Below are 57,671 nucleotides of genomic sequence, written 5' to 3'. Positions count from 1 at the left end.
GAGGGGTCGGTTTCCTCTTCGCGATAGTGGCAATAGCCAAGTCACGCTGACGCCCGTACAACCCGGCGAGCATGGATGACGCGCCCCACCCTGAACCCGAATCAAACGCGGGGCGCGCCAGCTTGTGGTTACGCGACGTTCTTAGAGAACGTCCCCTTTGGTCTCTTTCTCCGTGACCCGTTCGTTGCCGGTCGGGTCGACCGCGGTGCGCGTCGTCGAAACGGTCTGGCGCCTGCGCAACATCATGATCAGGGAGATGAGAAAGACCAGTACTCCGGCGCCCATGAGCAGGTAGCCCACGATGTCCAGATTGATCCATGGAACGTCGACGTTGACTGCGAAGGTGAGAATCGCACCTACGACGAAGAGAAAAATTCCTGTACCGATGCCCATGATAAATCCTTTCGTCGTCGGGATGGATCTCATTCGCAACAACGTTCGCGTCACTGCGAGCTCGTACTGAACACAAGTGTACCCGCGCCTCCCGCGCGAGGAGCAGATTCGCTGGGATCAGGCTGCCGGTACGCTGGAAGTTCCTGAATGCGTAACGCCCGAGGAGTCCCGGCATGTCTCGTACCATCAAGCTCGCAGTCATTCCCGGCGACGGGATCGGCCCGGAGGTCGTGGCAGAGGCAATGAAGGTACTGAACGCCGTCGTCCCGGCTGATGTTGCCGTCGAGGCCACCCATTTCCCTTTCGGAGCGGGGCATTTTCTCGAGACGGGCGAGATACTCGACGACGAGAGCCTTGAGCGTCTCGCAGGCCACGATGCCATCCTGCTCGGCGCCGTCGGTGGCGACCCGCGCGATCCTCGGTTGGCCGGAGGAATCATCGAGCGCGGCCTGCTGCTCAAGCTGCGCTTCGCCTTCGATCACTACGTGAACCTGCGGCCCACCCAGCTGTTCCCCAACGTCGAATCACCCCTTTCCGCCCCCGGTGACGTCGACTTCGTGGTGGTCCGCGAGGGCACTGAAGGGCCCTATGTGGGCAATGGCGGAGCGATCCGTGTCGGCACGCCGCACGAGATCGCCAACGAGGTCTCGGTCAACACAGCTTTCGGTGTCGAGCGTGTGGTGCGCTATGCCTTCGCCGCCAGCCAGGTCAGGCCGCGCAAGAAACTCACGCTGGTGCACAAGACCAACGTGCTGACCAACGCCGGTGGCCTGTGGCAGCGCACCGTCGATCGCGTCGGACCCGAATTTCCGGATGTCGAGGTCGACTACCTGCACGTGGATGCGGCCACTATCTTCCTGGTCACTAATCCGAGTAGATTTGACGTCATCGTCACCGACAACCTCTTTGGCGATATCCTCACCGATCTCGCTGCCGCAATCAGCGGCGGCATCGGACTGGCCGCCTCGGGCAACATCAACCCCGACGGCACCTTCCCCAGCATGTTCGAACCCGTGCACGGTTCGGCACCGGACATCGCGGGAACGCAGACGGCCGACCCGACCGCGGCGATTCTCTCCGCGGCACTGCTGCTCGACCACCTCGGGCTTGCGGATGCCGCGGCTCGAGTCACCACGGCGGTGACGGCCGACCTCGCCTCGCGTGACGGAGTCGCCCGTTCCACGGCGCAAATCGGCGACGCGATCGCCATCGCGCTCAGCTGAGCGCAGAATACTTACCAGGACTACCGAAGGGCCGACAATGATCACCAATCTCCTTGCACCAACCACGCTTGCCTTCACCGTAACCAAGAATCTCGCTGCGAAGGGCGAGACCGAGCGCGAGGAGATTCTCTCCGACCCCGGCTTCGGCAAGTTCTTCACCGACCACATGGTCGACATCTGCTGGTCGGCGCGCGGGGGCTGGCACCGCCCACGCGTGCAGCCCTACGGTCCGATCGCCCTCGACCCCGCGGCGGCCGTTCTGCACTATGCCCAGGAGATCTTTGAGGGACTCAAGGCCTACCGTCACACAGACGGTTCGATCTGGGGCTTCCGCCCGGACGCCAACGCGCGTCGCATGCAGCGTTCGGCCGTGCGTCTCGCGTTGCCGGAACTCCCGACCGAGTATTTCATCGAGTCGCTGAAGCAACTCATCGCCGTCGACGGCGACTGGGTTCCGTTCGCGCCGGAGACCAGCCTGTACATCCGGCCGTTCATGTTCGCCAAGGAGGCTTTCCTCGGAGTGCGCGCGGCCGAGAAGATCAACTACTACGTGATCGCCAGCCCGGCGGGCGCGTACTTCACGGGTGGCGTTAAGCCGGTGTCGATCTGGCTGTCCACCAACTACTCGCGCGCCGGCAAGGGTGGGATGGGTGCCGCGAAGACCGGGGGAAACTATGCTTCGTCACTTGTCGCCCAGCAGGAGGCCTACGAGCACGGCTGCGACCAGGTGCTGTTCCTCGACTCCGAGGAGGGGCGCTTCATCGAGGAACTCGGCGGTATGAATGTGGTGCTGGTCAAGAAAGACGGCACGCTCGTGACGCCGGAGTCCAGCAGCATCCTCGAGGGGATCACGCTCGACAGCGTGCTGCAGCTCGCCAGGGACCGCGGCCATTCCGTCGAGCAGCGCAGGGTAACCATCGACGAATGGCGGGACGGCGTTGCCTCCGGTGAGATCGTCGAGGCATTTGCCTGCGGTACCGCGGCGGTTGTCACCCCGATCGCCCTCATCAAGGCCGAGGGGTTCGAGATCGGGTCGGCGGATGCCCCGGCCGGCGAGTTGACGATGTCATTGCGCCAGGAGCTCACCGACATCCAGTACGGCCATGTCGAAGATCGGCACGGCTGGATGCTGCGCCTGGACGCATGAACAGTCCAACGCTCACTTTTTTGCCGTTCGCCGTCCCGAAATCCGGGGGACTTGAAAGCACGTTCCGCGTGATTGGGACGATGTTATTGCGTCCCCTGAGAGTTGAGACGGGCGGGGCCTCGGTATGAAAATCGCACGATTCAGCGTCGCTGGCAGCGACCCCCGCTACGGCATCCTCGACGGGGACGACTACGTCGTGCTCACCGGGGACCCGATGTTCAGCGGTTTCGAGACGACGGGGGAGCGGGTGCCCGCCACGCAGTCGAAACTACTGGCGCCGGTCATCCCGCGATCGAAGGTCGTCTGTATCGGACTGAATTACGCGGAGCACCGCGACGAGTTGAGCGACGACACCGACAGCCCGACCAGTCCGCTGGTCTTTCTCAAGCCGAACACCGCAGTCGTCGGCCCCGGCGACACGATTCAGATCCCTCCGGTTGAGGGTCGGATCGTGCACGAGGGCGAACTTGTGATCGTGATCGGCACGATCGCCAAGCGGGTGAGGGCCGAGGACTACGCGGACGTGATTTTCGGCTACACGATCGGCAACGATGTGTCGGCACGCGACCAGATGTTCGCCGACGGGCAATGGGCGCGGGCGAAGGGTTACGACACGTTCGCGCCGCTCGGTCCGGTGATCGAGACGGAGCTGGATTGGGCGAACCTTGACATCCAGACCTTCGTCGACGGCGAAAAGCGTCGGCACGGCAACACGAAGGACATGATCCACAAGATTCCGGAGATCATCGAATACGTGTCGGATATCTGGACGCTTCTGCCCGGCGACGTCATCATGACCGGTACGCCGGCCGGCCAGGGCGGTTTCGTCGACGGGCAGACCGTCGATATCACCATCGAGGGCATCGGAACGCTGAGCAATCCCGCGAAGAATCGCGTGTGAGGCGCTTTCCCTGGCTCGCAGGTCTGCTGCTCGCCGTTGTCGGTGCTGCCGCCGGCTATGGCGTGCACCTGCTGGTACCGGCGCTGCCCTGGCTGACAGCATCCCTGATCCTCGGCGTTGTTGCCGGGTGCATCCCACCCTTCAGACCCTCGCTGGGCGGCATCTTCAAACCGGGTCTCGCGATCGCGGCTCGTCGCCTGCTGCGTCTGGGCATCGTGGTGTTGGGATTCAAGCTCAGCCTCGGTGACATCGCGGCGCTCGGCTGGGTGGCGATCCTGGCCATCATCGCCCTCGTCGGTATCAGTTTCGTGATCACCTGGCTGATCGGGCGGCTGTTCCGCCTGGAAGGAGACCAGGCGGTGCTGATGGCCGCCGGATTCTCGATCTGCGGTGTCTCGGCGGTCGGAGCGATGGCGGCCGCGCGCGGTTCTGACGAGAAGGACACCGGCACCCCGATCACCCTCGTCACTCTCTACGGCACGCTGGCCATTGTGGTGCTCCCGGCGCTCTCGGCACTGCTCGGGCTGGATGCCAGGCAATTCGGTCACTGGGTCGGAGCCAGTGTGCACGACGTCGGCCAGGTTGTCGCCACGGCGCAGACCGCAGGGGCGGCTGCGCTCGCCATCGCCGTGGTCGTCAAGCTGACCAGGGTGCTCATGCTCGCGCCGATGGTGGCGATCGCCTCGATCCAGACCCGCCGGCGCTCGCGCCCTGGGCCGTCGCTTTCTGAGCGCTCGCTCTCTGACCAGTCGCTCTCCCAGCCCGTTGACGAGTCCCCGAAGAAGAACCCGCCCATCGTCCCGCTGTTCATCGTCGGCTTCGTCGTCGCAGTGCTACTCCGCTCATTCCTGCCGCTGCCGGATGCCGTGCTCAACATCGCCGACTTCCTGCAGTCCGCGCTGCTGGCCTGCGCGCTCTTCGCGATCGGTGCATCCCTCCGCCTCGAGCAGCTGGCACGTTCCGGGCTGCGTGCCCTCGGCGCCGGTCTCGTCTCGTGGATCGTCATCCTCTGCCTGGCACTGGGGCTCGTCTACCTGGGCTGAGAGTGTTCGCGCCCGGCCCCGGTGCCGAACTTGCTCCGGATTCCTCGCGGCGGAGATATCCTCTCGCGGACCGAATTATTGTTCCGTCCGCGAGAACTTTTCTCCGCCGCGAGAGTCTTGCTGGGCCCTGCCGGAGAGCTGCGTCCGGTGATTTGCACTAGCGTGCATCGCAAGGTAGCTTGTTATGCATGACAGTGGATGTAAGTGCGCAGCTCCGTAAAGGAGTGGTCGAATACTGCCTGCTCGGCCTGCTCGACCGTGAGCCGATGTACGGTTGGCTGCTCTCTGAACAACTGGTCTCGCACGGCATGATCGCCAGCATCGGCACGCTCTATCCGGTGCTCAGCCGGCTCCGCTCCAGAGGCCTCGTCAGCAGCTATGACGAAGTGTCGGCCACGGGTCCGGCGCGAAAGTACCACCGCCTCACGGAGGCGGGCAACGACCAGCTGGGCAGCTTTCGGCGGCAGTGGGGATCGTTTACCAGCACGGTGCAAGAACTCGTAGGAAAGGACGACAGTGATGGCTGAGACAACGACTCCCCGGGTGGTTCGTACCTATCTGAACGAACTGGAGAGAGCCCTGGCGGGTGTTTCGGCTGAGGTCAGCCAGGGGCTCGTTGCGGGTATCGCCGAGGAACTCGATGGACTGGATGCGGCGGCTGCGGCATCCAGGATCGAAGAATTGGGCGACCCGGCCTTCATCGCCGCGGAGGCCCGCGAGGGTATGGGAGCGGCGCCGATGGAGACCGAGCCGGTGCAGCCGGTCGCAGCCGGTTCGCAACGCTGGTATGTCGTACTCACCGTGGTGCTGCTCGCTTTCGGCGGTCTTGTCCTGCCGTTCTTCGGATGGCTGGTCGGCGTCGCGATGCTCTGGGCATCGCCGGTCTGGTCGCGAAGGGACAAGCTCGTCGCCACGATCGCACCGGTTGCTGCCGGTGTCGTTGTGAGCGGGATACTGGCTATCGTCAGTAGCTTCGCGTCGCAGGGGCTTCTCGCCTGGCACATGCTCGCTCTCGGCCTGGTGGGGGTGCCATTCTTCGCGGCCGTGCTCGTCAGTATCAGCCTGCTCCGCCGGGGATGGCTGAGGGCTGTCTAGAGTTCACACGACCCGCGTGGGGACCTTTCCGTGGGTCGGCGACCAGTTCGGCTGCTGCGCGCTGCCTCGGTGCGCTCGTTAGGATTATGGAGCCATGCCTGCCACCTTCAGCACAGCCTCCGGAGCCGACGTCCGCGTCCGCTTCTGCCCATCGCCCACCGGAACGCCGCACGTCGGTCTCATCCGCACCGCCCTGTTCAACTGGGCCTATGCGCGCCACACCGGCGGAAAACTCGTGTTCCGCATCGAAGACACGGATGCCGCCCGTGACAGCGAGGAGAGCTACCTGCAGCTGCTCGACGGCCTCACCTGGCTCGGCATCGACTGGGATGAGGGCGTTGAGAAGGGCGGACCGGATGGGCCGTACCGGCAGTCCCAGCGCTCCGACATCTACCTCGACATCATCGAGAAGCTCACGACCGGCGGCTATCTTTACGAAAGCTTCGTCACCGGCGAGGAGATGGAGGCGCGCAATGTCGCCGCGGGCCGTGATCCCAAGCAGGGTTACGACAACTTCGAGCGCGCGCTGACCGAAGAGGAGAGGGCTGCCTTCCGTGCGGAAGGTCGAGCCCCCGCGCTGCGCCTCCGCGTTCCGGACACCGACCTGAGCTTCGACGACCTGGTGCGCGGTGAGATCACCTTCCCCGCCGGCAGTTTCACCGACTTCGTGGTCGTGCGGCCCAATGGCGCACCCTTGTACACCTTCGTGAACCCCGTTGACGACGCCCTCATGGGCATCACCCATGTGCTTCGCGGCGAAGACCTGCTGTCCTCCACCCCGCGGCAGATCGCGCTGCACCACGCGCTCGCCGAGATCGGTGTCACCACCTTCGTGCCCCGCTTCGGGCATCTGCCCCTGGTGCGTGGCGACGGCAACAAGAAGCTGTCGAAGCGCAATCCGGAGTCCAATCTCTTCCACCACAGGGATCGCGGATTCATCCCAGAAGGACTCATCAACTACCTGGCGCTCCTCGGTTGGTCGCTCACCCACGATCGCGACGTGTTCTCGCTTGACGAGATGGTGGCGGCCTTCGACGTCGCCGACCTCAACCCCAACCCGGCCCAGTTCGACCTGAAGAAGGCCGAGTCGATCAACGGGGACCACATCAGGATGCTGCCGGTCGAAGACTTCGCAGCGCGCCTGGTGCCCTACCTCGGTGACTATCTCGCCGATCCGCCCACGGCCACGCAGGAGGCGATTCTCCGCGAGGCCGCACCGCTCGTGCAGGAGCGCATGCAGCTGCTCGGCGAGGCGCCAGGGTTGCTCGGATTCCTGTTCACACCGGATGACAGGATCGAGTACGACGCGGATGCCATGCCCGGCCACGACGCCGCCCTCATTCTCGACGCGGCTGTGGCCGAACTCGAACAGCTGAACGATTGGTCGCACGAGAACATCGAGCGTGTGCTTCGCGCAGAACTCATCGAGGGTGGCGGACTCAAACCGCGCATCGCGTTCGGTCCGCTGCGCACCGCGATCTCCGGTCGCCGCATCAGCCCGCCGCTCTTCGAGTCGATGGAGCTGCTCGGCAAGGAGTCGTCACTCGCTCGTCTCGGCCGGCTCGCCGCACGGTTGTAACCGGTGGCGGATCACTACGACGTCGTCATCGTCGGCGCCGGCCCCGCGGGCTTGAGCGCCGCCCTCAACCTCGCCCGTGCCCGCCGCCACGTGCTGCTGCTCGACGGCAACCGTCCGCGGAACGCCGCGACCATGGTCTCGCACGGTTTCATCACCCGCGACGGCATCGCGCCTCACGAGCTGCGTCGCCTCGCCCGCGAGGAACTGGCGCAGTATCCGGAGGCTGAGTTCCAACTGGCCACAGTGCGGAGCGTTTCCCGCCTTGACGGGGCGTTCGCGGTTGATGCCAAAGGGGTGAACGGGTCGCCGAGCAGGTCGGTCACCGCCGCGAGCGTGCTGGTGGCTACCGGACTGAAGGAGACGCTGCCTGCGCTGCCCAGCATCCGTGCCTTCTATGGCCTCGGACTATTCAGCTGCGTCGAATGCGACGGCTACGAGCACAGCGACAGGCCGCTCGCCCTCATCGGTGAGACCAGCGATCTGGCGGCACGGGCCCTGCTCATCGCGCAGTGGAGTCACAATCTCATCGTCTTTACCAATGGCGTGGGCCGTATCACCGACTCGCAGGAGGCGGTGCTGGCCGCTCGAGGTGTTCGTGTCGAGCGTCGTGAGATCGCGGATGTCGTGGGGGAGCGTGGCGTCGTCTCCGCCGTGTCGCTCGCTGACGGATCCGCCATCGCGGTCGAGGGCGGCTTCGTGCGACCGCGCTGGGACGCGGCGCTCGACTATGTTGCGGAACTGCAGCTCTCCACCGACGGTTGGGGCCTGCTGCTGACGGATGCCGACGGACGCACCAGCGCCACCGGCGTCTACGCTGCCGGCGACTCCACCGCGCCGGGGCCGCAGCAGCTCATCGTGGCGGCCGGAGCCGGTGCGCGCGTGGCTGCCGCCATCAACCGTGACCTGATCGGCATCGCGCGGGCCTGAGCCCTTTGTGCGCCTGAGCTCGTTGCGCGCCGGAGCCACGTCAGCGCGGCCGTTGCCTCAGGTGTTCGCGGGTGAGCGCGTCCATCTCCTCATCGCTGAGGTCGTCAAGGTTCTTCGCTTCCCGCCGATCGATCTTCGACCAGCGGATGAAGAGCAGGATGAGTATCGGCACGTCTGCGACCTCGGCGATGAACCAGAGGAAGTCGCCCGCGAGATGCTGGTCGTGCAACGCGTTCGGGAACCAGCCGGGCAGCGACCCGAGGACCGGTCCGATTCTGTCGAGCACTGATCCGTTGAGGCGCATCATGATCGCCGGGATCGCATCCACGACGAGTTCGACGAACACGAGCAGGAACTCGACGGTGATGAAGAAGCTGGTGCGTTGCGTGGTGTGCTCCACGATCGGCAGCACCATCAGCAGGCCCGCGATCGGCACGGTGATGGTGAGGATCGCACCGGCCAGCAGACTCTCCCTGAGGCTGCCGGCGAGCGGGGTGAGGAATACCGAGAACGCCGCGAGCGCGAAGACGGGTGCGAAGACCGCGTTGCCGAATAGCCGAATCGGCCAGGATTGCAGCACGGCATCCATGACCCTGAGCGGCGCACCGCTGAGCACCAGTCGCGAGAGCGTGACGGGTGCGCCGAGGCTGAGCAGCCCGGGCACCGCGAAAAGCAGCAGTGCGATCCGAGTCGTGAACGCCCAGCGGAGCCCCTCGCTGTAGACGCCGAGGAAGCCGAAGTTCACGACGGCGAAAGAGCCAAGCCCGAGCAGTGAAAAGCCGAGCGTTCTCATGACCGGCCAGCGGATGCCGCGGCGATGGAGCAGCGCGACCGCGAACCCGTAGAGGGTACCGGCGACCGCCAGGGCGACGAGTGTCACCGGATCGAGGCGCCAGCTGGTGAGGAAAGTCAGGATGGAAGGCGTGGTGCACTCGATTCGTGGGGTTTCCCGAATTGTCCCACCCGAGTCCGGACGCGCGGTGGGAGGCGTCCATTTGTTTGACCCCCGAACCGTAGGTTAGAGTGACTAGTCGGCCCGGCTTCGGTCAGGTGCGGTGGGGTATGGTGTAATTGGCAACACGGAAGATTCTGATTCTTTTGTTCTTGGTTCGAGTCCAGGTACCCCAGCCAGATCAGCGTTACTCAAACCAAGGTCAAATGAACTAGCCCTTAGATTGAATTTTGAACTCCTCGCCCTCGGGCGGGGAGTTTTTGTGTTTTCGGTGATGGACTGGCTCCCGACCCGCTCGCAGTGCCCCTGCAACTCGCGGACGGTGTTGTTGGCGCTGTTTCGCTCGCTCTCCACCCTGACGCCGTCATATTCCACGTAGACAATCAGTCTGCTGAAGAAGGCCGCGAGCAGGTCCCGGCGCACGGGCGTCGGAGCATTGCGGTAGAGATCGCCGGGATCACGTAGCAGATCGAGATACGCAATCGCTTTCTCGGCTCCATACTTCAGCCGTTCACTGGTGACGGCGAGCTTTTCCTTGATGGCTTCCTTCTGGATTGTGGTCTGTTCGATCTTGGAGCGGATCTTCGATATTGGAAGGGTGCCGTCGGCGGCGAGCTCAATGAGGCGCTCCTCCTGCGCTTCCAGCTTTCGCAGCTGTTTCTGAAGCTGCGCCTTGGCGTCCCGCTCGGCCCCAAGCAGGTCGTCGATCGTCGTAGTGACGAGTGACTTCAGACCCTCGATTGCTTCAATAGTTAGCCGTTCACCATCGACGACGAGAGTGAGGTGCGCTTCGATCTGCTCGATGCGGATAGCCGGCGTCGAACAGAGTCGCCGCTGTTTTGCCGTGCATATGAAGTATTCGTATGTGCCGCCGTTGCCAGTGTTTTGGCTGTACAGCAAACGACTACGTCGTCCGGCAGCAAGGCACTCACCGCAGTAGAGCATTCCTTTGAGGTAGTGAAAATGGACAATATCTCGGTCGCCTTGACGATTGCGCTGATCAAGGATGTCTTGCACCTGGATGAACGTCTCTTTCGAGATCACCGCCTGGTGGCGTCCGCCGTAGAGCTTTCCCTTGTAGCGGATCACTCCGGTGTAATACGGGTCACGCAGAATTCCAGCCAGCCGACTATTGCTGACGGGCCGCTCCGATCGGCTTGGCGAGGCGCGAGTGGTTAGTCCCTGCTCTTCCATTAGCTCGCGGAGCTGGCTTATCGAATATTGGCCCGTGGCGTATTGCTCGAACGCCCAAGCGACGAGCGGCGCTCGTTCCGGGTCGACATCGATGGTGTTGACGAGGCGACCGCTGTAATCCTTGCGGACGTTGAGGTAGCCGAGCTTGGCGCGGCCGACTGACCCGCCCTGTTCGACTTTGTGGGCCATCTTCACCTTGACGTCTTCGCCGTTCATACGGACTTGGACTTCGTTCATGACGTCGGTGATGGCTTCCATGGCATCGGCCATGTATCCCTCACCGAATTCCTCCTTGGCCGACACCAGACGGACGCCCTTCTCTAAGAGCTGGCGCTTGGTGATAGCTGCATCGGTGAAGTTGCGGAACACGCGCGAGCGCATGTAAATCACCACATATTTCACATCGGGGTGTTCGTCGATGTAGCGAAGAAGTTTCTTGAACTCCGTGCGTTTGATGATGGTCTGCGCAGACTGGCCGGGCTCCAGGAATTCTTGTGCGACCGTCGCTTTGAGCTCCCTCACCTTACGCAGCGCTTCAACGCGCTGGGTCGCGATGCTGTTGCCGTCCTCGTCGAGGTCGGCGGCGGTGTGCAACTGCCGGGGTGTTGAGACGCGCAGGTAGACCACTGCTTGAGCGACTGCGGAGGCAGGTGTGCTTCCTAATTTCGGGGGCTTCGCGTAGAGATGTTCGAGTCCGATCGTTGAGTTGACGGTCGGCGTCAAGGTTGCGGGCTCGGGGCTATTCGGGGTCATAAGTTGATTTCCTCCGTTATTGTCCTCCGGATTAACGCTCTTCTGGCCTGCGAAGTCCAGCGGTTTGGTGGGGTTCAGGGCACCTTCACCCGAGGTCGCCCCTGGTGGTTCGGTGATGTAAAAATCGCCTCGGTGATCCTGGTCATTCGTCATTCGTTCCGTCGTCTCTGGAGCCTGGTGCTCTCCTGCGCTGCCTTACGCCCTCTCTGCGCCTGCGCCTCTGTCCACCGCTTTCGGCGGCTCTTCGCCTGAGTGGTCGCCTGCCCCGGGACAAGGCCCGGTGTCGGGCTCGTGGCCCCTGACACGGGCCTTTGAGGGGAATGAGCGAGGAGGCGAAGCATTCGCAGGGCTGGCGTGTGGCGAGTCGTACTCGTCTTGTGCAAGCCGAAGGAGCGCACGCGCGAGTCGCCGATGGTCGATCTGATCGAGATGTTCGGGCTCGATGCGGATTCGACGATCTTCTCGGGGCCGCCCGGCCTTCCGCTGCGAGCCCGAACCGGAAGGGCGGGCGCGTGGCGTTTCATTTGTTGAAGGCATAGATCACTCCCTCACGCTCGACGAGGTCGTACATCTCTCTGGTCTGCGCTTCGACCATGTCGTGGTCTATCGACACGGCTTTAGTCAGAATTCCGCGTACGGCAGCGAAGTTGTGGAGGTCTGTTTCCCACTCCTCAAGTTCGACCAACCCGTAGAGCGCGTCTTCAATGGACACGAAGTTTCCGACGTAATTGTCTTGGAAGGAATCCGTGACGTTGTTGGCGCTCGCATCCACGTCGGGCAGTGTCAGGAAGACTTGGAACGGGGTGGTCCCGACGGTCGGCAGAGCGTTGAGGTGGCGGGTGAGAGCGTTGACCTCCTCGAGTGTCTTACTGGCCGGAATATGCACCGTCGAGACTGTGCATCCCAGGGAGATCCTCGTAGCGACCAACAGTCGGTTGAGCTGTGGGGCGGCGTCATTGATCATGAACCGCCAACCCGACCCCTCCTGATTCGCTTGCACCAGGTAGGTGCCGAGCCAGTCGATCCAGGTGCGAACTTGAGCCGGAGTGGTCGGGTCGTTGTAGACCTCGAGGAACTCATTGCTGAGGGCGGTGTAGCTGACCGCACCAGTGCGGGCGAACTCGCCAAGGGTGAGACCGTTATCACCGAGCGCGTTGGCTATCGCTCGAGCGATGGCGCGGGCCGTGTGCTCGGTGACGTCGGTTTGACGTTCACGGGCAGCATCGATTCCGGATTCGATAAATTCGACAAGTGCGTCCCCGTTCTCGGGCTCTTCGGCGTCAAGGTTCGGGTTGTCGGCGTCCGGTAGTTCGGCTTTGTACTTGCCGGGTGGGTTTGTTTCTGGCGATAGGTCATTCATCACTGTCGCTCCCTGCCGCGATCACAAAGTTGGTGAAGGCCTTACGCCATGTCCCCGCAAGCTGCGTCGACGGGACTGCTCGCAGTTCTGCGAGTGCCACGTTCCCGCTGAGGATCCCGGTTGCCGCGAAGTTGCAAAGCGCGGTGCGGTACCCGCCGTGCACGGTGGCGGCGATGATGCGCGCTGTCACGGCATCGATCAGCTCAATGCCGGATTCGGCAAGAGCGACGTTGATGTGGTGTCGTGCTCGGATCGACTGGTCCGGCGCTGTTCGCGCCGCTGTGGTGGTTCCTGTTTGGTAGTTCATAAGTGATTTCTCCTTTCGGTTACTGGTTGTTCATCTCTTGGCGTGAGCATCGTGACGGCGTTCTGCGCGCTGGTGACCCGGAACAGCGTGTCGGTCAGGGTCGGGTCGCCGCGGATGCTCGTGCGCAGCTTGGCCGCTCGTTGCTCGCTGGGCACGACCCAGACGATGGCCGGGAAGATGCCTTGCCGGTGCTGCTCGTTGCCGGTCTGGAAGTAGCGCTGGTAGCTGGCGCACTTGCGCAGGATTGCGGGCATGTGCTCGGTGCCTCGATCCACCTCGACGAACGCATGCTCCTCGACCGCCGCCGTCGCGGTCACTACGTACAGGTCCGGTTTCAGCCACAGCAGCCCGCCGTGGCTGGCGGTGAACTCGCGCCAGCATTCGGGCTCGGCGTCGAGCTCAAGCAAATCGAAGCGTCCCTCGCGTGCCGCTTCACGCAGCCACACGGCAAGGTCCGCGACCTCAAGAGTGTGATCGGTGAACGGTGCTCCCGGTTCCACGAACCGCCGCCTGGCTCCATCCCCTCGTAGAGCGCGTAGGAGCCGTTCGCCCGTTGCAGAAAGTTGCCAGACGTTGCCGGATGAGCCGTGCTTGATGCCCCCGATGCGACGTTCCAGCCGGACGAGGAACCCGCGGGTCTCGAGGCGCCCCAGCACTCGGACGGTGCCGCGTGTTGCGGCTGAAATGGTCGCGTGCCCGATGCCGAAGTGCAGGCGTTGGATCTGTCGGGTGCTGAGCAGCCGGAATTGTTCGATGTCCTGCAGCAGTGCCAGATCGCGGTCGGTGAGCAGTTGAAGGAGCATCTCGGTCTTGTAAGGAGTCCACGAGTTATTTATGACGACCTCCAGACCAGCTGGGGTTGGCCTCCGCACGGGTGAGAAAGTGATCCCTGGAAACAGGGAGAGTCCCATCCCAGTTCGAGCCTGGAGCCGCACAACTTCGCCCCTGCCCAGCGGTGTCCATCGTCGTGAGCGGAACAGCGACCGGACAGGCGACCGGACATATGACGACAGTGGTCAAGTGGGCGCTTCGGGCAATGGCGGCATTCATGATCGCCTCGCCTTCACGCTGCCTACAGGATCGGGCTCGCTGAGTATGTCGCCCGACTCGGACGCGGAGACTGGTTCGGCCTTCTGTACTTGTCCCCACTGGTCGCGGCTCCTCTGGCGAACAATGTGTCCGTCGTGCAGGGCGGCTGTTGGGGCGAGGGTGCGGGCGGAGAACCAGCCTGCGGGTGCTCCGTCATCTACGACGTTCGCGTAGACGTCGTAGGGCTTCAGCGCCATGAAGTCCTCAGCCACCAATCCAGGTGCCATTCTCGCGAGGTCACGCGCATCGTCCGGCCCAAGGCCGAACACGACTTTGTTGCGCGCGTTGGCGTCGAAGGCAGAGCGCATCTGCGCTGGTAGTTGGTCGCGAAACTGGTGCGCCAGATTCCAACTCACTCCGTAAGAACGGGAGGTAGCGAGAGCATCAGCGATAGAGGTTGGCAGGTGTAGGAATTGTTGCACCTCATCGATGTAGATCGCGGCAGGGCGATCCAGCGGTCTGCTTTCCGCTGCCCGTTCCAGAGTTGCCATCCACAGCTCGGCCACAACGAGGCTGCCGAGCAGCTGTGCGGCACCGGGGCCGAGCAGGGCGTCGTTGAGGGGAACGAGCACGGCCTTACCTTCTCGGAAGACATCCCGCAGCCGGAATCGTGGGCGCGGTTGCCCAAGCACTGCGGCCAGGTTCTTGCGGAGCACGAACTTGCGCAGTTTGTTCATGGGCGCAGCGATAATCTGAGCCCTCGCTCCCAGCGAGAGCTCCTCAAATCCAGCCCAGAACGAAGCCAACGTCTGATCGCCAGCTATGGCCCCGATCACCGAACGGCGGAAGGGGGCGTCGGTGAGCAGTCGTGGCAGGTCGAGCAGTGTGTAGGGGTCGCTTCGTGCCTCGCCTGCCGTGGCCAGCGACAAGAGCCCTGCGTGTAGCAGGTCTTCGGTGCGCGGTCCCCATCCGTCTTCGAACACTGCTTTGAAGGCGCTTAGAATGCCATCGACCACTACGTCCTTGTTGCGACCCTCAGCGTCAAGTGGATTGAAGCCCACAGGGTTTGCGTCCGCAGCATCAATGATCACGACACGGTCGGCCAACTGGGCGGGCACTCGTTCGGAAATGAAATCGACAAGCTGACGTTTCGGGTCGACTAGCACAAGTGGTCGCCCGACCGTAATGTCCTGGGCAATCAGCGAGGCGAACACCATCGACTTGCCCGAGCCCGTTGGGCCTGTGACCACGAGGTGTTGCATTCGCCCGGGCGTTCGGATGCCTACGAGGCGAGTGTCACCCTGAGCGCTCGCGGTCGCAAATACGTTCTCCGTTGTCGAGAGGGACGCCGGGGCTGGCACGAGTCGCGGGTGATGAGGAGGAAGTCCGGGAAGTTCTTGGTCCCCGACTGGCCATGCAATCAGAGGGAGAAGTTCCGCAACGGAGACACGCATTGGCCAACGTGACGGGATGAACGCGGTATTGAGCCGCCCGACATCTTCGCGGACAAGCTGCAACCGAACACCGGGGCTTTGCGCGGTCGCCATCGCGCCGACGAGCTCGACCACAAGGCGTTTGCGTCTTTCAGGTGTTCCTGCACTTGCGCCGATCCGGATGCACATATCGAGGGTCGGTTGCTCCGCAGTGGCCTTCATTCGGGAGCGCATTTCTGGCGGCGCGACTTGTTTCCCGTAACTCAGGGATTTCCAGAGCGGCGCGCTCGGGTCGGTGACCTTCGTCGGCAACGCACGTGGCGGATGGCCGAGGCCGATGATTACTTGAACGACCGCTGTTTCACCTTGGCGGCGAGCACCGAACGCGGAAAAGATTGCACGAACTGTCGTATCGGCACCGTCGACACGGATAGGCAAGCCATGCGGGTGGATGCCGATGTGGCCACCGGCCTCCACCGGCGAACGAACACCTGGCTGTGTCGCCACGCTGCGGATGCCAGGCACAAGGTCCCGGAGAAGGCGCGCGAGGTGTTCGGCGGCGAAAGGGTGAACGCCAAGGAGATAGGCGATTCCGTCGTCGGTCACGCGTGTTTCGAGGATGAGTGGGATTGGGGCGTCGGGCTGGGCAAGTCGTGCCAGGAGTTCCCCAACATTGTCGGCCTTCAATGGCGACGGCAGGTGCAGACGCAGGAACATCGGTGGGATCTTCGCGTTACGAGGAGGCGTCATGATCAACCTCCTCTTCTGAAGACGGAGAGGCAACGACGTTGGGGTACACCAGGGGGTGCTCGTTCTGCGCGTCGGCTTCGGCTTGCGCGGACGCGAGGGCTCGTTCTCGAGCCATCCCGCTGACGATCTTCGCTATCTCGCCTGGCCGCAGGTGCTCGTTGCGCATGCTCGTGACCCAGATGTTCGTCTCGCTCTTGTGGCGATACTCACGATTAGTTCGACTCATTGTGGCCAACCTCCTTTCCTTGTACCGAGCAATTGGTGCTGTCGGGGCGGAAAACTCGGGGTTTGAGATCGGGAAGCCTGTTATGAACTCATCGTGTTGAGTTGTCAAGCGTTGTTGTCGATTCCGCAACGACCTAACGGGGGTGAACAAGCTCATCCTTCTCACCACCGGTTCCGTCTGGCACGCATGATGGCAACCAGCGCCCAGATAGCGGCAACCAGCACCGCGATGGGGACGATCCAGCCCCAGAATTGCGCTAAGAACTGCAGCGCAACCCAGAGCGCGATGATGCCTCCGAGGAGCAGCAAGCAGAGGTCGAAGAAGCGCTGTGCAATGTTCTTTGGGGTGGGTTCTTTGTCGGCCATGAGTCATCGCTCCTGTTCTCCGGTGAAGTCGCTCGGCACTGGGTATCCGGGAATCGTGATGTCGCTAGAGCACTGATCGCCCCATATCGACCAATTTGAGTGGCTGTTCGGACGTTGCCGCGCGAACAGCTCCAGGTATGGCCCGTCGAGGACGCGTTCGATTAGGGGGATCATTTCCTCGGGCTTGTGGGAGTGTTCCTGCCGTGGGAACTGCAACGTCGAGCGTTGGCCACGGAACTTGAAGGGCGCCTTCCCGCGAGTGCCGTGGAGGAGCAACTCGTGGGAACCGCGGAAATAATTTCCAAGTCCCATGTAGTACTTATCCCAGGCGGCATTCGTTTTGTACTCGAAGCCCCAAGCTTTCATGACTTCAAGGCCTGCCGGGAGGGCGGCGTTGGTGACCCAGAGCAGCAGGGTGGCGTTGTCGTCTGCGAGTTCAGCGACCGGCATGTTCTTGATGCGGTCGAGGGTCATCAGCTCGTAATGTCGGACTGCCCCGCGGGCACCTTTCTGAGAAATGTCCCAGGGCGGGTCGGCATAAATTACTTTGAATCTCTTGCTCGGCGTGACCAGCTCGGTGGCCGTGTTGGTGGTGTTCATCGTGTGGTTCCTCCTTTCATTTCCGTACCTCTGGCAGCACGGAGCGCGTGTTGCTGGGTTGGACGTATGGTTATGGGCGCTCGGTCAAGTTCGCGCAATGTTCCGGTCGCTCCTGCAGTAGAGGGATGCGACAAGTGATCGGAATACCGGCCAACAGAGGTGACGTCATCAAGAGCGTCGTGATCCGTGGCGGCGATCCTTGGTGTTGTGGAATTGGCAACGATGTTCACTTTGGCGCCTCCTCTGCGGCAGAATCGCGGTCGGGCGTGCCGATGAAGCGGCGTCCGCGGCGACCGACAGTCAGCTCACCGAACAGGGCGCGAGCGACCGCACCTGGCCGGTCGCCGTGACCGATCCGCAAGCTGACGATGTCATCGCCCAGAAGCTCCGCCGGAGGGTCCGCGTTCAGCCCTATGGCCAGTACGGCCCCCGGGAAGCTGCGAAGCCGGTCAAGGATGTTGTCGTTGTCGAACAGCTGCCAATCCGTCAGCACGACCAGCCGAACCTCGTGCTTGGGGAGGCTCACCGCGATCTCCTCCGCCCGAGCGAGACTGGGGCCGAGGACACTCGAACCAGCAGCAAAGCGCGGCACACGCAGGCCCTGGGTGAGGTGCTGTTGGAACGTGAAGCTTCGTAGCTTGCCCGGGTCAACGTCCCCCCGGGGAGAGTCGAAGTGCAGAACTCCGGCCAGGCACTTCCCGCACGAGCACCACTCTTGGAGTGCTTCGAACGCTAGTAGTGCCTCCTGGTAGCGGTTGCCGACAGGGTCGCCCCCGCCCGGCAGCGACACCGACCCGGAGTCATCAAATATGGGGAGCACCAGCCGGGGCTGACGAGGGCAGAACCCCGGCCAGCCCAGCTCAATCGCCGCCGCCTCCTTCTTCGGCTTGACCTGTCGTGGCACCTCGCCCACGAGGGCGCTGGGTTGCAGGCGCGGTGTGAGGCTCATGCGCCGCTCCCGTCGTCGCGGGCACGACGTCCGACAACGGGCTCCGGCTCGGTGGCCGGGCCGTGTCCTGCGACGCCCGGGTTGCGGCGCAGCACGCGATGCTTCAGTCCCTCATAGGTGAGCAGTGCCGCCTGTCCACGGACCTCGTGCTCGTCGCGGATCGACTCGTCCTCCGCCTGCTTCTCCAGCGCGACTCTGAGTGGCTGGCTGCCGGCCAGGGCTGTCTGTCGTTTGATGGTGCGTTCGTAGTCTTTCTCGGCGGTGTCGATCGCGTCCGCGATCTCATCGGTGACGGTGTAACTGGAGATGAAACTCGCCGTGGCGATACCAGCAGCCAGCGCCCCGTAGACAAGTCCCGAGAGTGGCCCATCAATGGTGGACCGCAACGCAAAAATCCCAGATGAGATCAGCAGGCCCACCGTCGCGCCCGTGTAGACGAGGGCTTTGACGAAGTGTTTGCCGTCATCGGTGCCGACGAACAGGTGCGCGAAGAGCTCCTGCTGTGGAGTGAGGTCGGTGCGCTCGATCTTCCGCTTGCTGGCCATCCGCAGATCTTTGACCTCGCCCCCAACCAGCCCTGCCGTGACGACGGCGACACCGGCAGCTAACGCCTGGACGAGCGCCAGCTCAGGGATTTCGCCGTAGTAGATTTGTGCCCCCGCCTGGCCTGCTACATCACCGAGCAGCAGCAGTCCGGTGCGCACCATGAACCACCCCTTCTGGCCCTGCTTGCGGCGTACGAACGGGCTCAACGTTGCGATGGTGCGCTCGAGACGGCGCTGGGCGCGTTTGACCAGGCGGCGGTGTCGGCGGCTGAGGCGCTCAGCCGTTTCAGCCTGTACTTTTAGCCCCGAGTGGGCGATCAGTGCCGGGCGGGACTGTGCGATGCCTTCCGCTTTCCAGAGCGGTTCCTGCTCGCGCCCGAAGGCATCCAGCTCGTTCTCGACATGAAGGCCTGGCCCGGCCAGGCCGTCGATGCGGTGTGCCTCATCGACCTGCTGCAGGCTGAGGTTGCTGTATTCGGTGACCCGCTCATCAGTGGGGTCGGAGGAGCCGTGGGTGTTCTTAGTTTTTGCCATCTCGGTCACCGCACTGCCGTGTAGTCGGTCACGGAGACACAGGTTTTTGCGGTGGTCTTTAGGCACAGGGCGTTGTAGAACGCAACCAGCCCTTCGACCAGAGGAGATGGTGCAGGGTCGCCGTCAACGCGGCCAAGACCCGCGACGGTAATGATCGCGCCCGGCAGTGCCGGGACGCTCACTGTGCCGGCCAGGTCGGTAGCCTGTGCTGGAGTGAGCACCTGCGACTGCAGGTCGGTGCCGATGTTGTTCAGACCGTCGGTCAGCAGGTAAAGGTGCAGGGTATAGCCGTCGCCAAGCTGCGCCGCATATTCGCCAGCCAGTCGGTAGACGGAAGTGATGTCCGAGCCGCCGTTCGGTAGCGCGGCAATGGCCGCACCGTACTTGGCGGTGATATCGGCCATGACTTTTTCGACTAGAGGATCAACTCGGCGCAGACGCGCGTTATCGGTCGCACCCGGCAACGTCAGGTCGCCGTCGTAGATGGTGACCGTCGCCCCGCTGGAGGTGGAGAAAGCGCGAACGAGAAGGTGGCCACCGCAGATAGCGGTGCGCCGCACCACGTCTGCGGTGATCGACAGTCTCTCGGTCGAGATTGCCTCGTCCGAGCTTGAGCCGCTGCCATCGATCTCATCGTCGGCGGCGATCTGCTTGTTGGGAGTGCAGGCGGCAAGGATGGCGTGGTCGCCGGACTGCGCGCCTGGTGAACTGGCGGTAGAGCAGCCCGCGAGAATAAAGACGAGTAATACGCCAAATACGGCGGACCGGATCAGTTTTGAGTACATTCGGTATGTCCTTTTGTTGGAACGGATTGTGTGGTGACGGTGATTGACGAGTTGGCCAGGCCACGCCTGGCCGACTCCTCAAGAGGGTGAGTCAGGGGTAAGAGCGGAACTGCTGGTCGGTCTGCTCCTGAGCCCGCTGCGCTATGAGCTCTTCGAACGAACAGGGGGAGGTTTCGATCAGGTGACTTTCGAGCGGATCCGGGGTTGTGGTGAGGTTTGTTCGGCCATGGGCTCTCTTTTTCAGTGAGGTTGGCGGCATGTCTTCATCCCGCTAGTTCCACCCTTCGCTCGCACCCATGCCACAGGTCAGCGAGTGCCGCCATAGACGCCGCCAATGCACGCCAAGCGCCGCCATACTGGATGTTGTGGCGATTTCTGATCGAAAAACACTGCTTGTGAAGGAACTCGATGAGCTCCGGCAGCGAACGATTGAACTGGCTCAGCTGGCGTCCGGCGGTTACGCTGCGAAGCCGTTTCCCGTTCTCAAAGAGCTGCTCGTCAGGTCGCCCTACAGTGACCGTGCGCTCGTCGAGGGACTTCGCGATCTGCTGGGTGAGGCGGCACTGCGATGCGCGAACCCCACCGCCACACAAATGCTGTTCGGGTTGGATGACTTCCCCGGCACCGCGACCGACCGGGCCGAGCGAGCGCTGGCGGAGGTTGGGCGCAGGGAGGCTTCTGCCGAGACCAAGACCAGGGTGATCCGGGGACTGCGGCATGACCTCGCTGCCCAACTCATCGAGGTTGATGGTGAACGTTCTGTGGAACTGGATACCCCTCGGCGAGATGCCTCGAAGTCGGACGCGCTCGTTAGCAAGCTGCTTCGCTGGTCGGATCGGCTGGTGGCTGACCTATCGGCCCAGTTCCACGTTGGCTCCGGCGATGGAGATGATGGCGTTTGGCAATCCCTCTACGTGAGACGGCGCGTTGAGCCGACGCTCCTCGAACGTCTTGGCGAGGTTGAGCATCGTCCCCAGATCGTGCGAGGCGATGCCGGTGTTGGGAAGTCGAGCCTGCTGTGGGGGCTGCACCGCGCCCTCAGCGCTGAGCCCGAAGTATGCGTCGTGTTCGTGTCCGCCACTTGGATCTCCGCCCAGGTTGGTGAGGTTGGTGCTTTCACGGTGGAGCAGATCGCGGAGGGTGTCCAACTTCTGTCGCTCGAGCATCAGCGAGTTGTCGTGCTTCTGGACACCGCCGACTTGCTGCTCCATTCCGAGCTTTCGCAACAACTGATGGCGGACCTGATCGGCTTCCTGGTTGACCTGCGGGCGGGCCTTATCATCGCGACTCGGCCACTGGAAGCCGAGCAGGGGCTTTCACCCAATATCGGATCGTACGAAACGCTCGGCCCCTATGACGACACTGAGATGGCAGTTGCCGTCGATCGGCTGGCGCGGCGTTTTGTCCCGAATCATCCGGTATCCGAAGCGCTGGCCATCGTGACCACGGCAGTCACGCGGGAGCTGCCGATCAGTGACATTTGCACCTCTCCGCTGTTGCTTCGGATGCTGTTCGAGCTTTCGGACGGCAATCTGCCTGCGATGGAGCTTGACGTGACGGGGCTCTACCTTCGCTACTGGGAGCATCGGGTCCGCGATGACCGGAGGATGGTGCGCCGCACCCGCGAACGAACCGGCCGAGATCTGAGCGCGGTGGTGCGTGCGTGCGCCGTCGTCATGCTGGCGATGGGTACCCCCGAGCCGCAACTATCGGTGCTGACAGAACTTTTGGAGCAGCTTGCGTCCGCGCCGAACGGGACCCAACTGTGGGCAGGGGCGCAGGCGCTCGAAGAGATGATCGCCCGGGGGATTTTGGAGGCAGCCGGACCTCGGGTCAAGTTCTTCCACCAGACCATGTTTGAGTTTGCGGCTGCGATGGAAATGATGAGTCGAGATCCTGGCGGCGAGCTGGCGCGTCTCACCGACTTCCTGGTCGACTATCCGACTGACCTGTTCCGAGGAGCTGTTCTGGAACAATCGCTCGTCTTGGCATCGCGAAATCCGCTCGCGGTACGCGACGTTAATGCTTCCGTCTCCCGGCTGCTCGCGGCGGGTCATGTCGCGCTGGAGAGCATCGCCCTTTCGACCTGGGCACACTACCCGGGCGCGGTAGAGGTACCGAGTGGATCGCTCGCGACTGTCTCGACAACGGCGTTGGTTCGCGTGGCGCAGATTGTTCCCACGGTGGCGGATGTCACGATCACCGACAAGCTGCGCGTCCTGCGGTTGGTGTGGACTGCCAGCAACACCCGAGCAGCCACGGTAACTATCCAGGCGCTTGCGCGCTTACTGCGGGCGCACCCATTTGAGGTTTACGAGTTCTACTTGAGCACCCAATGCCTTGACTGGGTTCTCGGCCCCGGCTCGGCAATGTTGGCAAACACTGAGAGCTTATTTGCTCTGATCACCGGGCTTATCACGGCCGAACCTGAACGCATACGTGCGGATGCCATCCGATTGCTCGCCGGACTTTCAGGGACAACAGTGGCGGTAACCTTCCTGAACCGATTGGCGCACGAGTGGCCGTCGATCCGGAGCACGGAGTTCGCTGAAGAGATCGTCACCGTCATCTCGCACAATCAAGCTAAGGCGGGCGACACCCACGGGCGAAGTATTCGTCGGTCATTGGGCGCGATCATCAGCGCCGAACTTATCACTGTGCCCGCTGCGCGACGCGCGCATTTCTGGTACGAACTGGCGAGGAGTACCCGCGATGCCATCATTCAAAACGATACAGACGTGCGTGCCGGTGCTCAGCTGTTTGTGCTCGCCGATCACCTCGAAGCGTGTGACGACGCCCAAGAGATAGAGATCATCTACGAGATCCTGTTGACGATCGATGCGGTGAAGGCTCCGCGAAAATTGACCGCCAACTTCCTTGCACCACTTCTCGAACGAAAATCGCTGGCGCGAGATCACCTCGTCACACGACTTGCGACCATGTTGGAAGCCCTGCCGGTCGCCCCCAATACCGTCGGAGCGGACGGCGGCGTCTGGGCTTCGGTCGCGCGCAGCGCGTTAGAAGATAACCGAGTTCCGGTCTGTGTAGTCGCCGCAGTTCTCCGGATCGTCCCGGGTTCGCGTCAGAGGCTTTACTCGAATCGCGACTACGCGATCTCGCTGCTGCCTGCCGCAGTCCGGTCGGGAGACTCGGATGCGCTCCGCGTTCTTGCGGGCATCGTGGACGGCTCGATCGAGACAGACGACGCGAGCCTGACCAAGCTCTTGCAAGAAGCTCGCGTTCATATCAACGAGGACGCCACTTTAGCGAGCGCCTATGTTGCGTTGGCTGTAAACCGCAGAGAAGTGGGACTGTTGACGACGACAGCAGATGTCCCCACAGCGCGAGTCGCGCTGCTCAGCTGGGCCGCGAGTCTGCAAAGGATAGTGAACGAGCTTCTCAGGAGCAACGGTGGGCGTCAGCGGGACGCTGTGGGCTTGTGGAGCGCGCTTCAGAAAGCCGCAGTTCTTACGCCAGACGTACGCGAACTTGACGGAGCCATCGCCGTCGTGACCGACCCTGTCGCACGCTCAGTGATCATCGGCATGCTCCCGGAGGCAGCGAAACCGGCCACCTCAGACGACGCGCTCGGTGTCCTCGCTCGCTATGGCTCATACGACATCGAATCGGCCCGGTTCCAACCAGCAGACGGTCGGAAGATCCAGCTTCCTGTGCTCGATGCCGCGGCAGTGGCGTGGCTGCGCATACTCAGCGAGCACGGTGCCCCAACCAATGTCACCTCAAGTGCGATTATCAGCCTGTGCGTTCGGTCGAGAGAGAATCAAGGCAACACTCCCGACGTGGCTGGATTCCGCTCTGCAAACCGGTACATGACGCGCCTGGCCCAGGAAGGTCATGGGGAAGAAGCGGCGGCGACCTTGGTGTTAGTCGGCCGCGCACTGACCCGGGCCGGCTTTAGCGTGAAACAGCAACGCACTGCCTCCAACATGGTGCACTACGCGATCCGGAAAGTTGTCGCCGCTGCAAGCTCCACGCAACTCGGAACGATCATCGATGCCTTCCCCCAGATGACTCCGGTGCTGAGCATCTTCATCGCCCGAGCAGCTTTACAGACCCATCCGTCCGGCGCATTTGAAAGGCTCGAGCGGATTCTGGCGGAAAATCTTCCCGAGGGACTTGCGGAGCCAGTGGCCACCGACCTTCGTGAGCGGAGCAGGTTTGGCGGTAGCTCGGCTATGCCGGGCTTCATGCATCCGGCAGATTAACCCAAGACATGTATTCGGATGGATTTAGAAAGCCCCATCGCAGTGTGAGGTGGGGGCGGTGAACTTCATTCCGCGACAACTCTTACGTCTCCGACATGAGTCCATCTTTCGGTGAGGTTGATCGCGTGGATACCGGCCTCAAAATACGTCTCGAACCGCGCCTGATTCTCGAACCAAGCCCTCGGACCCGCAACGGTCTGAACCTCGATCTTGTAAAGCGACGTTCGCCGTCAACGGTCCTTCTGGTGTCACCGTCGATACCTCGGGCACTGTTTATGTGGCGGACCCAGGCAACCAGCGGCTTAGCAAGACTAATTCCAGCAGTGCGGTCTCCACCTCGGCTGGTTCGGGGGCAGGGGCCTTCGCTTACGGCTCGGGGACGAGCGCACAGGTCTACTTCTCTCATTGACGTCGTCGACGATCCGCTCGCGACCGTTCACATCGCCTGGGTCATGCCCGTGTGGCCGACATGGTCGCTCGGAGCGACCTTTCTTGACAGTCGGCTCTATGCCAAGCTCAGCGTCAGCCGCAACAACTTCGTCGAGATGGACATCCACTGGGCAGATGAAGAAAGCGCGAGTTCACGCGCTCGACCGCTCCTCGATCGGGGAGACGCTCGAGAAGCCTCTTGACCGAATTCCGCTCATGCTTCATAGTCATGCTCAGAATGTTGGCAGCACCATCAAAACCACTTCCTAAGCATGACAGTCGACGTGGTTTCACCATCGTCGAGCTCCTCATCGTCATCGTGGTTATTGGCATCTTGGCCGCCATTACTATCGTTGCCTATAACGGGGTTACTGGTCGAGCAAACGTCTCGGCTGGTCTCTCGAATGCTCAGCAAGCGGGTAAGAAGCTTGCTATCTATGCACTTTCGAACGGCTCAACCCTGCCCGCGGATAAACCGAGTCTCGGTAGCCAGGCTGGCATTACTGATAGCACTAATGCCACCTATCAGTACACCTTAAACTCGACCGTTTCACCCAACTCGTACTGCCTAACAGTTACAACCGGGAGTACCTCTACCCAAGTAGCTGGCTTTGCTGATGGCAACATTGGGCAACCAGTACCTGGTCCGTGTGCTGGGCACACTGGGACAGCACCAACAGCCCTCGCTGACGGCAGTAGTTGCCCAAACGGCTACATCGTCGTGCCAGGTTCCAGTTTATATGGCACAAAAGCCTTCTGTGCCATGAAGTATGAAGCTAAGAACGGTGGTTCAAATAACGCTGTGTCAACGCCTGCTGGTAGTCCCTGGGTTAACATTTCTCAAACTAGTGCCTTGACCATCGCGACAGCTGCCTGTTCAGGCTGTCACCTCATTACCGAGTCTGAATGGCTGACCATTGCCCAGAACGTCTTATCTGTTGCCAGTAACTGGAGTGGAGGAGCCGCAGGCTCGGGATACATCTACTCTGGCCATAATGACAGCGCCCCTAATAATGCGCTCGTAGCTGATACGAACGATGCCAACAGTTACAGCGGTGAAACCAATACCGGCGGTAACCAACGCCGCACGCTAACCCTGACGAATGGACAAGTGATCTGGGACCTAGCCGGCAATGTCGGAGAGTGGACGAGTGGCACCATTACAACAGGACAGCCTGGTTCCAGTGGCTACGCCTGGCGTGAGTGGAATGCTCTGGCTACCAACGGGTCGCTCACACCTAACCCGCTCCCATCCTTCGGTACACCGGCTGCCAGTGGCTGGACTTCGGCGCAAGGTATCGGGCAGGTCACTTCCAACTCGGACGAAGCAGCCCTCCATAGTTTTGAGGCTGGTAGCAATTGGAACGGTACGAACACTGCTGGTGTCTTGGCGCTGTTTTTAGGCGCTACGCCCAGCGATACGTATGGCGTTATCGGGTTCCGTGTGTCCCGCTGATACAGACCTTGGTTCTGGAACGACTAGCTGACGGCGGCGATCTGAAAAAGGTTCTGGGATTTCGGCCCAGCCTGGTTCATTGGTGGGCAGAAATAATCTGTGGGAGTGGCGTGGTCGAAGAGCTGCCGACATTCTGGCGATGACGGAGCATGAGCGCAGATGAGTCAAGAGCGACAACACCCGATTTTGGGCAGAGTTCTCCCGACCCAAGATGTTTTGCGCGTTTTTTGGCTAGCGCTTCTGCTGGCTCTTCGCCCTGGCAAGTCGGACGGCGCGAGCGTTCACGCGGTCCGATACCAGGGGAAGAAACCGAACAAGGAAGACTCCAAGTCCGGTCAGCAGAGGCGTCACGAGAGCCAGATCCACAAGGATGCTGTGCATAACGCGACCTCCCCTCTTGGGTGGGTGTCAGTCATCTCGACTGACGCGACCGCAGCACGAATAGCTGCGGAGTTGTGATGCCTTGCGGGCACAAAAAAAGCCGGTCAATGACCGGCAGAAAAATGGGCGCGATTACCACGCGAGACAACAGGACAGGCACCGCGGCGGCCAACTCACGCGTGACACGCCGATGGGCAGCATCGAACGCGAGAAGCTGCGCGGGCTTCTTATCAAAGAATCCCCGGTCGATGGCCGAGGATTCGGGGGCAGTTCATGAGCGCAAGTTCACTCCAACAAATCTGCGGATGGTGTGACCGCTTAGCCCTCTTGATATGAAATGTCCCTGCAGCATTTGGCTGCAGGGGCGTTGGTGTCACGCAGGCGTGACGCGTACTTCTCGGATCTGGCTCCATCGTTCCTGGAGGTTGATCGCACCGATGGCTGCTTCAAAGAAATCATCGAAGTAGCGGCCGTTCTCGTACCAATGAGCAGGGTCGTCGTTGGTGCTGACCTCGATTGTGAAGCGACCGTTGTGCTGCAACTGGCGAGCTAGAAAATCTGGCAGGGCAGTTGTGCTGCCGTGACCGCGAGTCGATCCAATCAGCACGACGTCACCGACCAGGATGTCGTGCCCCCGCATCTCCGGGTGGAGTAACCACCAGAGGCAGGTTGCTCGCCGGTTGACCGGCAGCTGGCGCATTTTGCCTTCTTCGTTGGCGTACATGGTGAGATGCGCGTCGGCGAGATAGACAGGTTCGACGTAGCCGCCGACCGCGGCCTGGTAGTCCTCGAGAACTCCGAACTGGTGCTCGAAAACGGCTACTCGTGTTTCGTGCGGGATGACAATGCCAGTGACCATGATGATCACGCTCCTTTCGTGGAGGGTCACTTCAGCCGGTTGGCTGAAGAGTTCCCTCCGCGAAGCGGCACGAACATTTGGTTGGGCGACGAGAGCCCTGGTGGCGAAGCTATGAAAGCCTCCAGCCGACCAGGGTCTCGTCCTTCGGTCAGCTGCCTGGAGTTTTGTCCTTGGCAGCGTCACGACTCGAGGGAGTGACCTTCTTGGCGGGCTCCTTGGCAAAGATTGCCTCGATGGCGTTGCGCCTGGTTTGTGCCTCGCGCTCGATGTCCGCCCGGACCGTCTCGGCACGCTTGAGCACTTGCGGATCGGACTTGCTGCGTTCGATCCAGTACTCAAGCGAGAGACGGATTTCTTCTGTGACACTGCGGTCGTTCAGTTGGGCGATGACGTCCAACTGCGCACGCAGGTCATCGGTGATGCGAACCGCAAGGGTGCGCATCTGACTTGTGGCTCCCGCGTATTGCGGGATTCCGGATGTCTCACTCATGTGAGCCACCTCCTCATTCTTGATGCGGCCGACGAACCGGGATGGTTCCTCTGCAAGCCGCACGGCAATGAGGAGTGGACCTCGAATTATGTTCCGATGCCCGCAGGGTTCAATCTTCCGATCGCGAACTTGTGTTGTAGAAATTGTCACGATCTTGAGTCATCGCGCTTGGGATTCGTGCGCACCAGGGTTTAACGAAAGTGCCGATCGTGTTATAACTAGGGCAGATTGCAGCGTCCGGTTCGAGGGAACTTCCGGCTGCAAGTGAAACCGACTCGCGGGCCAACCTGAACAAGGCTCCCTGTCGCAGCCCGCCGGTATCGTTTGATCAGGCTTGAGGAATATTAACGCGCACACCTCGGTGTGGAGGAGAAGACCACGTATGGCTCGAACAGCGAAACCGAAACAGGCAAAGACCCTGGAGCAGCGCCTCTGGGATGCTGCTGACGCGCTGCGCGGGAACCAGGAACCATCCGAATACAAGCACGTCGTGCTCGGCCTAGTCTTCCTCAAGTACATCTCCGACCGATTCGAAGAGCGCCGGAAAGCGATCGAGATCACGCTAAGTGACCCCGACTCCGATGACTACATTCCGAACGAAGTTCGGCGCGACCAGTTCATTGAAAGCCGCGACGAGTACACCAGCCACAACGTCTTCTGGGCTCCCGCAGACGCACGCTGGGACTCCATTCAGGCGAAGGCCAAGCTGCCAAGCATCGGTCAAGACATCGACAAAGCGATGGATCTAATCGAGAAGGAAAACCCGATCATCCGCGGTGTCCTTCCACGCAATTACGGCCGCGAAGGACTCGACAAGGGCCGACTTGGACAACTCGTCGACCTTATCGGTTCAATTGGCTTCACAGAGACCGACGACCACGGAAGCGACGACGTGCTCGGCCGTGTCTATGAATACTTCCTGGGCCAGTTTGCCGGCAAAGAGACAGGCAAGGATGCCGGCGCGTTTTACACACCGCGTTGGGTCGTTCGATTGCTCGTCGAAATGCTAGAGCCTTACAAGGGACGCGTCTATGACCCAGCCGCTGGCTCGGGCGGCATGTTCGTCGAGTCCTCGAAGTTCGTGAAGGCCCATGGTGGCAAGCGCACCGACCTTTCCGTTTACGGTCAAGAGTTTACGGACGCAACCTGGAAGCTCGCCAAGATGAACCTCGCCCTGCGTGGCATCGAGGCCGACATGGGCGACCGTTCCGCAGACTCCTTCACGCAAGACTTGCACCCAGATCTGCGCGCCGACTTCGTCATCGCCAACCCACCCTTCAACGTATCGAACTGGTGGGACGCGAAGCTCGCCGACGATCCACGTTGGAAGTACGGCACCCCACCCGAGGGCAACGCTAACTTCGCCTGGGTACAGCACTTCCTCTACCACTTGGCCCCGAATGGCTCGGCAGGGTTCGTGTTAGCCAACGGATCACTTAGTTCAAAAACGAGTGGCGAAGGCGAGATTCGTCGCAAGCTGGTCGAAGCCGACCTGGTGGACTGCATCGTTGCGCTGCCCGAGAAGCTCTTCTTCAACACAGGAATCCCTGTGAGTATTTGGTTCCTCTCCAAGAACCGTCACGGTAACGGCCACCGCGAGCGTCGAGGCGAAACGCTGTTCATCGACGCCCGCAAACTCGGAAGCATGGTTAGTCGCAAGTTGCGTGAGCTGACTGAGGCTGACATCGCCAAGATCTCCGGTACGTATCACTCGTGGCGCAACCACGACGGTGGCTACGCGGATACCTCTGGCTTCGCAAAGTCCGCCACTCTCTTAGAAATTGAGAAGCACGACTTTGTGCTCACGCCGGGTCGCTATGTCGGGGCGGAGGATGTCGAGGCAGACGAAGAGCCGACTGAGGAGAGAATCGAGCGACTCACGAACGAGTTGTTTAGCGAGTTCGAGGGTGGCCGCAAGCTCGAGGACCAGGTCCGTGCACGGCTCGGAGGGCTCACGTCGTGACATCTCCCGTCGGATGGAAATCGACAACCTTGTCGCAATTCGTGGACTTGCAGCGCGGGTTTGATCTGCCGAGCCATAAGCGAGTGCCGGGTCGGTACAAGGTAATCTCATCAGGGAAATCATCCGGCAGCCACAACGAGGGGCCGGTCAAAGGCCCCGGGTTCGCCATTGGGCGCGCGACGAATCTCGGCCGCCCCACTTGGTCCGATGACGACTACTGGCCATTGAACACTGTCCTCTTCGTCAAGAGTTTCCGGGACAATGACCCGAAATTTGCGTACTACATATTTGAGAATTTGGATCTCAGCGGATACAACTCCGGCAGCGTTCAGCCGATGCTCAATCGCAATCACATTGCGAACGTTGAGATCCAGATTCCGGACGTTCCAAAGCAGCGCGAAATCGCCGCCACGCTGAGTGCGCTCGACAATAGGATTGGATCAAATCGAAGGATAGTCGAGCTAGTTCCTCGGTTGGTTGCAGCCCATGTCGCTAAGTCTCTCTCCAGAGACAGCGAATCGATTCCGATCACGAGACTCGCCCAATTCGTGAACGGTGGCGCCTACACAAAAGGTGCGTCCGGAGCTGGACGCATGGTGCTGAGGATTGCAGAGCTGAACTCTGGCCCTGGTAATTCGACTGTCTACAACGACATCGAAGTGCCTGACGAAAAGACCGCGCGCGCCGGGGACCTTCTCATGTCGTGGTCTGGAACGCTGGGTGTCTACCGCTGGTTTCGACACGAAGCGATCATCAACCAGCACATCTTCAAGGTGATCCCGACCGGCTTTCCAGGCTGGCTCGTGTTCGACCGCTTAGAGGCTGCTATGCCGGTGTTTCGAGGGATCGCTAAAGACAAAGCGACGACGATGGGTCATATCCAGCGCGGTCACTTGGAGTCGACGACTGTCAGCATTCCTTTGCCCGAGGAGATCGAGAGACTTGATGCTGCACTTGGCCCGCTTTGGGAGCGGTTGCTGCTCACCGAACGTGAGAACGTCAAGCTAGCGGCTCTGCGTGATGCACTTCTTCCGTTGCTTCTCTCGGGTCGCATCCATGTCCCCGAGGCAGAGGAGGTGCTGGCATGAGCAACCTCAATGAGTCGACAGTCGAAGATGCTGCGCTGGAGTACCTTGCACAGCTCGGGTTTCAGACCGCGTGGGGGCCGAGTCTCGCGCCTGGTGAGCCCGGCGAGGAGCGCACCTCCTTCGAGCAGGTCTACTTGCGTACCCGGCTCCGGTCAGCGGTTCGGCGCATCAACCCCGGCACCGATGGCGCGCTGATCGACGAAGCAATCAAGCGGTTGGGCAGAGCAGAGTCGCAGAACCCCGTCGCGGAGAACTTCCGTGTTCACGAACTCATCACGGAGGGCGTGCCTGTCGAGCATCGTGGTGCAGACGGAGCAGTGCGCACCATCCGGATCTCGCTCATTGACTACGACGAGCCAAGCAACAACGACTGGGTCGCGATCAATCAGTTCACGATCATCGAAAACGGCAAGAACCGCCGACCTGACGTGATCGTGTTCGTCAACGGCATTCCGCTCGGCCTGCTCGAGTTGAAGAATCCGACCGATGAGCACGCGACCCTGAGGGGTGCGTGGAACCAGCTTCAGACGTATCGTCACGATATTCCTTCGCTGTTCGTACCGAACGCAGTGGCTGTCATCTCTGATGGCACGAGTGCGGCGATGAGTTCATTCACTGGCGGCTTCGAGCATTTTGCTCCGTGGAAGACCGTCGATGGACGCGAAGTCGTGACGAATCTTCCTGCCCTCGAGGTGCTCATCAAGGGAATCTTCGACCAGCGCCGCTTCCTCGACATCGTGCGCAACTTCGTGGTCTTTAGCGAAGAGACCGTGACCGAAAAGAAGACAAGTCAGAAGATCAAGGCGCTGATCAAGCGCGTCACGAAGTACCACCAGTACTGGGCAGTCAACGCAGCCGTCGAGTCCACCGTGAAGGCCTCGGGCGTTGATGGCGACCGACGCGGTGGTGTGGTCTGGCACACTCAAGGGTCAGGCAAAAGCTTCGAGATGGTGTTCTTCGCCGCGAAGATCATGCGTGATCCCCGCATGCAGAACCCAACGCTGGTGTTCATCACCGACCGAAACGATCTCGACGATCAGCTCTTCGGCGAGGTCTTTGCGCCCGCCGAGATCTTGCCGGAGAAACCGGTTCAGGCGGATACCCGTGCTGGACTTCGAACGATTCTTCGTCGCGCCTCCGGCGGTATTGTCTTCACGACGCTGCAGAAGTTCCGCCCCGGTGAGGATGGGGACACCAACCCTGTGCTGACTGACCGCCGCAACGTGGTGGTGGTCGCAGATGAAGCGCACCGCTCGCAGTACGGCTTCGGTGAGACACTCGCCGCCGATGGCACGCTCAAAGCGGGCCTGGCGAAGCACATGCGAGATGCTTTGCCCAACGCGACCTACCTCGGCTTTACTGGAACGCCAATCGAGTCCAACGACAAGTCGACCAAGGCCGTGTTCGGCGATTACGTTGACATCTACGATCTGACCCGCGCCGTCGAGGATGGGGCCACGGTCAAGATCTACTACGAATCGCGTTTGGCCAAAGTCGAGCTCAGCGTTTCGGACTATCAGGCACTGGACGATCTGGCCGACGAGATCACCGAGCAAGTCGAAGAGAGCGCCGCCTCGAAAGCGAAGTCGCGCTGGTCTCGCCTGGAAGCGATCGTCGGTGCCGAGGAGCGACTCGACATGATCGCGCGCGACATTGTCGAGCACTGGGAGAAGCGACGTGAGGCCCTATTCGGCAAGGGCATGATCGTGACGATGTCGCGCCGCATCGCGGTGCGCCTCTACGAGAAGATCGTCGCCCTTCGACCCGACTGGTATTCCGACGACCCAGCCGAAGGCAAGATCAAGGTCGTCATGACCGGCTCAGCCGCCGACCCCGCAGATTTCCAGCCGCACATCTACTCCAAAGACATCCGCAAGGACCTAAAGGCACGCGCCAAGAATCCCGATGACCCGCTCGAGCTGGTGATCGTGCGCGACATGTGGCTGACCGGCTTCGACGCGCCGTCAATGCACACCATGTACGTCGACAAGACGATGCAGGGTGCCGGACTTATGCAGGCCATCGCGCGCGTCAACCGCACCTTCCGCGACAAGCCGGGCGGGCTCGTTGTCGACTACATCGGGGTCTTCGCGAACCTTCAAGAGGCGCTCGCTGAGTACTCGCCATCCGACCGCGACCAGGCCGGGGTTCCGATTGAAGAACTCGTCGCCGTTCTGCTCGAGAAGCACGACGTGATTCGCGGTCTGCTCCACGGTTGCGACTACGACGCGTCACCGACTCTTTCCGCGTCCGAGCGTCTGGCGCAGTACGCCAAGGTGCTCGACTTCGTCATGGCCGAACCCGACCGAACGACCCGCTACAACGACCAGGTGCTCGCACTGGCGAAGGCCTATGCACTGACCGGAGCGACCGAGGAAGCTGCCGAGATTCGCGATGAAGTTCGGTTGTTCACTGACGTGCGCGCCGCGATCCTCAAGATCCTCAATCCGGACTCTGGTCGAGGTGGCTCTGGCGCAGTGGAGATCGACACTGCGATCAGTCAGCTCGTCAACGAGGCGGTCGCCGCCGACCAAGTGATCGACATCTACAAGCTCGCTGGAGTCGAGACTCCCGACCTTTCCATCCTTTCTGATGAGTTCCTTGACGCCCTCGCCGGCAAGGATCGACCGAACCTGCAGATGGGTCTCCTTCGTCGACTGCTCAACGATCAGATCCACACAGTTCAGCGCACCAACCTGGTGCAGGCGAGGAAGTTTTCGGAGCAGCTCGAGGAAGCGATCAACAAATACACCAACCGATCCCTCACGACCGCCGAAATCATTGCTGAGCTGGTCAAGCTCGCCAAGCAGATGCGCGACGACGCCAAGCGCCATGAAGAACTCGGCTTGGCGGAAGACGAGATTGCTTTCTACGACGCCATCGCCACCAACGACTCTGCAGTGCTCGATCTTGGTGACGAAGTGCTCAAAAAGATCGCCTGCGAACTCGTGAATGCTGTTCGTGCCAGCGCGACGATCGACTGGAACCTCAAGGACAGCGTTCGCGCCGCGATGCGCGCGAAGGTACGGCGGCTGCTCGCCAAGTACGACTACCCACCAGATGCCGAAGACCGCGCGGTGGAACTTGTGATCGAGCAGGCTGAGCTGTTTGCTACCAACGGGGCTGGTGAATAGAGATGGCATTTAATGCGCAGGAGGCGCTTCGCCTCGTCAACCGCTACATCGGCGTAGACGGTGGTTATCTCGGGGATTTCAGCTATCGGACACACACAGACTTTTACCCCGAGTATTGCGGCATCTATGACATCTTCCCGGACGAACTCGATGGGACTACCCGGCAGCGGTTCATCACAATCCTGAGGGGTGAAACCCCGGATCGACAAGCAAGGATCCTACGTGGCGTGTTGGAACGATTTCCTCCAGATACCAAGGCGCGACAACAGTTCATGCCAGTTGTCGAGGATTGGATTCGCCAGCTCGATGGGGCGCCGGCAGTAGCGAGCCCCATGCCAATCGCATCAATGAGCGCTGTTGTAAGGCAGGCTTTGATCGACGCCGAAAACTTGATTCGCACGAGCGGTCCTGCGAGCGCGGTGGATCGTGTGCACACGGCGCTTCACGGTCACATGAACGCACTCTGCGCTGAGGCAAACATCACGTTGCCTGAGCGGCCAACCCTGCAAGTCGCGGTGAAGAAGCTTCGAGAGAACCATCCTGGGCTCGCACCGACCGGCCAGCGTTCGGACGAGATCAGCCGAGTGCTCTACTCAATGGCAGCAACGCTGGACGCATTGACGACTCTTCGGAACAATGCGACTCCTGCGCATCCCAATGATGCGCTTCTCGGCAATCACGAAGCTCTTCTGGCGATTAATGCCGGGCGCACTATCTTTGCCTACATCGACTCGAAGGTCCGCGTATGACCGAGCTGTTCAATCGCGGCGAATTGCGTGACTATCTCTCGAGTCGAGTTCAGTCCTACCTGAACAGCCTGGAGGCCATGCATGAGAACGAGATGCTGTCGAGGTCGACCGACGATATCGTGCTAAATCTTGTTGATGCTGCCCAGATTGAGCCAATCACAATAGGGGCAGAAGCGATCGATGGAGGAGTCACCGAGGCACAGGTTGACCGGTATGACGCGTTCGACCGAACGCGTTACACGTCGGCAGGCCTAAAGATTCACGCCGTGTTTGAGTACTTTGGTAACGCCGACCTGCTCTACTACAGGCCGTCAACGAGGCTAATGACCACATTTAATGCGGATGTGGGTAGCGGCACCATTACTGTACAGATCGAGCAGCTGGGATCAACACCCGACCCGGTCGGTACCAAGCAAGCCATTGATCGGGAGATCGGGATAATCCGGACGATGGCAGGGCACGCGGCTGCCGACGTGCATGGGTTCAACTCGAATCTTGATAGTCAGTTCCGACAGGCGGTTGATCGCCGCAAGAAATTCCTTCAGGATCGACGAGACTTGGCGGGAGCGCTCGGCTTCCCGCTGAAGAAGCGGTCTGACGCGCCTGCACCCGTTCCTATGCAGCGCAAGGCAATGGGAGTTCAGCGCTCGAAGCCTGCAGTGCAGAGACCCACTTACCGCGACGAGCCCGCGCTGACCGAAGCCCAATACGAGGACGCAATCGCCGTCATCTCGTCAGCGATGCTTTCCATGGAACGCACGCCGTCAGTGGTTTCGGGAAAAAATGAGGAAGAACTTCGTGACTACATCCTGGTGATGTTGAATGGCACGTTCCAGGGGAATGCCACAGGCGAGACATTCGTCAAATCGGGCAAGACCGATGTCTTGGTTCGCGTCGAGGACCGACACGTGTTCGTTGGTGAGTGCAAGTGGTGGAGGGGTACTCGGGCACTCGGCGCGGCAATTGACCAACTACTCGGCTATTTGCCGTGGCGCGACGAGAAGGCCGCCCTGATCATCTTCATCGATAACAAAGATGCCAGCGCTGTGTTCGAGAAGGTGGAAGAAGCGGTGAAGTCGCACTCGGCATATAAGCGCGTCGGCAAGGCAACATCAGACCGTACGAAGCGCCGGGACTTGATCCTTGGTCATCCCGAAGACCCTGATCGTGAGATTCAACTCGCAGTGATGTTCGCTGTGCTTCCCAAGGGTGATCACACATGACGAGCGTGAAAGCCCCCATCGACAACCGCGGGCGGACCGAATTCACAGCCTCGCCGGTAATCGATGTCACTCGTTGCGAGTCAGTCCGAAAGTTAAACTCGAATTGTGTTGAGGTCTAGTTGCGTACGTTCGACAACTTGCGATGCTCATTCCCGGCAAAGGCGTCTTTGGTTTGTGAAGCCTGCCTCCCGGACCTTCATCAGCGCGATCCGGCTTCCGCCTACCAGCACTTCCTTGCACCGCGAACACGCGCTACGGATCCTCGTTTTCCCCATGTCGATTCCGCCATTATTCGCGCTGAGGAGCAACGAAGTCTTACCCATGCAGGACTAATGGTGACTGTCATAATCATAATCATAATCATAATCAGATTCAGCTTCCGGTGCCCTATGTGGAAATTCGACCGAAACAGCATCGTCTGCATGGCTTCCGGGAATAACTACGGAGCGTCCCTCGCATGAAATCAGTAAACATTGAACTAACTAATTGCCACGGAATACACCGGCTGTCGACTGTACTTCCATTCGCGAAGAGCAATGCAGCCGCAATTTATGCACCAAACGGAATGATGAAAACGTCATTCGCGCGTACATTCGCAGACCTGTGTCATGGCATCGAGTCCAACGATCACATGTTTCCTGATCGAACTAGTACTCGCGTCATCAATGACGACCGGGGTACGCCCATAGCTGGTGAAGACGTGGTCGTGATTGTTTCTTACGACGAGGACATGGGCCCTACAGAGGCCACTTCAACACTTCTGGTCGACAAGGTGCTTCGAACCGAGTACGAGGCTCTTGAGGCGACAATCCATGCAGCCAAGGCCGAACTGATCGCCGCCTTGAAGACACAGGCAACCACACGAAAAAACGTCGAGCGCGTTATATCCCTCGCATTCACAAGCGACGGTGAGAGCTTCTTCAAAGCGCTATTGCGTATCGAGAACGAACTGGAAACTGACAACGCTGAATTTGCCGATCTTTCTTACGATGTGGTCTTTGATGACAAGGTTGTGGCCCTGCTTCGTACGCTGGAATTCCGGTCCGCACTTTCCGATTACGTCGCCCGATTCAACGAGCTGCTCGACATATCCACCTACTTCAACCGCAAAACGTTCAATTACTACAACGCGGCGACGATCACAAAAAGTCTTGGCGACAACGGCTTCTTCACGGCAAAGCACTCGATTCTGCTCAATGCCGCCGGATCGAGCGAGCAGATTTCTACACAAAAAGAATTGACAGCTCTAATCGATGCCGAGAAAAAGTCCATCTCCGATGACGAAGGGTTGAGAAAGACATTCTCTGAATTGGAGAAGCAACTCAACAAGAACATGGAGGCTCGCAAGTTCTACGAGTACATAGCGAGCCATATCGAGCTGCTGCCCGAACTCGAAAATGTTGACGGCTTCAACGAGAAAGTGTGGACGTCCTACATCAAAGCCAATGAAGCTCTATATCAAAACGTCCTAAAGCAGTACAGGGATGCTGCTTCACGCAAGAAGGCCATCGAAGAGGAAGCGGCCAAGCAGAGTGGTCAATGGGAAGAAGTAATCAAGATCTTCAACGACCGATTTTTTGTGCCGTTCACATTAACCATCAAGAACAAAACCCGAGTTGTGCTGGGGCAGGAATCAATCCCGCAACTTGGCTTTGAATTCAACGACGGTGATGATCACGCACCCGTTGAGCGAAGCGATCTTCTTCAGGTCCTGAGTACAGGTGAAAAGAAGGCACTTTACATCCTGAATGTGCTGTTCGAAGTTCAGAGAAGAAAGGGCTCCGCAGGGGAGACGCTTTTCATCGTTGACGACATTGCAGACTCGTTTGACTACAAGAACAAGTATGCGATTATTCAGTACCTGAAGGACATTTCAGAAGTAGGAAACTTCCGCCTGGTTATGTTGACCCACAACTTCGATTTCTTCCGAACGCTAGAGAGCCGGTTCGTCCCCTATAACCAATGCTTCATGGCAAGCCGAAATGATGACGGCGTCGGTCTCGCGCCGGCCGCAGGTATAAAGAATCCGTTCATCAACGACCTCAAACCCCACTTTTTCGACGATCTAATGAAACGCATCGCATCAATCCCATTTATGCGGAATCTTCTCGAGTACACGCGTGGAGATTCTGACCCCGACTATCTAAAGCTCACGAGTCTCCTTCATTGGAAGGATGACACTGCCACGCTAACTCAAGCCGATCTTGATATCGCTTTTTCCAATCTATTTGGCGGGAGCGTTGGATGGCTAACTCCGAGTGAGTTAGTACTTGATGCGATTCACAAGTGCGCCGATCATTGTGTCGCTGCCGATACAAGCATCAACTTTGAGAACAAGATCCTCTTGTCTATGGCCATAAGGCTCCTAGCGGAAAAGTTCATGGCGACTCAAATCAACGATCCAACATTTGTCGCTGGCCTGAACAGTAGCCAAACCGGAAAGTTATTTAGCAGATTCAAAAAGGACTTTCCGGCTAAGGTGCACGCGATTCATATTCTCGAGAAAGTCGTCTTGATGACTCCGGAACAGATCCACGTCAATTCATTTATGTACGAACCAATCTTGGATATGTCGGACGATCACCTTCGCAGATTGCTCGGAGACGTCAAGACGCTCAGTAGCTGAATCGCAAGTCCTCGTGTTCGTTCTTGCGTTCTCGCAGCAGAGGTGCATGCTGAGCAGCTCATATTCCGAAACTCACCTTCCACGACTACTACGCACTGTCGATTCCGCTCACCGAAAAAGAGGCGTTGACCCATCGAGCTGAGATGACGAAAACGTTCCCGTCGTTGCCGCAGAAAGCCGGCTTAGCCTACGTTTCGCTCCGCGCTGCCATCGATGGGACACCGAATCAGATCATTGACGCATACCGTGAAACGAACGGATCAGTCCAACAGATTGTAGGCAAGTATCGGTCACTGCGGAACACTGGCGTCGCTCGTCCCAAAGTTGATCACTACCGACTTGCGCGTGCGCTACTAAACCTCGAGTGGCACGATGTTGACAGCAAACTTCTTGCGAAGGCAAAGAAAGCTGGTCGCCGCCGATCACACTGACTTCCGTCGTGGCGCCTTCGCTCGCATCTCCACACCAGATCGGTGCAATGCTCGAAGTACCGCACCATGTGACAGCTCATGCTCCTGCTCTAGCTCAGCCATCGTGGCACCAGCTTCATACTCTCGAGCCATGGTTGTCTCTTGTTCGGCCGTGACGACTTGTTGGCGCACGACGACATTCCGCTCGCGTAACAAACGAATCAGAGCGGAAGGTGCGACGTTGAATTCCTTGGCCAGTGATCGAGTACTTTCCCTAGCACTGTAACGGAGCACGATTTCTTCAACTTGTTCAGCACTCAGTCGGCGTTCGAGGCGATGAATTTGGTAAGCCGGTAGCTCTTTTTCTACGATCTGAGGCTCCCGTTCCTGTGCCAGTTTCCTCAGCGCTTCCGGGGTAAGACCCACCTCTGTATTGTTTGATAAGAGGTAGATCATGCCAGCCAAATTGATTATCTTCTACTCAATATCACCTCTGACCAGCGTGATTGTTTGTTTGAGGCAGTTACCGATCGGTACACCAGGATGCATCGGTACATGGCAGTTTTTGCTGCTGACCCCTGTAATTGAATTGTTTGAGTCCCGTTAGGTCTCATGCATCGGTACACCATCACGGCACATGTCCGACCCCCGTTGGATATACCGATGGTGTTGTCGATCGTGTTCCCCAACCCTGCTGCCTTGCTCCGCCTCGCTGGCGCGGTCCTCATCGAGCAGCATGACGAGTGGGAGGCCGGCGACCGCCGCTACTTCTCCGAGTCCTCGATGCTCGAGCTGAAGACCATGAACAACCCGACAACGACCATTCAGGAGGTGACAACACTGCCCGAACTGACCGCCGCCTAAGCTAAAACCACTGACCCCACACGGTGAAGCGAAACTACACCGCTCAAAGGGACGTCACCAAATTTTCGCGCTGTAACTGCGGACCCCGCTGAGTACTCCCGTGACTGGTGACGGCATAACCGGTTTAGCGGACTTCGTCACCTTCCGCCAAGCCACCACCGACCCGGTAGTGCGGATATGGAAATGCGGGGTTTTGGTAGCCATCTCCCCAGAAGGGCAAGTATCCGTAGTGGTTGTAGATGTTCTCGTAGACTTTTCGTTCGTCGACGAGTTCCGGGTCGTATGCCGGAGCCGCGGTAACCGTGCTGCCTGTCTGGTCGATACGCACTTCGTCGTCACTGATCGCGGTTATAGCATCGACAGGTATTAACGATGTTTTCTCACCGATCCCGAGAAAGCCCCCGGTTTCGACTCGAAGGAATCGGATCTTCCGCTCTGTGTCGTCGATGAGCAGTGCGTCAATTTTCCCTAGCTCGAGTCCATCTTTGTCGATGACCTTCCGTCCGCGAATGTCCTGATTTGGATCGGCTACTGTTTCACCGATATCGCCGAGTTTTACGAGCTTTGAATATTTTTCCGTGGCCATTTTGTCTCCTCAGCTGTTAAGCGAATCAGTTGGGGCCGAGGACCGGAGCCACGGGGCGAACATACGTCCGCCTCCCCGGATCTGTCAACAACCCAAGAGTTTTCTGGGGGAGGTCGATGGGGAGACGACATCGCGGGCGACAAGCGGATCTCCCGAGCGTAGCGGTGGGAAACCGCGACGGTGTTTCGGGCGCTAATTGGCTCAACCAACCGGTTTCAGCGAGTCGGCCTTTGATGCCGAGGGGGATCGACAATCGCTTCAATTGCGAATTGGAAGGAGAAAGAGGGGCTATCGCCGAGGCGCAAAGTACCAGTGCGGCTGTTGCACTTTCGCGACTGATTCATGACGAATTCGGATCGACGCCCGCGGCCGAGCGCGGCATGAGCGCGGACGAGAACCAGGTGTAGCTGCTGCGGACTTGGCAGTGCTTTCCCGCAATCGAGCGGGGAGAGGACCAATGACCCTATCGCGGCTGAGCGGGCGCTACGAGAGTTGGAGGTGCAGGCACGAACTGCCGAGGAAGGTTTTGTGAAATGTCTTACCAGACGGTCAACCCGTATACGAATGAAACTGTTGCGACGTTCCCGGATGCGACAAAGGAGGAAGTCGATGCAGCCATAGCTGCGGCGCACGAGGCCTTCCTTTCCTGGCGGGACACCCCTTTTTCCGCCCGAACGGCGGTGCTGTCCACAGCGGCAGAACTGCTCCGAGCGGACAAGCGACGTTATGCGGAGTTGCTGACTCTGGAGATGGGCAAAGTGATCGCAGAAGCCGAGGCTGAAGTCGACCTTTCGGCGGACATCCTTCAGTACTATGCCGACCGAGGTGAGTCGCTGATTCAGACGGAGAAAGTCCCGGTCGCCTACGCAGCGGAGGGTGAGGTGGAGATCGTGAACCAGCCTCTCGGTGTGCTCTTGTCAATTGAGCCGTGGAACTTCCCGTACTACCAGGTCGTCCGCGTCGCAGGACCTCAGCTGCTGGCTGGCAACACGATCCTCCTCAAGCATGCGAGCAACGTGCCGCAGGCCGCTGCCATGTTCGACGATCTGTTCACACGCGCGGGACTTCCTGCCGGTGCGTTCAAGAACCTGTACCTGCCGCACGACCTTACCGAGTACGTGATCGATGACCCGCGGGTTCGTGGCGTCGCTCTCACGGGCAGTGAGGAAGCGGGTTCAATCATCGCCGCCTATGCGGCGAAAGCGGTGAAGAAGAGCACCCTCGAGTTGGGCGGCTCGGACGCGTTCGTGGTGTTGGAAGACGCGGACATGGATAAAACGGTCGAGTGGGCGGTATTCGGGCGACACTGGAATGCCGGGCAGGTGTGCGTCTCGTCGAAGCGAATGATCGTAGTCGATGAGGTATTCGACGAATTCCTCGCAAAATATCGTGCCGGGGTCGCTGCGCTGAAAACGGGCGACCCCATGGACCGAAAGACGACCCTCGCACCGTTGTCCTCTCAAGGCGCGGCCGACAAGCTCACCGCCCAGGTCAAAGAGGCGGTAGCGGACGGAGCGGAAGCCGAGACTCTCGGCGACCCGGTGCCATCGACGGGGGCCTTTTTTCAACCCACAATCCTCACCGGGATGGACTCGAAGAGTCCGTCCTATTACGAAGAATTCTTCGGACCGGTCTCCATCGTCATCCGCGTCAAAGACGAGGCCGAGGCAATCGCGGTCGCGAACGATTCCCCTTTTGGCCTGGGAGGTTCAGTGTTCACGAAGGACACCAAACGCGGGGAGAAAGTGGCGAGGAAAATAAACACCGGGATGGTCTATGTGAACCACCCGACGATGGTCAAAGCGGATATTCCATTCGGTGGTATCAAGCACTCCGGATACGGCCACGAGTTGACCAATCTGGGTATCCAAGAGTTCATCAACAAGAAAGTCATCGACATCGTTGACATCGACGCCGCATTCTGACTCCTCGTGGACGTGGTCTGAAACTCCTCAACGCTGTTGATGTGTCCGGGCCACGTTTGGGATATGAATTTTCGCCGATGAGTCCCGCCGATGAGTTCGTGGGTGAGGCCAACCGACTGTCTTGCGTGGGCTTCGAACGATCGGCGCATTCAAACCCTGCACGTCGCCACAAAGAGGACACGATGAACACCGAACAGCTCGAGAAGATCGCCACCGGTATGGGAATGATCGCCGCGCTCGATCAGAGCGGGGGGAGCACACCCCAAGCGCTCGCCCGTTTCGGCATCCCGGAGAGCACATATTGGAGCGAGAAGGAGATGTTTGACCTGGTGCATGAGGTGCGCACTCGGATTGTCACCAGCCCGAGCTTCAACGGGGAACGAGTACTCGGCGCGATCCTGTTCGAGGGCACAATGGACCGCTGGATCGGTGGCCGTCCCGCTGCCGAATATTTGTGGGATGTCAAAAAGATCGTGCCGTTCCTCAAAATCGACAAGGGGCTGGCTGACGAGAGCGACGGTGCTCAGACAATGAAGCCCATTCCGCGGCTTTCCCACCTTTTGGATCGTGCCCGCGACCACGGCATGTTCGGCACCAAGATGCGATCGTTCGTCCTGCTGCCCGGTGCTGGGCTGCGCGCCGTCGTCGAACAACAGTTCGCTGTCGCGCGGCAGCTACTGGCGGTCGGCCTGGTGCCTATCATCGAAATTGAGATCGACATTCATAGCCCGGCCAAGCGGGAAGCAGAAGAGGTCCTCTCGGTCGCGCTACTCGAAGAGCTCGACCAACTCGATGCTGACCAGCTAGTCATGTTGAAGCTGACTCTTCCGGAAACCGACGACCTCTACCGACTGGTGGTCGCGCATCGCAATGTTCTTCGCGTACTTGCGCTCTCCGGGGGCTATAGCAGGCAGGTAGCGAACGAGTATCTGGCTCGAAATCACGGGGTCATCGCCAGTTTCTCCCGTGCGCTCCTCGAAGGGCTCACCGCACAGCAGAGCGATGAGGACTTCGACAGGACGCTGAACGACACCATCGCGAGCATCGTCAGGGCATCGTCAGGGCATCGAACGGTTGAGAGTGGGCCGGAGAGTTGAACGCCGTAACCGAGGCGTGCCGGGAAGCTCTTCGCGTCAAGGAAAGTCCGACTATACCCCTAGGGGGTATAGTCGGACATAGATTGTCGGCGCGAGCCGCTCGTAAAAGTAGGGGAGTGTCGCTGTGAATGTGATCGTCGTTGTTGGTGCTGCAGTGTTGACCGCCCTGCTGGGATGGTATTTTTTCGCGCCGCGCACGGCGAGGCGCGCAGTCGTCGATGGGGATGTTCAGGTGCAGACGATCACGGTCAAGGGCGGCTATTCCCCGAGCGTCGTCGAGGTGGTGCAGGGCGTGCCGCTGCGCCTACTGTTCGACCGGCAGGAGACTGGTGACTGCTCGTCGCGCGTGGTCTTTCCCGACTTCAAGGTGAACCAGAGTCTGCCGGCGAACACAACCACTGCCGTCGAGTTCGTTCCAGCTAAGGTCGGGGAATTCGGCTTCGCGTGCGGGATGAACATGCTGCACGGCACGGTCAAGGTCGTTGCCGGATCGGCTGACGGGATGCGGGCTTCGACCGCGTTGCTCGAAGCCCCAAGCACCACGATGAACACCACCACCGTGAGCTCTGGTCATCCCGGTGACCTCCCCACGTCTCCCAGTGAAGACGAGGGCGACATAGAGGCGGCCGAGCATGCCAGGGAGATCGCGGACCTGCTCCGCCGGGTGATCGTCGGGACTGTGCTGACGGCGCCAGTGTTCCTCGCGGTGATGGCTCACGACCTGTTTGGTGCCATCTGGGTGCCGGCTCTGCTGCTTGCACCGTGGTTCCAGTTCGCGCTGATCACTCCGGTGATGTTCTATACGGGCTGGCCGATCCACCGCACCGGTTGGTTGGCGTTGACCCACCGGGCGGCCGAAATGAATTCGCTGGTCACGCTCGGCACGATTTCCGCGTACGGGTTCAGTCTGGTGGCCACGTTCTTTCCTTGGCTGCTGCCCGTGGGGGCGCGGGGGGTCTATTTTGAGGCGGTCGGCGTCATCCTCACGCTCATCCTTCTCGGTCGCCTTCTGGAGACACGGGCCAAGGCTGGCACGGGGGATGCGATCCGCACCCTGATTGGCTTGCAACCGCGCACTGCACGGATCGTCCGCGGGGGTGAGGAGGCCGAGGTCCCCGTCGGCGACGTCGTTACCGGTGACATCATCGTCATCCGCCCTGGCGAGAAGCTCCCCGTCGATGGGCAGGTTACTGAAGGAACCTCTCCGGTCGACGAATCGATGATCACCGGGGAGTCGATCCCGGTTGTCAAGTCCGTCGGCGACACGGTGATCGGTGCGACGATTAACCAGACCGGGTCGTTCCGTTACGCGGCGACCAAGGTCGGCGCGGACACGATGCTTGCCCAGATCATCAAACTGGTTCGTGAAGCCCAAGGCTCCAAAGCGCCCATCCAACGACTCGCCGACAAAGTCTCCAGTTATTTCGTTCCGGCGGTCATCACGATCGCCATCTGGACCTTCGCCATTTGGTGGCTGGCCGGCCCGCCCCCGCAAGGCGTGTTCGCTCTCGTTGCGGCCGTCGCCGTGCTGATCATCGCGTGTCCCTGTGCGCTTGGTCTGGCCACACCGCTGTCGATCACTGTTGCCACCGGTAAGGCTGCCGGCAACGGAATCCTCATCCGTTCGGCCGAAGCACTCGAGACCGCCCACAAAGTGAACACGGTGGTCCTGGATAAGACCGGCACGATCACCAACGGCACCCCGATACTGACCGACGTGCTCCCGGCTGATGGCTTCGACGGGAACGAACTGCTGGCGCTCATCGCTGCGGCCGAACGCGACTCCGAGCATCCGCTCGCGGCTGCGATAGTGTCCGGCGCCGAGGACCGCGGGCTCACCATCCCCCGGGCGACCACGTTCGAGTCGATCACTGGTCGAGGTGTGCGCGCCCAGGTTAACGGCAGAACGGTCCTCGTCGGCAATGCTCGGTTGCTGACCGACGCCGGCATCGAAGTCTCGACCCTGGCGGTCGACCTGGAAGGTCTGGCGGCGGATGGCAAAACCCCGATGTTCGCCGCGGTCGACGGTCACCCTGCCGGCGTCGTCGGTGTTGCCGACACGATCAAGGACGGTTCGATCGCCGCGATCGCGGACCTGGCCTCTCGCGGTATCGATGTGGTGATGATGACTGGCGACAACCGCACCACCGCGGCCGCCATCGCCCGCCAGGTCGGAATCGCCCGCGTCGTCGCGGAGGTCATGCCCGAGCACAAAGCGCACGAGGTCCGGCGCCTGCAGGCCGAGGGCCGAGTCGTCGGGATGGTCGGTGACGGTATCAACGACGCCCCTGCGCTCGCGCAAGCCGACGTAGGCTCCGCAATCGGCACCGGAACGGACGTGGCCATCGAGGCCTCCGACATCACACTGATCTCCGGAAACCTAGGCGGACTGGTCACCGCGATCGACCTGTCTCGCGCCACCATGCGCAACATCCGCCAGAATCTCGTGTTCGCGTTCGGATACAACCTGATCGGCATCCCCGTCGCCGCAGGGGTGCTGTATCCCGCGTTCGGTGTGCTGCTCAGCCCGATGATCGCCGCCCTGGCCATGGCCTTGTCTTCGCTGTCCGTCGTCACCAATTCCAGCCGGCTCCGCCGGTTCACCCCGCACCCCGTGGCCGCCCCGGCCGCGGTTTCGACCATCATCCCGGTGGTCGAGATTGGTAATCAGCACGAACAAGAAGAGAGTCCCGTGACACATCACAATGAGAACCCGTCCACTGGCGTAACGCTCGTCACAGATCCGGTCTGCGGCATGACGATCGACCCCACGACCGCCGCCGCAACCCGGGAGCACGAAGGAACGACGTTCTCGCTCTGCTCCACAAACTGCGCCGAGAAGTTCGACTCAGATCCCCACAGATACGGACATCTTCACCTGGAACACTAAGAATGTTCAACGGCGTCATGCTCTTGTGGTGGATTCTCACCGTGCCGTCTTTTCTCTTCGTCGCCATCGACGTCTGGCGGACGCCGGCGGCAACAGTCATCAAGTGGGCTTTCATCATCCTCGTCGCCTTCACCGGCCCGATCGGAGCGTTCTTCTACGTGCTCGGCTGCCGGGAACCGCTCTCTGGAATCCACGAAGACTATGTCTCGGTCCGGTGGCGCCAGGTGATGGGCTCCACGATGCACTGCGCCGCGGGGGACGGGATCGGGATCATCGTCGGCGCGGCCATCGGTGCGGGACTGGCCCTGAACTTTTGGCCAGACTTCCTCCTCGAGTACACGATGGGCTTCGGGTTCGGGTGGGCGTATTTTCAGGCGTTCGCTATGCGCAATATGGCAGGCGGCTCATACTCCAAGTCGCTGCGGATAACATTCCTGCCCGAGCTGTTGTCGATGAACCTGCTGATGAGTGGGATGCTGCTCACGACTCGATTCTCGATGCGGGCAATCGCGGGGGGCGATAACCCGGCTCGTCCAGAGTTCTGGTTCATCATGTCGATGGCACTGATCGTGGGCTTCGCGTTCGCCTACCCGATCAACTGGTGGCTGGTCGCCAACCACATGAAGCACGGGATGTTCACGGTTCGCAAAGAGCCCGTCCCCGCACCGAGTGGGCGTCAACCGGTAGATGCCATGCCCGCAGGACCACCACCGGTCCAGCCGGGCATCCGCGCCAAGGTGGCGATGACTGTCCTGACGTTCGCGATCCTCGGCGGCGCGCTTCTCGTGGTCACACAGCTTGCGCTTCCCTGACAGTAAAACCGCCCACCTTAGCTGGCACTGCCAAGCTCTTGTGACCGCTGAGAAGAGGGGAGAGATCGCTCTGACCTCGACAGGGAGTATCTGAAAGATCGGGTGGGCTTGGATAATTCCCCGGGAGCGAACGGGCTAGCGAACTGCGGTGATCTTCCTGCGCGGCACGCGCCGGTGGCTGGGTCGTAGCAGGATGAATGCGGTCGCGGCGCCGACAAGTGCGATTGCGCTGTTGATGCTGAGGGCGGTGGAGAATCCGGTGATGAAGGCGTCGTGACGGGCCACAGACTGTTCTCGGCTGAACGCAGCTTCTGGACCGAATGCGGTGAGGATCACTCCCATGAGTGAGATTCCCAGTGCGAGTCCCGCGGCTTGGAAGGTGTTGAAGATTCCGGCGGCGATTCCGAATGCACCGTCTTTCGCAGATCCGAGAGCCATCGTGGTGGTGGGGGTTCGTGCGAGCGCGATGCCGAAACCGGTCACGGCGAGCCACACCATGAGAGCCACAACATTGCTCCCCGTACCCAGCCGCGACATCCCCAAGAGCCCGAGGGCGAGAACGACCATCCCAGTCACCACGAGCAGGCGGTTTCCGATTCTGTCTCCGAGCCGACCGGCGAGGGGGGCGATCAGGATGATGGTGAGGGTGAGGGGCAGCAGGGTCGCGCCGGACTGGAGTGCGGTGAGACCGACGACGGTTTGGAGGTAGAGGGCGAGGAAGAAGAACAAGCTGCACATCACGGCGGTGGAGATCAGGGTCACAATGTTCGCACCGGTGAAGATACGGTTCGTGAACACCGTGAGGTCCACCAAAGGGCTGGGGGTGCGACGTTCGCGGACAATGAACAACCCGAAGAGGAGAATGCTGACGCCCAAGAGGGGAAGAGTGGATGTCGATCCGTTTCCGTTGGCTTGGTTGAGGGCGAGAAGAAGACTGAGCAACCCGACGCCGGACAACACCACACCCCAGACGTCAAGTCGGCCCCCACGAGGCTGTGGTGTCGGTTTGGGGAGAATGAATTTTGCCAGCAACCAGGCCAGGATTCCCAGCGGCACGTTGAGCAGGAAGATCCAGTTCCAGCCGAGCGTGTCGGTGATGGCGGCGCCGATGAGCGGGCCAATTCCCAATGCGCTTGCGGAGACCCCGGCCCACACACCCAACGCGGTTCCACGGCGGTGGTCGGGGAACGCGGTCGCGATCAGCGCCAGGGACGCGGGCGCGACCAGTCCCGCACCGAGACCCTGAACGGCGCGCGACGCGATGAGGAAGCCCACGTTAAACACGACCCCAGACGCGATCGACCCGATGATGAAAATAGCCAGACCGGAAAGGAATACCCGTTTCGCCCCGGCCCGGTCGGACAAGTGGCCAGCCAGAAGGGTGAAAGCGGCGATCGCCAGCGTATAGACATTGACCACCCATTCAAGTGCGCCGAAACCGAAGCCGAGCTGACGTTGAATGGATGGCAGCGCTACCGACACAGCCGTCGTGTCGAGCAGCAGAAGAAAGCTGACCACGCTGAGACCGCCCACGATTGCCCACTGCGCCCGTGGAGCCAACACCGTGCCGGGCGGCCGCTGAATCGGTGCCCGGTCCGGCGGGTTGGCGCGCGCTCGACCAAGTCGGGGCGTCACAATCGCCGCGGCAGCGAGGAGGGATCGACTTCATGGTTCCCGGACCCCGGCAATGTTGGGTATTCCACGTCAGCCAGGCGGACTCCACGGGAATTTTGCTCACGGAGGGGAGGGGGCCGCGGTCCTCTACCAGGCGGAGGAGCCGCATAACGTGCTCTCTCCAGGGCGATGGTGACTCTTCTGGCGAGGATCAGCGCGGAGGTGAAGACGACGGAACTGGCAGCGACACCGAAGGCCACCGCAGGGCTCGGGGGTGACGGCCATGATGATCGTCGCGGCGAGCAACTTGGGTTGACAAAGCCAGTCGACGTCACCGATACCACTTACCCGCAAGCGGGTCCTCGCCGGGGTATGTGGGATACGTGTATTCGGGGCTCCAGAATGGCATCATTCCGTAGTAGCCGTAGGTGTTTTCCCAGAAATGTCTTTGATTCACGAGTGCGGGATCGTAGGCGGGGGCTCCGGCCACGTGGTCGGCGGACTGACTGATGTGGACCTCGTCCTCGGTGATTTTCGTGATCGCGTCAATCGGGATGAATGATTTGGCTTCTCCAAGTCCAAGGAAGCCACCGGATGCTACTTCAAGGAATCGAATCTTGTTTTCCTTTTCATCGAGCAGCAGCGCGTCGATCTTCCCGAGCGGTTGGTGATCTTTGTCGACTACTCGCCGACCTCGAATGTCGTTTTTTCGGTTGGCGACAGTTTGGTCGCTGGCACGCAGTTTTACCAACGTGTCAAAGTTTGCGTCTGTCATTTTCTCGATCCATTCCGGCGGTATCCCGCCCTGTCGTATTGTTGGTAATTTCGTCACCCTGGATGGAGGCGGTGAATTCGCTGGTCCAGGAGAGTCGAGGTGGTTGGCCAGGATCGTGAAGCTAGATCGGATGGCGAACAGGTTCACGAAGATCGGCCACCCTTATCACCCGGGTGCTACCGCCAGCAATCCCGACAATAACTAGCGGTGCCATATGCCGGGTAGGGCTGATCTTCGTCGGGGCTGCTGGGGCTGTCGAGCTAGGCGAGGCTGACGCCGAAACACTCTGCTCAGGATGGGGAATGAGTTGTCAGCCTCTATCGGTGGGCGCGCAGCACGACGGGCTCTCTCGAGGGCGATGGTGATTCGTCCCGCGAGGATGAGCGCGAGGGTGAAGATGAGGGCGCTGGCAGCGAAGCTGATGCCCACGAGCGGGCTCGGTGCTGATGCGACGGTGGTGGAGAGGATCCCGAGGGAGACGATCATGATGGCGATCAGGATCCACCGGGACCGAATGGCTCGTCCCGCGGACGGTCGGGTCCCCATGCTGGTCCTCACCGTCACATCCCCAAATGGTTTTTAGCGGGGGTGAGGATCATGATGATGCTCAGCGCGATCAAGGTGAGCAACAGGAGCAGGGCGAGTGTCATCGCGACCGGGCGTTTGCGCCACCACCTTTTCGGGTTACGGTCGACGAAAGGAAGGGCTGCGAGGATCAGGAAGAAGGCGACTTCTCCCCAGACGATCGCCGGCAGGCCGAACCAGTTTTCGAGGGTGAATGGCCACCAGAACAGCCATGGTGGTCTCGTAATCTCGATCCCTGCCACCGGCGAAGAGCCGATCGTCGCGGGTAGCAGGACGGCGAGGATACCGAGTATGCCGACGAGGGCGATGCCGAAGGTGACCAGGCGCCGGATGTGTTCGGTGAATGGTTTTGTGGGTTCGAGGGCGGCGGCTTGTTCGGTCAATTTACCGACCGGGAGGCTCGGATGCGGCGACATGTGGTGACGCTTTATCAGAAGGAAATGGAGAAGGACGAGCACAAGAATGATCCCGGGGATGATTACAACGTGGGCGCTGTACAGTCGCAGGAGGATCGGGAGCTGGCCGGAGAAGGTTGGGGAGAACCAGAAGCCGACCCCACCCAGGAGTGCTCCGATCTCGATATTGTGGCCGAGAGCCTCGAATCCTTCCTGGTCCCATTTGAGGACGGTGCCGGTGAATATGGCGAAGGTCAGCAGTCCGAACATTGCCACGCCGACGAGCCAGTTTCCTTCGCGAGGCTTTTTGTAGGATCCGGTCAGGAACACTCGAATCAGGTGAAGCAGCGCGGCCACGTACATCGCTTGGGCTGCCCAGAAATGGATCCCGCGGATGAAGCTGCCAGCCCACACGGTGGTTTCGATACTCCGGATCGATGAGTTCGCAAGCTCGGGGGAGGGGGCATAGAACTGGGCCAGGATGATGCCCGTGGCGATAAGAACAACGAAACTGACTGCCGTTATCCCGCCCAACGACCATGCGAATCGGTTTGCGTGCTCCGGGACCGGGTAGGCCAGGGCCGATATCCCCATCCGGTCATCGACCACTCCCCACGCCTTTCGAACCCAGCCGCCGTCGGTGTTATCGGAGGAAGGTTCGGTGAGCGGTTTGTTGTTGACGTCAACGGACATTGTCTTCTCTTCCACTCGAGGGGGCATCGGACTCATTTGCGAGCCGGGCGCGCGCGGCTAAAATATCGCCGGTAAGCGCCCTCAGGTTTTCCTTGGGGCGTAGCAGGTAGACCAGAACGGCACCGCCCACCGCCGCCAACATGGACAGGATCAGCAAAACCCAGTCCATACCGGACAGCGAAACAGTTCCCTGAAATGGTGGAACCACCGTCTTGGTTCCGGTCTCTTCACCAGTGGCGGGTTTCAGAGCGGCGGTGGCCGCGCTGATGGAGTCCTGAAGAAGAGGGCGCGCTGCATCAACGTTGCCCGCTTTCAAATCCATCTTCGCCTGCTGCACGGTGGCAACATCGACACCGTCCTGGTCCTTCGCCGCCAACGCATTATCCACTCGCACGAGGGCTTGCGCGGTGCCCGTCGCACCCGGTTGGTTCACCAGATAGCTGATGGCCTGCTGCACCATCACGTATCCCTCGGAGGCAGACTGCCCACCATGGGCCCACGCCGGCTGCGCTACCAACATCACCGAGGCAACGGCGATGAGGAATGCCGACGCGACTGTTCGACGATGTCGTCTCGGCTTGGGTACGGGGGATTTGTCCCGTTCCCGCGAGCGAAGATTCCGGGGATCGCGTGTAACCATGAATGTGACCGCCTTTGTTGAGGGAGTGGTTCGGATGGTGAGATTCGCGTCAGCACGGTTGCTATCGGACATATCGGTCCCAGGCCCCATACGTCTCGCGAATCTTGCCGCGGCGAATGGTCACACCGATAAGAAGGATGCCGCTGAGCACACCATTCCAGGTGGCGGCCGCGGAGGGCTCGCCGAAAACAAATGGTGCGGCGATGAGGGCCACCGCAATCAGGATGTTGACGAATCGGATCGCCCGGCCCACCTCAGCCATTGCGATGACCGCGATGGTAATGACCAGCGCACCCAGAATGTAGGTGCTGTTCGCCGCAACCCCGTGAACGCCGAAGACCACCGGAGACACCAGTAGCCATACCCCCAGCGCTGCGCTGAGAACTAGATTCCACGGAAGCCCGGTTCCCCAGATCATCGCGCCAGCTGAGAACACGTCAGGGCGGGTCGGGGGAGACGTTTCGGGGGCCTGGGTGAGGGTGCCGCCCTGCCAGAAGACCTGCCAGACGGATTGGCCTTCTCGGTGCGCGGCCAGGAGGAACATCCCCATCGCGACCACCTCGTTCAGCGTCAGCGCAACCATCACCAGCATCGACAAGGCGGTAAGGAGGCAGGCGGTGCACCACTGTCCGACAGATACCGGTTGCATCATGATCAGCAGAATGCTGATGATGCCGACCGGAATAACTAACACACCGAAGATCAGAACCATCCACGGCATCGTCCGCCACCGTGACCGCCCCCCCATGAACCCCATGAGCAGTTCGATGATGTAAGACACTGTTCCCAGACCTGCGTCGGAGATGGGGAACGACTTCGACAACCGGGACGTCAACACCGCATGGGTTCCCGGGGAGAAGAAGGGGTCCCAGATGGTGTGCGCATAGCCCAGCTGGTAGGCGGTGAGGTAACGGGAGAGCAACACATTGATGACAGCGAGGGCGATGATGATTCCGCGCTGGGACCAGGATGACGGGTTGTACGACCAGCCCGGCGGAATGTCAGAACCGGGCTGCATTCGCATGCCCGGCGAACCCGGCAGGAGAAGCACGAATGTAACGACAAGGATGCCGGTAAGGGTGTCGTTAATGTAGCTGCCCGCCGTGGGGGCTCTGAAAATGAGGGGTGCCAGCAGGAGCCAGAGACCTACGAAGGTGCTCGCCCACGGTGCCCAACTCCACCGTCGGGTGAGGAAGAGAATGGCGAGCCCAGCAATCAGGACGCCACAAATGATGTCATTCAGCGCCAACGCTTTGTCGTTGTAGTCGAATGTCGCCGGGCTGGTCGCCAACCACGCACCAAGGACGATAAGAACGAAATAGTACCCGATGCCCTTTATGCGGCCGGCTGGTGGTGAAACCGCGTCGGCTGACGACATGGCCATGTCGGACGGGGCATCCCTTACGTCATGCGAATCCACCGACTTGATACCGATACTCGGGGCACCCGCATTGTTGCCGATGCCCGCGTCTTCCCGTCCTGTTGGGCTTTCGCCTGATCCGGGAGCGTCTGCCATTTTCATGGGGCCGCCTTCGGGGACATGAGGGTAGCTCTTTCGGTTCGTGACAATTTCGCTTTCAAACCGTTTTCTTTGTACCAGCGCAAGCGGTCTGCTCTCAGCCCGGCGATGATGATGGGCAGTGTGTCGCGCAACGAGCGTTTCGGGTTCCAGCCGAGCAGGTCGCGCGCACGGCTGATGTCGAGGGCGTAGTGATCGTTTGCGCGGTCGATCATCCAGGGACGCAGGAACGGGTCAGCGCCCGGCAGGTGCTCCAAAATGAAGGCACCCAGTTTGGAGAAGGGTGCGAGAAACGTCGGGATAGAGATCGTTTCGCCAGACCGACCCAGGACCAATCGGGCGATGGTGTGTTGCAGCTCGTCGTAGCTCAGCGCATCCGGCTCCCCAATGAGGACTGCGAACTCGGCCGGCAGTTCGGCACGGCGGTCGACCGCCTGTTCGATCGCATCCACGAGGTCGTCCATGTGCACGAATGCTTGGGCATGGGCGGTACTGCCGGAGTAGAAGTGGCTGGTGAACTGACGCTCCTGGATGCGTTTGATTTGACCTGCAATAGGAATCGAATGACCGCCGTCGTCGTAGACACCAGCGATCCGCATCAACACCGCGGGGATCGCTCCCCGCCCATCACGAATCACCTGTTCCGTGCGGACTTTCGACTTCGGGTACGCCCAGGTGGCCTCGATCGGCGAGTCTTCGTTGATGAAGACGCCAGGCTCGGTCGGCCGGTGAACGAGCATCGTGCTGGAGAACATGAATTGTTCGACTTCGAAATCCAGTTCGCGTAACGCGGCGAGCATCCGCCGTGTTCCGGACACCGTGATGTCCTCGTACTTCGGGCTGGGCTGGCCGAAGAAGTCATAGTAGGCGGCCAAATGGATGACGGAGGCAATCCGGTTGCCGTGGTGCTCACGGATCGCCGTCAAACCCTCACGCACGCTATCGTCAGAGGTGACCTCGATCGGCACGTAGACACAGCCCGGCAACGGCGCCGGTGCCGAACGGTCCGTACCAACAACCGACGCGAAACGCCCGGAAAAACGTCGCATCACAGCTTCGCCGATCCGGCCGTTGGAACCCGTCACGAGGATTATGCGGTCATCGGGTGGCATGTGCGGACTCTTCTGAGAGGGGACGGTGTCGGAGATCGGTTTCCTCCGCTGTCCACAAACGGTAGCGGCGGTGCATAAGGCCTTCTGGGGACCTAAGTCCTGTACCTTTGGCAGACCTGCTCGTGAACGGTGGCCGACGCTGGGTGTCTATTTGACGACGGGAGGGCTGGCGAATCGACTGCGCGCAGCGAATAGGCTGATCGCACGCGTGCTCCGGTGCCTTTATGTCTCGGCAAAGCCCTTGTAGCGGAAGCAATTCTTTAACCACAGAGTCCCCGATCCGATTTTTCAAACGGCACCGAGGACCAGAGCGACGAGCTAAGTGTGCTCGCTGTAGCAAGCACTGTCAATGGCGATTCCGTGGCCGATCGTTATCGACCGACTCTTGCTGCGCGAGTCGATCGAAGGGATCCAACGAATAGGCCGGGCCAATCACCCGACTTGGCGCAGAAGCCGTAGCCCAACTCCTCGAGCTCGGTGCGAGGGCAAAGATCATCGACCTGTGATCACCGGTGCTTCACGACGGTAAGCAATACGGTCGAATCCTCGATCGCTGTCAACGAATGCGGGGCATCGGGAACAATGATGAGATCTCCCGTCCAGCCCGACCAAGACTCGTCTCCGGCGGCGAGAACTATCCGACCATGCAACACCTGCACAGTTGCTTCTCCCGGGTTCTCATGTTCGGCCAACCTCTGATTTGCTCTCAGCGCGATGACCGTTTGGCGTAATAGATGTTCATGTCCGCCATAGACGGTCTTTGCGCTCCTGCCGCTGGAAACAATGCGAGCCGTATTCAGTTCGGCCCTTGCGAGGGCGGTCAACGAAGTCTTTTGCACGATGTCACATCCCATAGCTGATGATCGGTGGAGCCGAGTCTTGCATACGGAGGTTCCCAAAGGTGCTGCCAGGCGAACCGGTGCCCAAGTCTGGGGAGGGTGACTGAGGCCAGTTTTTCTCAGGGCGCCGGCACCAATCGTGAGCCGAAGGAGTGAACGCGCGTCCGCTATTGGCCGGAACTCGCCCAACGCGAGCCGTTTCGAACTATGGCGATGGGTACGCTGCCGTAGTGGAGCAGATGTTGGATTGTTGATCCAAGCAGCCCTCCGAGGATCGACTCATGACCGTGGCTACCGAGGACGAGCAGCGCAGCATCGCTCAGCTGGGATTCCAGTACGACTCCGATCGGTCCGAGCTCAGTGACACCGCGAACCTTCAGCTCCTGCCGTTCCAGACCGACTATGACCTGTGCCAGCCGCGCGCGGTGATCCTGCTCAAGATACTCAGGGTCGACCACGAAACCAGCCATCCCTTCAAGTCCCACACTGGGAGGACGCCACGAGTGCACCAACACCAGTTCCTTATCATCAGACTTTGCCTGCGCCGCAGCAAATGCCACAGCCTCATCGGAACTGTCGTCGTCATCAACGCCGACGAGGATCGCCGTTCCGCCGGGCGTCCAGTCGTCGGGAACCACCACCAGGGCACAGCCAGCCCGGCTGACCAACTCGGCCGAAAGACTGCCGGATAGCACTGCGCGCACCGAGCGGTGCGGGTGGGAGCCGACCACCAACAAGTCGGCATTCTTCGACCGTTCCGCTAGCCCCTCCAGCATAGGTTGACCGCCCGGCACACTGTCGACCACTGTGCCCGGCGACGCTCCGCGAATACGCTGATAGGCGGCCTTCATCGCCAAGCAGTCAGTGGAGTCCGAGACGAGTGGGTCCACCGCCGTGAGCAGGGTCACCTGTAGTGGGGATCGTTGTGCGCGCTCGATGACCCAGTCCACTGCTACCTGGCTCGCCCGCTTTCCATCAATCCCAATTACGACCTTTTCAATACCAGAATCCTGCCTATTTCCTCCGGTCCCCGCGAGGGCCGGAGGTCCTATTGCCACGCGGCCCCGACTGTGGGGAAAAAAGAGAGCCCTGATCCCGACCTCAGTCATACCGTGGTGGGGGATGCGCCGAATCGGATGTAGATCCGTGTGAACGTCGTAGCCGACGCGCACCCGGCAGCTCCGGACTGCGTTCCATTTTTGACATTGTCGAACTCGCCCATAATCGATTGAAATTGGGCAATTCCCGCGTGAGCCCGACCGCACTGTGAGGACTTAGTGCCCTATTGGCGCTCGTCAGGGGGGTTACCTTTCACGTAAATGGAGGTTTTGCTATGTATGGATATGGTGGCGACAGTTGGGGAATGGGCGGCTGGATCGCGATGGCAGTGTTGATGGTTGTGTTCTGGGGAGGCGTAGTCGCCGTAATTATCGTCCTTCTTCGGCGCTCACACTCCGACCCGGGGGCGACCAGTGCGCGCCCTTCCCACCATGAGGCGGAGCGCATTCTGCACGAGCGTTTCGCCCGCGGTGAGATTGATGAAACCGAATATCTTGCCCGCCGCACCGCGCTTCGGCGACCGGAATGACATCTGTCAGACAGTGGTCGTCCCGGGTGTGGGTGATCGTCGGAATTCTGGCCACGGTGCTCCTCGCCGGGTCGTCGATTGTGGCGGTGGGTGTGCTGGGAGGCGGGTTGACCCGTGGCGGGCCCGGATCACCGGTTGGGGCGTGCACGGTGCCGAACCTTTCTGGAACGGTCGTGAACGTCTCCCTGACGAACATGGGTGGCTCCATGATGGGCGGCGGCGGTGGGCTGATGTCTGGCGGTGCCATGGGGTTGACCGCAGACCGTGCCACAGTCCGACATGGGTCTGTGTCATTTCTTGTGACCAACGGGGGCAGCGTCACCCACGAACTGGTTGTCCTTCCCCTTCCCGAATCTCAAATTGTCGGAACCCAGCCCTTTGGCGGCGACGGGAAGATCGACGAGGCGGGCAGTCTGGGGGAGGCATCCAAGACCTGCGGAGAAGGCGCGGGTCAAGGCATCCTGCCCGGAGCCTCAGGCTGGGTGAGCGTTACGCTGGCGCCGGGCCGGTATGAGTTGGTCTGCAATCTCCCCGGCCACTACGCCGCTGGAATGTACACCCAACTCACCGTCACCTGACAATGCGACAAAGCCAGTGCACCAAAATGGCGCAC

Annotated in this window: 49 protein-coding genes, 1 tRNA gene and 3 pseudogenes; 25 read left to right on the top strand and 28 right to left on the bottom strand. The window is 60.5% G+C overall.

Annotated elements, in window-relative coordinates; genetic code table 11:
• Nucleotides 1-141 precede the first annotated feature (141 nt).
• Nucleotides 142-393 carry a DUF6458 family protein gene (locus ABIB56_RS08055; protein WP_354568630.1) on the bottom strand — a complete coding sequence of 84 codons (252 nt, stop codon included), beginning with the start codon at nucleotides 391-393 and terminating at the stop codon, nucleotides 142-144.
• Between the two features lie 173 nt (nucleotides 394-566).
• On the opposite strand from ABIB56_RS08055, the gene ABIB56_RS08050 reads away from it, so the two are divergent.
• The 8 genes from ABIB56_RS08050 (at nucleotide 567) to ABIB56_RS08015 (ending at nucleotide 8,308) form a co-directional block, all read left to right on the top strand.
• A complete protein-coding gene (locus ABIB56_RS08050) occupies nucleotides 567-1,616 on the top strand; it encodes a 3-isopropylmalate dehydrogenase (protein WP_354568629.1) in 1,050 nt (349 codons plus the stop codon).
• A 37-nt stretch (nucleotides 1,617-1,653) separates the two neighbouring features.
• The gene (locus ABIB56_RS08045) at nucleotides 1,654-2,763 is read left to right on the top strand and encodes a branched-chain amino acid aminotransferase (protein WP_354568628.1); all 1,110 of its coding nucleotides are present in this window, start codon (nucleotides 1,654-1,656) and stop codon (nucleotides 2,761-2,763) included.
• Nucleotides 2,764-2,887: 124 nt separating this feature from the next.
• Entirely contained in the window at nucleotides 2,888-3,664 is a 777-nt protein-coding gene (locus ABIB56_RS08040) for a fumarylacetoacetate hydrolase family protein (RefSeq protein WP_354568627.1), read from the top strand.
• Entirely contained in the window at nucleotides 3,661-4,707 is a 1,047-nt protein-coding gene (locus ABIB56_RS08035; RefSeq protein ID WP_354568626.1) for a YeiH family protein, read from the top strand. Before ABIB56_RS08040 ends, ABIB56_RS08035 begins: the two co-directional genes overlap by 4 nt.
• Nucleotides 4,708-4,895: 188 nt before the next feature.
• Complete coding sequence (locus ABIB56_RS08030) at nucleotides 4,896-5,234, top strand: PadR family transcriptional regulator (protein WP_354568625.1); 339 nt, start codon at nucleotides 4,896-4,898, stop codon at nucleotides 5,232-5,234.
• Nucleotides 5,227-5,802 (top strand): HAAS signaling domain-containing protein, encoded by a 576-nt coding sequence (locus tag ABIB56_RS08025; protein WP_354568624.1) that lies wholly within the window; start codon nucleotides 5,227-5,229, stop codon nucleotides 5,800-5,802. Before ABIB56_RS08030 ends, ABIB56_RS08025 begins: the two co-directional genes overlap by 8 nt.
• Before the next feature lie 94 nt (nucleotides 5,803-5,896).
• Nucleotides 5,897-7,381 carry a glutamate--tRNA ligase gene (gene gltX / locus ABIB56_RS08020; protein ID WP_354568623.1) on the top strand — a complete coding sequence of 495 codons (1,485 nt, stop codon included), beginning with the start codon at nucleotides 5,897-5,899 and terminating at the stop codon, nucleotides 7,379-7,381.
• Nucleotides 7,382-7,384: 3 nt separating this feature from the next.
• Nucleotides 7,385-8,308, top strand: coding sequence for an NAD(P)/FAD-dependent oxidoreductase (locus tag ABIB56_RS08015; protein WP_354568622.1), 924 nt, complete (start codon nucleotides 7,385-7,387; stop codon nucleotides 8,306-8,308).
• Between the two features lie 40 nt (nucleotides 8,309-8,348).
• Here ABIB56_RS08015 and ABIB56_RS08010 read toward each other — a convergent pair whose 3' ends face one another.
• On the bottom strand, nucleotides 8,349-9,188 hold the full coding sequence (locus tag ABIB56_RS08010; protein WP_354568621.1) for a cytochrome c oxidase assembly protein: 840 nt from the start codon (nucleotides 9,186-9,188) through the stop codon (nucleotides 8,349-8,351).
• A gap of 176 nt (nucleotides 9,189-9,364) precedes the next feature.
• Between ABIB56_RS08010 and ABIB56_RS08005 the strand changes: the two genes are divergently transcribed.
• Nucleotides 9,365-9,439, top strand: a tRNA-Gln gene (locus ABIB56_RS08005).
• A 664-nt stretch (nucleotides 9,440-10,103) separates the two neighbouring features.
• On the opposite strand, the pseudogene ABIB56_RS08000 reads toward ABIB56_RS08005, so the two are convergent.
• The 12 genes and pseudogenes from ABIB56_RS08000 to ABIB56_RS07945 all read right to left on the bottom strand — a co-directional run.
• Nucleotides 10,104-11,207 (bottom strand): annotated as a pseudogene (locus ABIB56_RS08000) (recombinase family protein); the annotation flags it as partial.
• A gap of 520 nt (nucleotides 11,208-11,727) precedes the next feature.
• Nucleotides 11,728-12,567 (bottom strand): hypothetical protein, encoded by an 840-nt coding sequence (locus ABIB56_RS07995; RefSeq protein WP_354568620.1) that lies wholly within the window; start codon nucleotides 12,565-12,567, stop codon nucleotides 11,728-11,730.
• Nucleotides 12,560-12,874 carry a hypothetical protein gene (locus tag ABIB56_RS07990; RefSeq protein WP_354568619.1) on the bottom strand — a complete coding sequence of 105 codons (315 nt, stop codon included), beginning with the start codon at nucleotides 12,872-12,874 and terminating at the stop codon, nucleotides 12,560-12,562. Before ABIB56_RS07990 ends, ABIB56_RS07995 begins: the two co-directional genes overlap by 8 nt.
• Nucleotides 12,871-13,677 (bottom strand): replication-relaxation family protein, encoded by an 807-nt coding sequence (locus tag ABIB56_RS07985; protein ID WP_354568618.1) that lies wholly within the window; start codon nucleotides 13,675-13,677, stop codon nucleotides 12,871-12,873. The genes ABIB56_RS07990 and ABIB56_RS07985 overlap by 4 nt, the downstream gene beginning before the upstream one ends.
• Before the next feature lie 243 nt (nucleotides 13,678-13,920).
• Nucleotides 13,921-16,086: a type IV secretory system conjugative DNA transfer family protein gene (locus ABIB56_RS07980; RefSeq protein ID WP_354568617.1), complete on the bottom strand. Its 2,166-nt coding sequence runs from the start codon at nucleotides 16,084-16,086 to the stop codon at nucleotides 13,921-13,923.
• Complete coding sequence (locus tag ABIB56_RS07975; protein ID WP_354568616.1) at nucleotides 16,070-16,312, bottom strand: hypothetical protein; 243 nt, start codon at nucleotides 16,310-16,312, stop codon at nucleotides 16,070-16,072. The genes ABIB56_RS07980 and ABIB56_RS07975 overlap by 17 nt, the downstream gene beginning before the upstream one ends.
• Nucleotides 16,313-16,473: 161 nt before the next feature.
• Nucleotides 16,474-16,677: a hypothetical protein gene (locus ABIB56_RS07970; RefSeq protein WP_354568615.1), complete on the bottom strand. Its 204-nt coding sequence runs from the start codon at nucleotides 16,675-16,677 to the stop codon at nucleotides 16,474-16,476.
• Between the two features lie 3 nt (nucleotides 16,678-16,680).
• Nucleotides 16,681-17,277 carry an MT-A70 family methyltransferase gene (locus ABIB56_RS07965; RefSeq protein WP_354568614.1) on the bottom strand — a complete coding sequence of 199 codons (597 nt, stop codon included), beginning with the start codon at nucleotides 17,275-17,277 and terminating at the stop codon, nucleotides 16,681-16,683.
• Nucleotides 17,278-17,503: 226 nt separating this feature from the next.
• Nucleotides 17,504-18,226 (bottom strand): hypothetical protein, encoded by a 723-nt coding sequence (locus tag ABIB56_RS07960; protein ID WP_354568613.1) that lies wholly within the window; start codon nucleotides 18,224-18,226, stop codon nucleotides 17,504-17,506.
• On the bottom strand, nucleotides 18,223-19,305 hold the full coding sequence (locus ABIB56_RS07955; protein ID WP_354568612.1) for a hypothetical protein: 1,083 nt from the start codon (nucleotides 19,303-19,305) through the stop codon (nucleotides 18,223-18,225). Before ABIB56_RS07955 ends, ABIB56_RS07960 begins: the two co-directional genes overlap by 4 nt.
• A 5-nt stretch (nucleotides 19,306-19,310) precedes the next feature.
• The gene (locus ABIB56_RS07950) at nucleotides 19,311-20,090 is read right to left on the bottom strand and encodes a hypothetical protein (RefSeq protein ID WP_354568611.1); all 780 of its coding nucleotides are present in this window, start codon (nucleotides 20,088-20,090) and stop codon (nucleotides 19,311-19,313) included.
• Between the two features lie 851 nt (nucleotides 20,091-20,941).
• Entirely contained in the window at nucleotides 20,942-21,301 is a 360-nt protein-coding gene (locus ABIB56_RS07945; RefSeq protein WP_354568610.1) for a hypothetical protein, read from the bottom strand.
• Between ABIB56_RS07945 and ABIB56_RS07940 the strand changes: the two genes are divergently transcribed.
• The 3 genes and pseudogenes from ABIB56_RS07940 (at nucleotide 21,269) to ABIB56_RS07930 (ending at nucleotide 26,201) form a co-directional block, all read left to right on the top strand.
• Nucleotides 21,269-24,316: a hypothetical protein gene (locus ABIB56_RS07940; RefSeq protein ID WP_354568608.1), complete on the top strand. Its 3,048-nt coding sequence runs from the start codon at nucleotides 21,269-21,271 to the stop codon at nucleotides 24,314-24,316. The genes ABIB56_RS07945 and ABIB56_RS07940 overlap by 33 nt on opposite strands.
• 241 nt (nucleotides 24,317-24,557) lie before the next feature.
• Nucleotides 24,558-24,725 (top strand): annotated as a pseudogene (locus tag ABIB56_RS07935) (hypothetical protein); the annotation flags it as partial.
• A gap of 219 nt (nucleotides 24,726-24,944) precedes the next feature.
• Nucleotides 24,945-26,201, top strand: coding sequence for a type IV pilin protein (locus tag ABIB56_RS07930; RefSeq protein WP_354568607.1), 1,257 nt, complete (start codon nucleotides 24,945-24,947; stop codon nucleotides 26,199-26,201).
• 231 nt (nucleotides 26,202-26,432) lie between these two features.
• On the opposite strand, the gene ABIB56_RS07925 is transcribed toward ABIB56_RS07930, so the two are convergent.
• The 3 genes from ABIB56_RS07925 to ABIB56_RS07915 form a co-directional block, all read right to left on the bottom strand.
• Nucleotides 26,433-26,582 carry a hypothetical protein gene (locus ABIB56_RS07925; protein ID WP_354568606.1) on the bottom strand — a complete coding sequence of 50 codons (150 nt, stop codon included), beginning with the start codon at nucleotides 26,580-26,582 and terminating at the stop codon, nucleotides 26,433-26,435.
• 373 nt (nucleotides 26,583-26,955) lie between these two features.
• Nucleotides 26,956-27,441 carry a DUF3846 domain-containing protein gene (locus ABIB56_RS07920; RefSeq protein WP_354568605.1) on the bottom strand — a complete coding sequence of 162 codons (486 nt, stop codon included), beginning with the start codon at nucleotides 27,439-27,441 and terminating at the stop codon, nucleotides 26,956-26,958.
• A 148-nt stretch (nucleotides 27,442-27,589) separates the two neighbouring features.
• The gene (locus ABIB56_RS07915) at nucleotides 27,590-27,931 is read right to left on the bottom strand and encodes a YlcI/YnfO family protein (protein ID WP_354568604.1); all 342 of its coding nucleotides are present in this window, start codon (nucleotides 27,929-27,931) and stop codon (nucleotides 27,590-27,592) included.
• Nucleotides 27,932-28,313: 382 nt separating this feature from the next.
• Between ABIB56_RS07915 and ABIB56_RS07910 the strand changes: the two genes are divergently transcribed.
• From ABIB56_RS07910 to ABIB56_RS07885, 6 genes are all read left to right on the top strand, one after another.
• Nucleotides 28,314-29,894, top strand: a complete 1,581-nt coding sequence (locus ABIB56_RS07910; protein WP_354568603.1) for a class I SAM-dependent DNA methyltransferase — start codon at nucleotides 28,314-28,316, stop codon at nucleotides 29,892-29,894.
• A complete protein-coding gene (locus ABIB56_RS07905; RefSeq protein WP_354568602.1) occupies nucleotides 29,891-30,982 on the top strand; it encodes a restriction endonuclease subunit S in 1,092 nt (363 codons plus the stop codon). The genes ABIB56_RS07910 and ABIB56_RS07905 overlap by 4 nt, the downstream gene beginning before the upstream one ends.
• Entirely contained in the window at nucleotides 30,979-34,116 is a 3,138-nt protein-coding gene (locus ABIB56_RS07900; protein WP_354568601.1) for a type I restriction endonuclease subunit R, read from the top strand. Before ABIB56_RS07905 ends, ABIB56_RS07900 begins: the two co-directional genes overlap by 4 nt.
• Before the next feature lie 2 nt (nucleotides 34,117-34,118).
• Nucleotides 34,119-34,865: an abortive infection family protein gene (locus ABIB56_RS07895; RefSeq protein WP_354568600.1), complete on the top strand. Its 747-nt coding sequence runs from the start codon at nucleotides 34,119-34,121 to the stop codon at nucleotides 34,863-34,865.
• Nucleotides 34,862-36,088 carry a hypothetical protein gene (locus ABIB56_RS07890; RefSeq protein WP_354568599.1) on the top strand — a complete coding sequence of 409 codons (1,227 nt, stop codon included), beginning with the start codon at nucleotides 34,862-34,864 and terminating at the stop codon, nucleotides 36,086-36,088. The genes ABIB56_RS07895 and ABIB56_RS07890 overlap by 4 nt, the downstream gene beginning before the upstream one ends.
• Nucleotides 36,089-36,545: 457 nt before the next feature.
• Nucleotides 36,546-38,714, top strand: a complete 2,169-nt coding sequence (locus tag ABIB56_RS07885; RefSeq protein ID WP_354568598.1) for an AAA family ATPase — start codon at nucleotides 36,546-36,548, stop codon at nucleotides 38,712-38,714.
• 422 nt (nucleotides 38,715-39,136) lie between these two features.
• Here ABIB56_RS07885 and ABIB56_RS07880 read toward each other — a convergent pair whose 3' ends face one another.
• Nucleotides 39,137-39,580, bottom strand: coding sequence for a hypothetical protein (locus tag ABIB56_RS07880; RefSeq protein WP_354568597.1), 444 nt, complete (start codon nucleotides 39,578-39,580; stop codon nucleotides 39,137-39,139).
• A gap of 222 nt (nucleotides 39,581-39,802) precedes the next feature.
• Here ABIB56_RS07880 and ABIB56_RS07875 point away from each other — a divergent pair.
• Nucleotides 39,803-39,988: pseudogene (locus ABIB56_RS07875) on the top strand (IS256 family transposase); the annotation flags it as partial.
• Between the two features lie 124 nt (nucleotides 39,989-40,112).
• Here ABIB56_RS07875 and ABIB56_RS07870 read toward each other — a convergent pair.
• Nucleotides 40,113-40,574 (bottom strand): PRC-barrel domain-containing protein, encoded by a 462-nt coding sequence (locus ABIB56_RS07870; protein ID WP_354568596.1) that lies wholly within the window; start codon nucleotides 40,572-40,574, stop codon nucleotides 40,113-40,115.
• A 533-nt stretch (nucleotides 40,575-41,107) separates the two neighbouring features.
• Between ABIB56_RS07870 and ABIB56_RS07865 the strand changes: the two genes are divergently transcribed.
• From ABIB56_RS07865 to ABIB56_RS07850, 4 genes are all read left to right on the top strand, one after another.
• Nucleotides 41,108-42,499 (top strand): NAD-dependent succinate-semialdehyde dehydrogenase, encoded by a 1,392-nt coding sequence (locus ABIB56_RS07865; RefSeq protein ID WP_354568595.1) that lies wholly within the window; start codon nucleotides 41,108-41,110, stop codon nucleotides 42,497-42,499.
• 182 nt (nucleotides 42,500-42,681) lie between these two features.
• A complete protein-coding gene (locus tag ABIB56_RS07860) occupies nucleotides 42,682-43,596 on the top strand; it encodes a fructose bisphosphate aldolase (RefSeq protein WP_354568594.1) in 915 nt (304 codons plus the stop codon).
• 124 nt (nucleotides 43,597-43,720) lie between these two features.
• Entirely contained in the window at nucleotides 43,721-46,486 is a 2,766-nt protein-coding gene (locus tag ABIB56_RS07855; protein WP_354568593.1) for a heavy metal translocating P-type ATPase, read from the top strand.
• Between the two features lie 2 nt (nucleotides 46,487-46,488).
• Entirely contained in the window at nucleotides 46,489-47,298 is an 810-nt protein-coding gene (locus tag ABIB56_RS07850; protein WP_354568592.1) for a DUF4396 domain-containing protein, read from the top strand.
• Between the two features lie 135 nt (nucleotides 47,299-47,433).
• Here the strand turns inward: ABIB56_RS07850 and ABIB56_RS07845 are convergent, their stop codons facing one another.
• From ABIB56_RS07845 to ABIB56_RS07805, 9 genes are all read right to left on the bottom strand, one after another.
• Nucleotides 47,434-48,831 (bottom strand): MFS transporter, encoded by a 1,398-nt coding sequence (locus ABIB56_RS07845; protein WP_354568591.1) that lies wholly within the window; start codon nucleotides 48,829-48,831, stop codon nucleotides 47,434-47,436.
• Between the two features lie 412 nt (nucleotides 48,832-49,243).
• Entirely contained in the window at nucleotides 49,244-49,687 is a 444-nt protein-coding gene (locus ABIB56_RS07840) for a PRC-barrel domain-containing protein (RefSeq protein ID WP_354568589.1), read from the bottom strand.
• A gap of 201 nt (nucleotides 49,688-49,888) precedes the next feature.
• Nucleotides 49,889-50,233 carry a hypothetical protein gene (locus ABIB56_RS07835; protein WP_354568587.1) on the bottom strand — a complete coding sequence of 115 codons (345 nt, stop codon included), beginning with the start codon at nucleotides 50,231-50,233 and terminating at the stop codon, nucleotides 49,889-49,891.
• A gap of 14 nt (nucleotides 50,234-50,247) precedes the next feature.
• Nucleotides 50,248-51,360, bottom strand: coding sequence for a cytochrome b N-terminal domain-containing protein (locus ABIB56_RS07830; protein WP_354568586.1), 1,113 nt, complete (start codon nucleotides 51,358-51,360; stop codon nucleotides 50,248-50,250).
• Nucleotides 51,350-51,820 (bottom strand): hypothetical protein, encoded by a 471-nt coding sequence (locus ABIB56_RS07825; protein ID WP_354568584.1) that lies wholly within the window; start codon nucleotides 51,818-51,820, stop codon nucleotides 51,350-51,352. Before ABIB56_RS07825 ends, ABIB56_RS07830 begins: the two co-directional genes overlap by 11 nt.
• Nucleotides 51,821-52,061: 241 nt before the next feature.
• A complete protein-coding gene (locus tag ABIB56_RS07820; protein WP_354568583.1) occupies nucleotides 52,062-53,522 on the bottom strand; it encodes a vitamin K epoxide reductase family protein in 1,461 nt (486 codons plus the stop codon).
• Nucleotides 53,519-54,631: an NAD-dependent epimerase/dehydratase family protein gene (locus tag ABIB56_RS07815; protein WP_354568582.1), complete on the bottom strand. Its 1,113-nt coding sequence runs from the start codon at nucleotides 54,629-54,631 to the stop codon at nucleotides 53,519-53,521. Before ABIB56_RS07815 ends, ABIB56_RS07820 begins: the two co-directional genes overlap by 4 nt.
• A 506-nt stretch (nucleotides 54,632-55,137) precedes the next feature.
• Nucleotides 55,138-55,470: a cupin domain-containing protein gene (locus ABIB56_RS07810; RefSeq protein WP_354568581.1), complete on the bottom strand. Its 333-nt coding sequence runs from the start codon at nucleotides 55,468-55,470 to the stop codon at nucleotides 55,138-55,140.
• 167 nt (nucleotides 55,471-55,637) lie between these two features.
• A complete protein-coding gene (locus ABIB56_RS07805; protein WP_354568579.1) occupies nucleotides 55,638-56,579 on the bottom strand; it encodes a universal stress protein in 942 nt (313 codons plus the stop codon).
• Between the two features lie 224 nt (nucleotides 56,580-56,803).
• On the opposite strand from ABIB56_RS07805, the gene ABIB56_RS07800 reads away from it, so the two are divergent.
• Together ABIB56_RS07800 and ABIB56_RS07795 are read left to right on the top strand one after the other, a co-directional pair.
• Nucleotides 56,804-57,058 carry an SHOCT domain-containing protein gene (locus tag ABIB56_RS07800; RefSeq protein WP_354568578.1) on the top strand — a complete coding sequence of 85 codons (255 nt, stop codon included), beginning with the start codon at nucleotides 56,804-56,806 and terminating at the stop codon, nucleotides 57,056-57,058.
• On the top strand, nucleotides 57,055-57,636 hold the full coding sequence (locus tag ABIB56_RS07795; protein WP_354568577.1) for a sulfocyanin-like copper-binding protein: 582 nt from the start codon (nucleotides 57,055-57,057) through the stop codon (nucleotides 57,634-57,636). The genes ABIB56_RS07800 and ABIB56_RS07795 overlap by 4 nt, the downstream gene beginning before the upstream one ends.
• Nucleotides 57,637-57,671: the final 35 nt, after the last annotated feature.

It is taken from the genome of Glaciihabitans sp. UYNi722 (genome assembly GCF_040549465.1).
Classification (GTDB): domain Bacteria; phylum Actinomycetota; class Actinomycetes; order Actinomycetales; family Microbacteriaceae; genus Lacisediminihabitans.
Note: the sequence above shows the minus strand (reverse complement) of the source record. Positions and strands in the feature narration are given on the sequence as shown.

Bases quoted from the DNA above. Each gene is read 5' to 3' on its own strand.
- ABIB56_RS07960 (WP_354568613.1), bottom strand. From the start codon at position 18,226: ATGAGCCTCACACCGCGCCTGCAACCCAGCGCCCTCGTGGGCGAGGTG.
- ABIB56_RS07880 (WP_354568597.1), bottom strand. From the start codon at position 39,580: ATGATCTACCTCTTATCAAACAATACAGAGGTGGGTCTTACCCCGGAA.
- ABIB56_RS08030 (WP_354568625.1), top strand. From the start codon at position 4,896: ATGACAGTGGATGTAAGTGCGCAGCTCCGTAAAGGAGTGGTCGAATAC.
- ABIB56_RS07820 (WP_354568583.1), bottom strand. From the start codon at position 53,522: ATGAAAATGGCAGACGCTCCCGGATCAGGCGAAAGCCCAACAGGACGG.
- ABIB56_RS08040 (WP_354568627.1), top strand. From the start codon at position 2,888: ATGAAAATCGCACGATTCAGCGTCGCTGGCAGCGACCCCCGCTACGGC.
- ABIB56_RS07910 (WP_354568603.1), top strand. From the start codon at position 28,314: ATGGCTCGAACAGCGAAACCGAAACAGGCAAAGACCCTGGAGCAGCGC.
- ABIB56_RS07865 (WP_354568595.1), top strand. From the start codon at position 41,108: ATGTCTTACCAGACGGTCAACCCGTATACGAATGAAACTGTTGCGACG.
- ABIB56_RS07925 (WP_354568606.1), bottom strand. From the start codon at position 26,582: ATGCACAGCATCCTTGTGGATCTGGCTCTCGTGACGCCTCTGCTGACC.
- ABIB56_RS07975 (WP_354568616.1), bottom strand. From the start codon at position 16,312: ATGAGTCGAACTAATCGTGAGTATCGCCACAAGAGCGAGACGAACATC.
- ABIB56_RS07815 (WP_354568582.1), bottom strand. From the start codon at position 54,631: ATGCCACCCGATGACCGCATAATCCTCGTGACGGGTTCCAACGGCCGG.
- ABIB56_RS07870 (WP_354568596.1), bottom strand. From the start codon at position 40,574: ATGGCCACGGAAAAATATTCAAAGCTCGTAAAACTCGGCGATATCGGT.
- ABIB56_RS07835 (WP_354568587.1), bottom strand. From the start codon at position 50,233: ATGGGGACCCGACCGTCCGCGGGACGAGCCATTCGGTCCCGGTGGATC.
- ABIB56_RS07970 (WP_354568615.1), bottom strand. From the start codon at position 16,677: ATGGCCGACAAAGAACCCACCCCAAAGAACATTGCACAGCGCTTCTTC.
- ABIB56_RS07965 (WP_354568614.1), bottom strand. From the start codon at position 17,277: ATGAACACCACCAACACGGCCACCGAGCTGGTCACGCCGAGCAAGAGA.
- ABIB56_RS07950 (WP_354568611.1), bottom strand. From the start codon at position 20,090: ATGTACTCAAAACTGATCCGGTCCGCCGTATTTGGCGTATTACTCGTC.
- ABIB56_RS07850 (WP_354568592.1), top strand. From the start codon at position 46,489: ATGTTCAACGGCGTCATGCTCTTGTGGTGGATTCTCACCGTGCCGTCT.
- ABIB56_RS07995 (WP_354568620.1), bottom strand. From the start codon at position 12,567: ATGAATGACCTATCGCCAGAAACAAACCCACCCGGCAAGTACAAAGCC.
- ABIB56_RS07985 (WP_354568618.1), bottom strand. From the start codon at position 13,677: ATGCTCCTTCAACTGCTCACCGACCGCGATCTGGCACTGCTGCAGGAC.
- ABIB56_RS07830 (WP_354568586.1), bottom strand. From the start codon at position 51,360: ATGTCCGTTGACGTCAACAACAAACCGCTCACCGAACCTTCCTCCGAT.
- ABIB56_RS07990 (WP_354568619.1), bottom strand. From the start codon at position 12,874: ATGAACTACCAAACAGGAACCACCACAGCGGCGCGAACAGCGCCGGAC.
- ABIB56_RS07840 (WP_354568589.1), bottom strand. From the start codon at position 49,687: ATGACAGACGCAAACTTTGACACGTTGGTAAAACTGCGTGCCAGCGAC.
- ABIB56_RS08050 (WP_354568629.1), top strand. From the start codon at position 567: ATGTCTCGTACCATCAAGCTCGCAGTCATTCCCGGCGACGGGATCGGC.
- ABIB56_RS07920 (WP_354568605.1), bottom strand. From the start codon at position 27,441: ATGGTCACTGGCATTGTCATCCCGCACGAAACACGAGTAGCCGTTTTC.
- ABIB56_RS07980 (WP_354568617.1), bottom strand. From the start codon at position 16,086: ATGACGCCTCCTCGTAACGCGAAGATCCCACCGATGTTCCTGCGTCTG.
- ABIB56_RS07800 (WP_354568578.1), top strand. From the start codon at position 56,804: ATGTATGGATATGGTGGCGACAGTTGGGGAATGGGCGGCTGGATCGCG.
- ABIB56_RS08045 (WP_354568628.1), top strand. From the start codon at position 1,654: ATGATCACCAATCTCCTTGCACCAACCACGCTTGCCTTCACCGTAACC.
- ABIB56_RS08025 (WP_354568624.1), top strand. From the start codon at position 5,227: ATGGCTGAGACAACGACTCCCCGGGTGGTTCGTACCTATCTGAACGAA.
- ABIB56_RS07795 (WP_354568577.1), top strand. From the start codon at position 57,055: ATGACATCTGTCAGACAGTGGTCGTCCCGGGTGTGGGTGATCGTCGGA.
- ABIB56_RS07900 (WP_354568601.1), top strand. From the start codon at position 30,979: ATGAGCAACCTCAATGAGTCGACAGTCGAAGATGCTGCGCTGGAGTAC.
- ABIB56_RS07825 (WP_354568584.1), bottom strand. From the start codon at position 51,820: ATGGTGCAGCAGGCCATCAGCTATCTGGTGAACCAACCGGGTGCGACG.
- ABIB56_RS07955 (WP_354568612.1), bottom strand. From the start codon at position 19,305: ATGGCAAAAACTAAGAACACCCACGGCTCCTCCGACCCCACTGATGAG.
- ABIB56_RS08055 (WP_354568630.1), bottom strand. From the start codon at position 393: ATGGGCATCGGTACAGGAATTTTTCTCTTCGTCGTAGGTGCGATTCTC.
- ABIB56_RS07945 (WP_354568610.1), bottom strand. From the start codon at position 21,301: ATGGAGCAGCAAGTCGGCGGTGTCCAGAAGCACGACAACTCGCTGATG.
- gltX (WP_354568623.1), top strand. From the start codon at position 5,897: ATGCCTGCCACCTTCAGCACAGCCTCCGGAGCCGACGTCCGCGTCCGC.
- ABIB56_RS07890 (WP_354568599.1), top strand. From the start codon at position 34,862: ATGACCGAGCTGTTCAATCGCGGCGAATTGCGTGACTATCTCTCGAGT.
- ABIB56_RS07805 (WP_354568579.1), bottom strand. From the start codon at position 56,579: ATGACTGAGGTCGGGATCAGGGCTCTCTTTTTTCCCCACAGTCGGGGC.
- ABIB56_RS07915 (WP_354568604.1), bottom strand. From the start codon at position 27,931: ATGAGTGAGACATCCGGAATCCCGCAATACGCGGGAGCCACAAGTCAG.
- ABIB56_RS07885 (WP_354568598.1), top strand. From the start codon at position 36,546: ATGAAATCAGTAAACATTGAACTAACTAATTGCCACGGAATACACCGG.
- ABIB56_RS07895 (WP_354568600.1), top strand. From the start codon at position 34,119: ATGGCATTTAATGCGCAGGAGGCGCTTCGCCTCGTCAACCGCTACATC.
- ABIB56_RS07860 (WP_354568594.1), top strand. From the start codon at position 42,682: ATGAACACCGAACAGCTCGAGAAGATCGCCACCGGTATGGGAATGATC.